The sequence below is a fragment of the Burkholderia sp. Ac-20365 genome (genome assembly GCF_017104715.1).
GTDB lineage: Bacteria > Pseudomonadota > Gammaproteobacteria > Burkholderiales > Burkholderiaceae > Paraburkholderia.
Genome location: NZ_JAAGPI010000061.1, coordinates 1 through 41,819, shown reverse-complemented (window position 1 = coordinate 41,819; position 41,819 = coordinate 1). Strand labels below are relative to the sequence as shown.

At 64.2% G+C, this 41,819-nt stretch carries 37 protein-coding genes, 2 pseudogenes and 1 riboswitch; of the genes and pseudogenes, 19 read left to right on the top strand and 20 right to left on the bottom strand.

Features of this window, described 5'->3' with window-relative positions; translation table 11 throughout:
- Positions 1-169 precede the first annotated feature (169 nt).
- The 3 genes from scpB to G3O01_RS42565 all read right to left on the bottom strand — a co-directional run bounded on the left by scpB (position 170) and on the right by G3O01_RS42565 (position 3,780).
- The gene (scpB, locus tag G3O01_RS42575; protein WP_205813481.1) at positions 170-1,222 is read right to left on the bottom strand and encodes an SMC-Scp complex subunit ScpB; all 1,053 of its coding nucleotides are present in this window, start codon (positions 1,220-1,222) and stop codon (positions 170-172) included.
- A 317-nt stretch (positions 1,223-1,539) separates the two neighbouring features.
- On the bottom strand, positions 1,540-2,778 hold the full coding sequence (locus tag G3O01_RS42570; protein WP_241024727.1) for a pyridoxal phosphate-dependent aminotransferase: 1,239 nt from the start codon (positions 2,776-2,778) through the stop codon (positions 1,540-1,542).
- Positions 2,779-2,877: 99 nt separating this feature from the next.
- Positions 2,878-3,780: a LysR family transcriptional regulator gene (locus G3O01_RS42565; RefSeq protein ID WP_205813479.1), complete on the bottom strand. Its 903-nt coding sequence runs from the start codon at positions 3,778-3,780 to the stop codon at positions 2,878-2,880.
- A gap of 418 nt (positions 3,781-4,198) precedes the next feature.
- Between G3O01_RS42565 and G3O01_RS42560 the strand changes: the two are divergent.
- Together G3O01_RS42560 and G3O01_RS42555 are read left to right on the top strand one after the other, a co-directional pair.
- A pseudogene (locus G3O01_RS42560) lies at positions 4,199-4,585 on the top strand (transposase); the annotation flags it as partial.
- Between the two features lie 431 nt (positions 4,586-5,016).
- Positions 5,017-5,286 carry a hypothetical protein gene (locus G3O01_RS42555; protein ID WP_205813478.1) on the top strand — a complete coding sequence of 90 codons (270 nt, stop codon included), beginning with the start codon at positions 5,017-5,019 and terminating at the stop codon, positions 5,284-5,286.
- Positions 5,287-5,619: 333 nt separating this feature from the next.
- On the opposite strand, the gene G3O01_RS42550 is transcribed toward G3O01_RS42555, so the two are convergent.
- Positions 5,620-5,934, bottom strand: a complete 315-nt coding sequence (locus G3O01_RS42550; RefSeq protein ID WP_205813477.1) for a hypothetical protein — start codon at positions 5,932-5,934, stop codon at positions 5,620-5,622.
- Positions 5,935-6,228: 294 nt separating this feature from the next.
- Here G3O01_RS42550 and G3O01_RS42545 point away from each other — a divergent pair, with 294 nt between their 5' ends.
- The 3 genes from G3O01_RS42545 (at position 6,229) to G3O01_RS42535 (ending at position 7,980) form a co-directional block, all read left to right on the top strand.
- The gene (locus G3O01_RS42545; RefSeq protein ID WP_205813476.1) at positions 6,229-6,915 is read left to right on the top strand and encodes a YdcF family protein; all 687 of its coding nucleotides are present in this window, start codon (positions 6,229-6,231) and stop codon (positions 6,913-6,915) included.
- A 314-nt stretch (positions 6,916-7,229) separates the two neighbouring features.
- Positions 7,230-7,463, top strand: a complete 234-nt coding sequence (locus G3O01_RS42540) for a hypothetical protein (RefSeq protein ID WP_205813475.1) — start codon at positions 7,230-7,232, stop codon at positions 7,461-7,463.
- A gap of 259 nt (positions 7,464-7,722) precedes the next feature.
- Complete coding sequence (locus G3O01_RS42535; RefSeq protein ID WP_205813474.1) at positions 7,723-7,980, top strand: DNA-binding protein; 258 nt, start codon at positions 7,723-7,725, stop codon at positions 7,978-7,980.
- A gap of 83 nt (positions 7,981-8,063) precedes the next feature.
- Here G3O01_RS42535 and G3O01_RS42530 read toward each other — a convergent pair whose 3' ends face one another.
- Positions 8,064-8,354, bottom strand: a complete 291-nt coding sequence (locus tag G3O01_RS42530; protein WP_205813473.1) for a putative quinol monooxygenase — start codon at positions 8,352-8,354, stop codon at positions 8,064-8,066.
- 325 nt (positions 8,355-8,679) lie between these two features.
- Here G3O01_RS42530 and G3O01_RS42525 point away from each other — a divergent pair, with 325 nt between their 5' ends.
- Positions 8,680-9,954: an EAL domain-containing protein gene (locus G3O01_RS42525; RefSeq protein ID WP_205813472.1), complete on the top strand. Its 1,275-nt coding sequence runs from the start codon at positions 8,680-8,682 to the stop codon at positions 9,952-9,954.
- Between the two features lie 39 nt (positions 9,955-9,993).
- Here the strand turns inward: G3O01_RS42525 and arfB are convergent, their stop codons facing one another.
- Positions 9,994-10,401, bottom strand: a complete 408-nt coding sequence (gene arfB / locus G3O01_RS42520; protein ID WP_205813471.1) for an alternative ribosome rescue aminoacyl-tRNA hydrolase ArfB — start codon at positions 10,399-10,401, stop codon at positions 9,994-9,996.
- Between the two features lie 178 nt (positions 10,402-10,579).
- Here arfB and G3O01_RS42515 point away from each other — a divergent pair, with 178 nt between their 5' ends.
- Positions 10,580-11,239, top strand: a complete 660-nt coding sequence (locus tag G3O01_RS42515; protein ID WP_205813470.1) for a VC0807 family protein — start codon at positions 10,580-10,582, stop codon at positions 11,237-11,239.
- A gap of 95 nt (positions 11,240-11,334) precedes the next feature.
- Here the strand turns inward: G3O01_RS42515 and G3O01_RS42510 are convergent, their stop codons facing one another.
- From G3O01_RS42510 to recC, 4 genes are all read right to left on the bottom strand, one after another.
- Positions 11,335-11,487: a hypothetical protein gene (locus tag G3O01_RS42510; RefSeq protein WP_205813469.1), complete on the bottom strand. Its 153-nt coding sequence runs from the start codon at positions 11,485-11,487 to the stop codon at positions 11,335-11,337.
- 460 nt (positions 11,488-11,947) lie between these two features.
- A complete protein-coding gene (gene recD / locus G3O01_RS42505) occupies positions 11,948-13,939 on the bottom strand; it encodes an exodeoxyribonuclease V subunit alpha (protein WP_205813468.1) in 1,992 nt (663 codons plus the stop codon).
- Positions 13,936-17,652: an exodeoxyribonuclease V subunit beta gene (gene recB, locus G3O01_RS42500; RefSeq protein ID WP_205813467.1), complete on the bottom strand. Its 3,717-nt coding sequence runs from the start codon at positions 17,650-17,652 to the stop codon at positions 13,936-13,938. Before recB ends, recD begins: the two co-directional genes overlap by 4 nt.
- Positions 17,649-21,035: an exodeoxyribonuclease V subunit gamma gene (recC, locus tag G3O01_RS42495; protein ID WP_205813466.1), complete on the bottom strand. Its 3,387-nt coding sequence runs from the start codon at positions 21,033-21,035 to the stop codon at positions 17,649-17,651. The genes recB and recC overlap by 4 nt, the downstream gene beginning before the upstream one ends.
- A gap of 223 nt (positions 21,036-21,258) precedes the next feature.
- Here recC and G3O01_RS42490 point away from each other — a divergent pair, with 223 nt between their 5' ends.
- Positions 21,259-23,697 (top strand): FUSC family membrane protein, encoded by a 2,439-nt coding sequence (locus G3O01_RS42490; protein WP_205813465.1) that lies wholly within the window; start codon positions 21,259-21,261, stop codon positions 23,695-23,697.
- A gap of 35 nt (positions 23,698-23,732) precedes the next feature.
- On the opposite strand, the gene G3O01_RS42485 is transcribed toward G3O01_RS42490, so the two are convergent.
- Positions 23,733-23,936 carry a hypothetical protein gene (locus tag G3O01_RS42485; protein WP_205813464.1) on the bottom strand — a complete coding sequence of 68 codons (204 nt, stop codon included), beginning with the start codon at positions 23,934-23,936 and terminating at the stop codon, positions 23,733-23,735.
- A 117-nt stretch (positions 23,937-24,053) separates the two neighbouring features.
- Complete coding sequence (locus G3O01_RS42480; RefSeq protein ID WP_205813463.1) at positions 24,054-24,536, bottom strand: Lrp/AsnC family transcriptional regulator; 483 nt, start codon at positions 24,534-24,536, stop codon at positions 24,054-24,056.
- A gap of 132 nt (positions 24,537-24,668) precedes the next feature.
- On the opposite strand from G3O01_RS42480, the gene G3O01_RS42470 reads away from it, so the two are divergent.
- Complete coding sequence (locus G3O01_RS42470; RefSeq protein WP_205813462.1) at positions 24,669-25,301, top strand: cysteine dioxygenase family protein; 633 nt, start codon at positions 24,669-24,671, stop codon at positions 25,299-25,301.
- 76 nt (positions 25,302-25,377) lie between these two features.
- On the opposite strand, the gene G3O01_RS42465 is transcribed toward G3O01_RS42470, so the two are convergent.
- The 4 genes from G3O01_RS42465 to G3O01_RS42450 all read right to left on the bottom strand — a co-directional run bounded on the left by G3O01_RS42465 (position 25,378) and on the right by G3O01_RS42450 (position 29,884).
- Positions 25,378-27,990 (bottom strand): mechanosensitive ion channel family protein, encoded by a 2,613-nt coding sequence (locus G3O01_RS42465; RefSeq protein WP_205813461.1) that lies wholly within the window; start codon positions 27,988-27,990, stop codon positions 25,378-25,380.
- A 182-nt stretch (positions 27,991-28,172) separates the two neighbouring features.
- Positions 28,173-28,820, bottom strand: coding sequence for an NAD(P)H-binding protein (locus G3O01_RS42460; RefSeq protein ID WP_205813460.1), 648 nt, complete (start codon positions 28,818-28,820; stop codon positions 28,173-28,175).
- A gap of 94 nt (positions 28,821-28,914) precedes the next feature.
- On the bottom strand, positions 28,915-29,373 hold the full coding sequence (locus G3O01_RS42455; RefSeq protein WP_205813459.1) for an Rrf2 family transcriptional regulator: 459 nt from the start codon (positions 29,371-29,373) through the stop codon (positions 28,915-28,917).
- A gap of 106 nt (positions 29,374-29,479) precedes the next feature.
- Positions 29,480-29,884, bottom strand: coding sequence for a hypothetical protein (locus G3O01_RS42450; protein WP_205813483.1), 405 nt, complete (start codon positions 29,882-29,884; stop codon positions 29,480-29,482).
- A gap of 220 nt (positions 29,885-30,104) precedes the next feature.
- On the opposite strand from G3O01_RS42450, the gene G3O01_RS42445 reads away from it, so the two are divergent.
- Positions 30,105-30,686, top strand: coding sequence for a DJ-1/PfpI family protein (locus tag G3O01_RS42445; protein WP_205813458.1), 582 nt, complete (start codon positions 30,105-30,107; stop codon positions 30,684-30,686).
- A 149-nt stretch (positions 30,687-30,835) separates the two neighbouring features.
- On the top strand, positions 30,836-31,159 hold the full coding sequence (locus tag G3O01_RS42440) for a hypothetical protein (protein ID WP_205813457.1): 324 nt from the start codon (positions 30,836-30,838) through the stop codon (positions 31,157-31,159).
- 22 nt (positions 31,160-31,181) lie between these two features.
- Here G3O01_RS42440 and G3O01_RS42435 read toward each other — a convergent pair whose 3' ends face one another.
- A complete protein-coding gene (locus tag G3O01_RS42435; RefSeq protein ID WP_205813456.1) occupies positions 31,182-32,837 on the bottom strand; it encodes a sensor histidine kinase in 1,656 nt (551 codons plus the stop codon).
- A gap of 435 nt (positions 32,838-33,272) precedes the next feature.
- On the opposite strand from G3O01_RS42435, the gene G3O01_RS42430 reads away from it, so the two are divergent.
- The 4 genes from G3O01_RS42430 to G3O01_RS42415 all read left to right on the top strand — a co-directional run bounded on the left by G3O01_RS42430 (position 33,273) and on the right by G3O01_RS42415 (position 35,851).
- The gene (locus tag G3O01_RS42430) at positions 33,273-34,475 is read left to right on the top strand and encodes an ammonium transporter (RefSeq protein ID WP_205813455.1); all 1,203 of its coding nucleotides are present in this window, start codon (positions 33,273-33,275) and stop codon (positions 34,473-34,475) included.
- A 126-nt stretch (positions 34,476-34,601) separates the two neighbouring features.
- Positions 34,602-34,662: riboswitch (Fluoride riboswitch) on the top strand.
- A gap of 75 nt (positions 34,663-34,737) precedes the next feature.
- On the top strand, positions 34,738-35,118 hold the full coding sequence (gene crcB, locus G3O01_RS42425; protein ID WP_205813482.1) for a fluoride efflux transporter CrcB: 381 nt from the start codon (positions 34,738-34,740) through the stop codon (positions 35,116-35,118).
- A gap of 202 nt (positions 35,119-35,320) precedes the next feature.
- Complete coding sequence (locus G3O01_RS42420; protein WP_205813454.1) at positions 35,321-35,572, top strand: hypothetical protein; 252 nt, start codon at positions 35,321-35,323, stop codon at positions 35,570-35,572.
- A 12-nt stretch (positions 35,573-35,584) separates the two neighbouring features.
- Complete coding sequence (locus G3O01_RS42415; RefSeq protein ID WP_205813453.1) at positions 35,585-35,851, top strand: hypothetical protein; 267 nt, start codon at positions 35,585-35,587, stop codon at positions 35,849-35,851.
- 49 nt (positions 35,852-35,900) lie between these two features.
- Here G3O01_RS42415 and G3O01_RS42410 read toward each other — a convergent pair whose 3' ends face one another.
- The 3 genes from G3O01_RS42410 to G3O01_RS42400 form a co-directional block, all read right to left on the bottom strand.
- A complete protein-coding gene (locus G3O01_RS42410) occupies positions 35,901-36,560 on the bottom strand; it encodes a hypothetical protein (RefSeq protein WP_205813452.1) in 660 nt (219 codons plus the stop codon).
- 98 nt (positions 36,561-36,658) lie between these two features.
- Positions 36,659-37,543 carry a CHAD domain-containing protein gene (locus G3O01_RS42405; RefSeq protein ID WP_205813451.1) on the bottom strand — a complete coding sequence of 295 codons (885 nt, stop codon included), beginning with the start codon at positions 37,541-37,543 and terminating at the stop codon, positions 36,659-36,661.
- 110 nt (positions 37,544-37,653) lie between these two features.
- Complete coding sequence (locus G3O01_RS42400) at positions 37,654-38,499, bottom strand: hypothetical protein (protein WP_205813450.1); 846 nt, start codon at positions 38,497-38,499, stop codon at positions 37,654-37,656.
- A 210-nt stretch (positions 38,500-38,709) separates the two neighbouring features.
- Between G3O01_RS42400 and G3O01_RS42395 the strand changes: the two genes are divergently transcribed.
- From G3O01_RS42395 to G3O01_RS42380, 4 genes and pseudogenes are all read left to right on the top strand, one after another.
- Positions 38,710-39,177, top strand: coding sequence for a PRC-barrel domain-containing protein (locus tag G3O01_RS42395; RefSeq protein ID WP_205813449.1), 468 nt, complete (start codon positions 38,710-38,712; stop codon positions 39,175-39,177).
- A gap of 329 nt (positions 39,178-39,506) precedes the next feature.
- Positions 39,507-39,758, top strand: a complete 252-nt coding sequence (locus tag G3O01_RS42390; protein ID WP_205813448.1) for a hypothetical protein — start codon at positions 39,507-39,509, stop codon at positions 39,756-39,758.
- A gap of 490 nt (positions 39,759-40,248) precedes the next feature.
- Positions 40,249-41,085, top strand: a complete 837-nt coding sequence (locus G3O01_RS42385) for an IclR family transcriptional regulator (protein ID WP_205813447.1) — start codon at positions 40,249-40,251, stop codon at positions 41,083-41,085.
- A gap of 501 nt (positions 41,086-41,586) precedes the next feature.
- Positions 41,587-41,819 (top strand): annotated as a pseudogene (locus tag G3O01_RS42380) (multidrug transporter subunit MdtA); the annotation flags it as partial.

The window sequence follows — 41,819 nt, the reverse complement described above, 5'->3', positions numbered from 1 at the left end:
GCTCGTCGCCTTCGGCGTCGGGCCCTTGCGCGGTGCGCGTTTCGTCGGGGCGCGCAGCAGCGACGGCGCGCTCGGATTCGGACGAATCGGTGTCGTGGATGTCTGTCAAAACAACCTCAAAATGTCAGGTCGCGCGCCCGTTGCGGGCGCGTCAAAAAGTACGGTTACGTCAGGCGCTGCGCGACTCGGCTTCGTCGTCGGAGAATTCGCCCGCGTCCTGAGCGGCGTCGCGGCGATCGGGATGATCGTCGTGCGCCGCGTGACTCTGGTCTGTTCCGGCCAGGTTGGCGCGATCCGCGTCCCCGGTCTCGTTATGGTTTTCGCGCGCACCCTCGTTTTCTTCTTCCGGTTGCGCGTCTGAAGCAGCTTCTTGAGCCGTTTCTGTTTCTTGCGCTGCCTCGTCGGCAACGCGATGTTCGGTATGCGCCAACACATCCGTACGCTCGACGCCGGCTTCGGCGTCATCGGAAACAGATGCGGGCGATGAAGCCTGCGCGTCGCCTTCCTGCGCCGCGGCTTCCTGCGGCTGCACTGGCGTTGCGTCTGCAACGTGTGCGGCTTGCGGCGCTTCCTCGCCTTCGGGAAGAGCATGCGTCATGCCATCGGCAGCGTTTTCGGCGCTTTCCGGTGCAATCGTCTCACCCTCAACCGCTTCGGCTTCCGTGAACTCGATTGCATGCTGCGCAAGCAGATCGATGTTCGACTGCGCCGACGGATCGGCGAGCGGCGGCAACTCTTCGAGCGACTTCAGGCCGAGGTCGTCGAGGAAAGAACGTGTGGTCGCGTACAGCGCCGGGCGGCCCGGCACATCGCGATGGCCAATCACTTCGATCCAGCCGCGGTCTTCGAGCTGCTTGACGACCTGCGTGTTCACGGTCACGCCGCGGATTTCTTCGATATCGCCACGCGTCACGGGCTGCCGGTACGCAATGATCGCGAGCGTCTCGAGCACCGCGCGCGAATACTTCGGCGGTTTCTCGGGATGCAGGCGGTCGAGATACGTGCGCATCGCGGGCTTGCTCTGGAAACGCCAGCCGGACGCCAGTCCGACGAGTTCGACACCGCGTCCGGACCAATCCTGCTTCAGGTCTTCAAGCAACGTGCGGACCGTATCCGCCGACACGCCGTCGGCAAATAGCTTACGCAAATCACCGAGCTTTAACGGCTCCTGCGCGCAGATCAAGGCAGTCTCGAGGACGATCTTCGCCTCTTGGGTATTCATGCAGCTAGGTCAGACCCTGTGGTCAAAGAACCGGATCAAACAGACGATGTGGAACTGAAGACGCGCTCGCCCGATTCTGATCGGTCATATTGATGGGAGCACGCACCGGGGGGAGGCGAAAAAGGCATCGAGCCAAACCCAGCCGGACGACGGAGCAGCGAAATTCCGCGAGGGAACCGCGTGACTGGCTGCCATATTACGCAAAAACAATCGGTGCGTAAAGACGAAATCCAGACTGCACCTTAATCGACATTTCCGGCGATGCATAACGGGTCGGTGCGCCGCGTGTTTCCGGCGCACCGACCTTTGCGCATATTTCAGCGCGCACCGCCGTGCCGCTCGAGATACGCTTTCAGCCGCTCGACGCCCGCGTCGAGCCGCGCCGTATCGCACGCATAGCACCAACGCACGAAGCCCTCGCCCTCAGGGCCGAACGCGCTGCCGGGCGCCAGTCCGAGCCGCGCATCGCGCACCAGCGCCTTGCACAGTTCGAGGCTGCGCGAGGCGCCCGGCAACGAGAAGAACACGTACATCGCGCCCGGCGGCGCTTTCACATCGACACCCGGTACAGCCGACAGCGCCTGCACGAGGTGATCGCGCGAACCCCGCAAGTCAGCGACCAGATCGCGCGTGAACTGCGCGCCCTGCTCGATCGCCGCGATGCCCGCCTGCTGCACGAACGCCGGCGAGCACGACGTGTTGTATTCGACCAGCTTGCCGAGATCGTCCATCAGCGCGGCAGGCGCGACGATCCAGCCGAGCCGCCAGCCCGTCATCAGCCACGCTTTCGAGAATGAATTCACGCAGATCACGCGCTCGTCGCGCGCGGCAAGATCGAGGAACGACGGCGCGCTTTCGCCCGCCTCGCCCGCGTAGTAGAGACGCTCGTAGACTTCGTCGGCGACGATCCAGATGCCGTGACGGCGGCAATGCTCGAGCACCGCGCGCTGCTCGTCGCGACTCATCACCCAGCCGGTCGGATTGTTCGGCGAGTTCAGCATCAAGAGCTTCGTGTCCGGCGTCAGAGCCGCCAGCAGCCGCTCCAGATCGAGTTGCCAGCCGTTTGCACCATAAACGAGCGACACGGTATCGACCTGTGCGCCGAGAATCTTTGGAATCTCGACCAGATTCGGCCACAGCGGCGTGACGGCCACGACGCGGTCGCCCGCGCCGACCACCAGTTGCGCGGCCAGCATCAGCGCGTTCACGCCCGCGCTCGTCACTGCCACATGCTCGACCGATGTCGCCCCGTGCAGCGCCGACACATAGCGGGCGAGCGTCTCGCGCAACGGCGCGATGCCGAGGTTATGCGTATAGAACGTTTCGCCCGATGCGAGCGCCGCGCTCGCGGCATCGCGGATGAACGGCGGCGTTACGCGGTCGGACTCGCCGAACCAGAACGGCAGGACATCAGGCAATCCAAAACCGGCGTTCGCCACCTCGCGGATCTGCGACGGGCGCAACGCACGCACGGCATCGCGAGCGTCGGGTTTCGCGCCTGGCGTCGCTTCGGGAATCTGGGAGGTCTGTGACTGGGGCAAGTCCGTTTCGCGCATCGAGGGTCCCGGCGGGTCTGTCGAAAGATGCGAGTGTAGCGCGTCCCAATTTACGGACGGAGCGAACCCGGCAGCGACGACGCAAGCGCGAGCACGGCTTCAGCGCAGATCCTCCGTCCGTCCGGGCACCTGATGAATCAGATTCCACACGGCGTCCGCAGCGGGCGACAGCGAGCGGTCCCGCCGGCGCACCAGCTCGACGGTACGCTCGGCGCGCGGCACGAGCGGGATCGCCACCAGCGACGACCCCGCCGGCAACGGCAACGCGAGCCAAGGCAGCACGCTCACACCGACGCCCGCCTGCACCAGTCCGAACACCGTCGAGGGATGGCCGAGTTCCTGCACGATATTGGCGCTCACGTTGTGCGCTTCCAGTGCAGCGTCGATGATCGGCCGGCTACCCGACGCCTGATCGAGCATCACGAGGCGCTCGCCATCCAGTTCGCGCCACCTCACGTCGGCGCGCGATGCCAGCGGATGATCATCGCGCGACACGAGACAGAAGGAATCGGTCATCAGCGGCTCGGTGAACAGGTCGTCGGCGGACAGCGGGCCGATCACCACGCCGAAATCCACCTCGCCCGACTTGACCTTGCGCACGACGTCGCTCTGCACGTCGTCGCGCAGCCCGAGCGTGATGTACGGGAACTGCATCCCGCACGCCGCGACGATATTGGGCATCAGCCGGCACGCGATGGTCGGGCTGGCCGCCACCATCACCCGCCCGCGCCGCTGCTCGCCGATCTCGCGAATTTCGCGCAGCGCGTCGTCGAGATCGGTCAGCAGGCGCGACACGCTCGCCACCAGGTTGCCACCGACGTCCGTCAACTGGACTTCACGCGTCGTCCGGTCGATCAGCTTCAGCCCGATCTCGGCCTCCAGTTCGCGCACGCACCGGCTCACGGCCGACTGCGTGAGGCCGATTTCGCTCCCCGCGCGACTGAAACTCTGCAGTCGCGCCACTTCGATGAACACGCGCAGTTGGCGCAGCGTCACATTCATCCCCTCTCCTCATGAATGATGTCGTTTGATGCAGATTTTATATCCCGAAACACGTCCGCGCATCATTTCGCAACGTTCGCTGCAATGCAGCAAAAAGGCGCGAACGCACGCGGGACGGGCCTGATTGCACAAGATTGGTGATTGTCCTGATTTGCGTGATGAGTTTTTTGGATTCTCATACGGGCCAGGCTAACGCCCGTAACGGCTTGATGTGGCGGGGCTTCGAGGCGGTTAGGTGAAAGGTGGCACGCTTCGTGCATTTCCCCTTGCACAAGAGTCGGCGCCGATTCGGACTGGTGAAAAACGGTTCGCGAGGCATAGGCCGGCTCTCCGCCGGCGCCCGATACGGAATCGGGCGCATGAAGAGTGCGCAGCGCGGGGCAGCGCACCGGAGTTAGCTTCGCTGAGGTGAAACATGATGGTGTTCGACGATTTGAGAGACAACGAGTGGGCGCTGGTAGAGGCGTTGTTCTGTGCTGAGCCGGCACGGAGCGAACGCCGTGGTCGACCACGCGTCGAAGCTCGCGCGGTAGTCAACGCCGTGTTGTGGGTTTTGTCGACGGGCGAAGGCTGGTCCAAGTTGCCAGGCCGTTATCCGTCGCCGCCGACGTGCCGTCGTCGTTTCGACGAATGGCAAGCCGACGGCACGCTCGCGGAAATTGTGAAGCGACTGGGCACGAGCGGCCGCGAGATTTCGCTGCGCGGACGCATCGGCGCAACGGCAGCCAAACCACCGGCACCGCCGAGCCGCGACCGTCTGCGTGGCGCATTCTGGACCAATCCGGAATCCTGGCGCGCGCCCGTCAAGATGGCCTGATGCAGTATTCACGCAACCGGGCGCCTCAGGGCGCCCGGCGCGTTTCTCTGGCTGACATCCGTTCAGCCCGAATCCCTTCGATCCGACCAGGCATCGCTCCCGCCCGCGGGTTCGATCGATTGCGCGCGTTCGCTCACTGAAACGCGTTTGTCGCCGGGTGTTCGCGACGGTCCGCCCGTCTGCCGATTTTTCCGCTGGTTACAGCACCCGCGAGCACCCGCGCGTTCGTCTTCGCCCGCCGCGACGCGCGTGCGCCGGCGCCCTTCCCGCTCGCCAACGTCCATCCTCACCCGATACGCATCGCGCCGGTGACGGGACGAAACATCCATTTACTTTTATTTACAGCATGCTTTCGCGGCGCGGCATACCGTACCAGTATGCAAACAAGCCCGTCCCGGCCGGCTTGTCGGGAACCGATCATGAGGCCATTGTCACTGCATGTCTGCGGCCTGGTCCTTTCGATATTCGCCGCGACTGCATCCGCGCAACAACGTCCGCAAGGCTGGAACTGGCGGCCGGAACAGCCTGCCACGCTGCAAGCCTGGCAGCAGGCGGAAACGCGCACCCAGAATTTCACGCCGCCTACGCCGCGCGGCGATCTGCGCGGCGATATCGCGAGTAACGTGCGCGCGCGGCCCGATGGGCAGCGTGACGAAGGGCCGCCACGGCGCGGTCCCGCCGCGCATTGACCATGCTGCCGGCAGGCAAGTCTGCTGGCACCGAGCGATGACGTTCGATGAAGATGTGCGATATCGGGAACCACCCGCCACGTCGCCAGTCTCACCAATGCCATTAAGCACAGCGTGGCAGAAGTAATTCCGGTATGCCCGTATCCTCGCGATACGGGCTTTTTTTTCGCCGACCTCGGATGGGAGTCGCGCGATGCCCACACCGGCCCGGCGACCTAAAAGAAATGTAAAAACGAGGAAAACGCGGCGACATGCCCTCGACACGCCTCACGCGGCGCGTTTCCCGCGCGCAACGCTGTTCTCGCGTGCGCGCGCCCTGCAAAGTGCCGTCGCCTAGACGGCAGCCGCCCTCTCTCCGGCGACTGCACCGGCGAAAACGTAATTACGCATGCGGCGCGCGTCCCAGTCGAGAGAACGCTCGTCGCGTGCGAGCCGCGCAAACTCGGCGCGGCCGCGTTCGGTCAGCACCGCAATGTCCACAGGAGCATGGAAACCCGGCGCGGGAGCGACCGTCCGTTGACGAACGGTGTCCATCATGCCAAGCGAACGCAGATATTGAAAAACGCCTGGGCGCTTGGCCCACGGCACCTGACGGTATTGCGCCCGTCGCAGCGCCTCGAGTACGACTTCGTTGGAATAAGCGGTCATCTCACTTCTTTCTTAAAGTGCAGCCATGACTTATTTGTTCGCGACACAATGGCGCGTCTTGTCGACGCGCGCACGGCGGAGAACGAAGCTTTCACGCCCATATCCGCCCATGCGGCCATTGGCCGCCGTTTATTTCGGCCCCCGTGTGAACGCCGTGCTAGCGTTCTGCTTCCAGCTGGCGGCGATGCGACCGTACGGGCGCGATAGTCCGCTCGTGGAAATGTCCGAATACCATACGTTACCCCAATAAAATTGATTCTTTTAACTTTATTGCTGCTTTTTTTTGCAGCTTTCATGCTGCTGCGCAGCGCCCGCACGCTAATCGGCGCAATAACGATCGCCGTCTTCTGGGCGTTCGGCGCAGGGTGGCTCGCCCAACCCGTGCTCGATCTCGCCCAGCCCAGCGCGCCGCCCGGCGGACAGACGGTTGCTCCCGCAACCTACGCGTCCCATACGGCCATCGTGATGCTCGGCACGGGCACGATTCACCGCGACGGCAAACTCGTGCCGCCGAAGGACGCAATCGCCCGGATCGTCAAGAGCGCCGATCTCTACACGCGCTGCAAGCACGTCAGCGCGGTGTGCCACGTGATCGTCAGCGGCGGCAACCCGCAAGACCACGAGGCGACGGAAGCCGACACCTACCTGCCCTATCTGCTGCGCGAAGGCGTGCCACGCGGCGACATCATCCTCGAGAACAGCAGCCTGACGACGTATCAGAACGCTCGCAACGTCGCTGCCATTCTGCCAGCGGGATATTACGGTTCGTTGATGCTCGTCACATCGGCGTATCAGATGCCGCGCGCCCTGCTCGACTTCCATCGCTTCGGCATGGACCCGCTGCCGATCGTGTCGAACACGCGCGAGGCAAAACGCGGGCTCCTGCCGCGCCCGCAAAACTTCTCCGACGCCGAGATTGCGTTGCACGAACTGATTGGCATCGCGCAGTTTCATGTGTACCGGCAAATCGGCTGGTTCTGATGCGCGCGTAGTTCGCCCGTTGCTTAGCTATCCCGATGGATTGGAAGCATGCCTTCGACAAGCACCCGTCATACTCCGCTGAGAAAATCTGACTTGTCGCGACACGCGCGGCAAAGCGCAGGACAATAGCTCCGATGCGCAATGGCTTCGCCGCTGCGCTTCTGCGCAAGCCCTCGACGAATGTAACCAGACGTAACTGTCTGTGAATTCTGTTACAGAAGGCGCGCTGGACTGAACATTGCTGGCTAGAATGCACTGTCGTTCCATTGGACAGGCCATACTCGGGTCCACAACCACTCTCTACGGAGGCAACGATGAAGAAAGTGTCCCTGGCAATCCTGGTTTCCCTTTCGGCACTGACGGGCGCGGCGTACGCGCAGCAGGATCAAGGCGTCGTGATGAGCACCGATCCCGCGAAGGCCGCCGACATCGAGCAGCGCGCGCAAGATCTACAGTCGAAGCAGCAGGCGATGGAAAGCGCGCCGCCCGCACCGATGAAGCACCACAAGGGCATGCATCACAAGAAGCCGGCCGCGCCGGCGCAGTAAGCGCGTTGCACATGGGCTAGACAGACGCGCCCAGCAGCTCGCCCTGGCGCGCGTCGCAGTGCAAGCCGCTGCGCAAACAAAAAAAGCCGAAGCCGTTCAACACGGCCTCGGCTTTTTTATTGGCGTGAAGCGACGTCAGTCATGAACGGTGGCCAGCCACATGCCACAGAGCGCGCATCGACGTTATGCTAAAGTCGCGCACCGAAGAATCGACACAATTCACACCCAACCCGCGTGCGCCCCTGGTGCGGAGGACAGAATGAGCAACATCCAGCTGGACATCGAATGGACTGAAGCAGCATCCCGCAAGATCGAAAAACTCATGCCGCGCGGCAATCAGGACGCGTTCCTCGCGCTGCCGCCCGTCGAATGTCTGCCGATGGAAGGCGACGTGCTGTTTCTCGGGCCGGCCGGCAAGCAGCAGCCGTTCATCGTCGCCGAGCGCCAGTATCATCACGACGGCGATGCCGACTGGACCATCATCCTGATCCTCGACGTGCCGCAATCGACGCACTGATCAATTCAGGCAGCGCGTCACACGTTTCATCGCGGGGCCCGACAGCCATGCTGTCGGGCCTTGCTGTTTCTGGACGCGTCGTCTCAGGCTATCTTCGACACGATGCGCAATTCCGCCGTTTCGATCCATTGCGCGGACGCCTTTTTGCAGGCCTCGATATGCGCCGATTTCGCGTGCGCGGCGAGCGCTTCCTCACTTTCCCAACGCTCGAAGAACACGAAGCGGCGCGGCTCGCGCAAGTCGCGATGCAGGTCGTACTGCAACGCGCCGCGTTCCTTGCGCGTCGGCCCGACGATACCTTCGAGCGCCGCGCGCAATTCTTCCTCGTGTCCCGGCTTGGCGACCGAGATCGCCACCACTGCGATTTCCGACATACTGCACTCCAGTTTCAGGAAACCAGCAGCATAGCGCCGCTGCCACAAATGCGCCGTCAACCTGCGCCAACTTCGAGCCGGAACGGCACAGACTCTTGCACCCGTCTGTGATTACCCGAACATTCGAATCGCATACGAACTGCTAGACTGGTTTCGACGAACTGAGCTGGACTGAGCTGCACAACTGAGCGGAGTCGCGCGTGAACGGCATCGATCCGATCGCCTTCGGGCCCGACCTCCATTGCGCCGATGTTGCGCATGCCTGCCGCCGGCATGTCGCTGCACACGGGCGAGCGCCGCACGCTGCATAGGACAATCTGCCGTCATGCCAAACGTCGACGATACGACGCTCACTGGCCTTCTGCAGCATATGGTGCAGGACGAGGCCGGATGGGCCGCGCCGTGGCGAACCATTACGTTGCGCAGCGTTTTCCAGCCGGTCGTCTCCGTGACGCACCAGCGCATAGTCGGCTACGAAGCGCTGCTGCGCGCCTTCGATCCCGTGGGTCACCCTATCTCACCTGCCGTGCTGTTTTCGGGCACCCGGTCGACCGCCGATGCGCGCGCGCTCGATCGCCTCGCGCGTTGCCTGCACGTGGCGAACTTCATGGCGCAAGGCATCGAGACGGGATGGCTGTTCCTGAATACGCGCCCACAGGTGTTCGAAACAGGATGGCCGCAGCGTCCGTTCATCGATGAACTGTCGGAGCATTTCGGACTGCCGCAGGAGCGCATCGTCATCGAAGTGCTCGAGCAGCCTGCCGACGACGAATCCGCCGTCGCCAGCATGCTCGCTGCATCGCAGCCGCGCGAATTCCTCATTGCAATCGACGATTTCGGCACCGGCTTTTCGAACTTCGATCGCGTGTGGCGCTTCCGGCCGGATATCGTCAAGCTCGACCGCTCGCTGGTGGCGCGCGCGGGCCGCCAGGACAACGACAACTCGCTGATCGGCCATCTGATCAACATGCTGCATCAGTCCGGCACGCTGGTGCTGGCGGAAGGCGTCGAAACGGAAGACGAGCTGATGACGCTGATGCAGGCCGACGTCGATTTCATCCAGGGTTACTGGTTCGGCCAGCCGAAGGGCTCGATACAGACGGCGAGCGCGCGCGTGCCCGAACTGATCGAGCAGATGTGGCAGCGTTTCGAGAGCTACGAGCGCACGCATTCGCGCTATCAGCGCCCGGGCTTCGAGGGATTCACGGAAGCCGTGCTCGCGGGCGCATCGCTCTACATGCAAACAGGCGATCTCAACGAGGCCGCGAAACCCGTCTTCCTGCTACCCGACGCGCGCCGCGTCTTCGTGCTGAGCGATCGCGGCGAGCAACTGGAGCCGTCGATCACGGCAAGCGGCACGCCCTCGCCGCCCGCGCGGCTCGCGCCGCTCTTTCCCGACACCCGCAACAACTGGTCGCGGCGCGCGTATTTCAAGCATGCGCTCGCCGCGCCGGGACGCGTCGCGATGATGGGCCCGCACTGTTCGCTGATGGATGGCCAGGACTGCTATACGGCCGCCGTCACGGTCCAGCGCGACGGCGCGACGCATGTGTTCTGCGTCGATTTCCTGCCCGAAGTCCGTAACCCAAGTCCTGTTTGAGGAGAAAAGCGCGGGCGCCGCGATGACCTTGCCCGCGCTTCATTCGTGCGAGACAGAACGCCGCCCCGATTTCACGTCGCTGCGCTTCGCCTTGCTTTCGAGCCGCCGTTCTTTCGACGCGCGTGTCGGCCGGGTCGCCACGCGCGCCTTGCGGGTCACGCTGACGCTGTCGATCAGCGCGTCGAGCCGCGCCAGCGCCGCCTCGCGGTTCATGTCCTGTGTGCGGTATTCCTGCGCCTTGATGATGACGACGCCGTCGCGCGTGATCCGGTGATCGCTCATCGCGAGCAGGCGCATTTTCAGCACCTCGGGCAGCGACGACGCGCGCACGTCGAAGCGCAGGTGAATCGCGCTCGACACCTTGTTGACGTTTTGCCCGCCCGCGCCCTGCGCGCGCACGGCCGTCAGTTCGATTTCGTTCGGCGGGATCGGATAGCGTGAAGTCATGTCAAAGCGTGGTGAGAGGAATGGCAAGTGTAACCGGCTATGCGGCCGCGCATGCGCGGTACGCGAATTGCAAGCGCAACGAGGCGAGCCGGGGCGCCTGCATGGTGTATCACGCAATTGCCGCCAACCGCCGAACTCACCGATACTGACACTTTCAGCCCGAGGGTCCACCATCGTGATGAAAATGCGCCCTGCGCAGGTGCTCGAACTCGTCGTCAATCTCGTGCTGCCGTGGGTTGCGTACCGGCTCGCGCAGCCCTACTGGGGTGAAACGGGCGGGCTGATCGCGTCGGCTGTGCCGCCCGTCGCGTGGAGCATCGTCGAACTGGTTCGCTTCAGGCGCGCCGACGCGCTCAGTCTGACGGTGCTGCTTGGCATCGTGCTGTCGATCGGCGCGATGGCGTTGGGCGGCGATCCGCGCATGCTGCTGTTTCGCGAGTCGCTGGTGTCGGGTGCGATTGGTGTCGCTTTTCTGTTGTCGCTGCTGTTGCGACGACCTGCCGTGTTCTATCTGACGCGTGCTTTCGTCGCGCGCGAGATGAATAATGGCGCCGCTCACATTGAAGTACTTTGGCGCGAACGGCCGGCGTTTGCCCGCGGGCTGCGGGTGCTGACGGCTACCTGGGGCCTTGGGCTCACAGGAGAAACCCTGCTGCGTGGGTATATGGCATGGCATTGGCCTATCGAGCGCGTGCTCGTGGTGTCACCGTTTGTTGGCTATAGCATCTTTGGTGCGCTGATGGTCTGGACGCTTTGGTATCGGCGGACGTTGCGGGATCTCGCGGAGCGGCAGACCGATTCTGAAGCGGAACCGCCGCGGGGTACGGCTGCTAATTAGCTGGTTTTTTTGTTGCTGGTGTCGGCGTTTCTTTGATGCTGGCATCCGCGATTTGTCTTGCCCGCTTCAAGCGTCGCCCCTGTGCGGGGCGGCACCTACTTTTCTTTGCCGCGGCAAAGAAAAGTAGGCAAAAGAAAGCCGCTGAACACCGCCAACTTTTCTTCCTGCCCACGGGCCCCCAACGGCCCCGTCCCGTCCGCGACCGCATTCTTCTCGATGCCCGCTGCCAGCGCTTCGAATTGGCTCATCACCCACTTCACACTCCCGCGTCACCACACGCGCGACGAAATCGCCCACGTTCTATAGCGGCAAACTGTGTGTCGGCTTTCGCGCGGTGTGCGCTTCACTCCGGACTGAAAAACACGATCGGTGTCGTAACAGCGCTGAGGTGTGAAGCACTACGACCGACACACAGTTTGCCACCTGGGCGGCCGCAACCATTCGCTGCCGCTGGCTGTGCTACGGGTGATTGAAGCGGGTGAGGCGCCTGTTCGAGGCGCTGGCAACGGGCATTGAATGGCAGAACGCCGTGTGAAGCGGAGGAACGGTTGGGGGCCCTCAGGCGGTGGTCAAGAGCGGGCGGTGTTAGCCCGCTTTCTTTGCTTACTTTCTTTGCGGCGGCAAAGAAAGTAAGTGCCGCCCCGCACAGGGGCAACCCAGGCAAACCAACACCATCACGCGGATGCCAGCAAAAACCCAAACCCAAACCTACCCCTCACTCGCCTCAACAATCCGCGCCGCAAGCCCCGAATCCCGCTGCGTCGGCGTCGCAATCGCCCGCATCAACACAGTGCGCGAACCAACCACATCAACCCGCTCACGCGCCCGCGTAATAGCCGTATAAACGAGTTCCCGCGACAACACGCGACTAAACATCGATGGCAGCATCAACACAGCGTGATCGAACTCCGAGCCCTGCGATTTGTGCACCGTAAGCGCAAACGCCGTGTCATGCGGCGGCAACGCAGCAGGCGACACCGCGCGCAAACTGCCATCCGCGCCACGGAACAACACGCGCAGCGAGCCGTCTGCGCCCGGCAACGCAATACCGATATCGCCATTGAACAGACCCAGCGCATAGTCATTGCGCGTAACCATGATCGGCCGGCCCGCGAACCATTGCGCGCCAATCGCCAGCGGCACGCGCGCGACGCGGCGCACCTGAGCAGCCATTGCCGTATTCATCTGCTCGACCCCGCGCGAACCGAGCCGCGTCGTACACAGGATGCGAAAACGGTTCAGCGCGTCGAACAGGTTGAGCGCATGCGCCGTCGCGCCCGCGGTGTCGACGAGCGCCGCAGCAAGCGCGTCGGCGTACGGCGCGAAACCGGCCGCGAGCCGCTGGATCGTGCGCTCCGATGGCGCGGCGTCGGTGTCCTGACGAAATGCTGCCGCGCTGGGCTCGACGGGATCGATGTCCAGCACATCGAGCGCATCCTGCACGGCGCCACGCCGGATCGCCAGCGATAGCCGGCCAATCGGCGACTCCAGCCCGAAACGATAGTTACGCTCAAGCCACACGACACAATCAGCAAGCGGCGCAGGCTGCGATTGCGACGATGCTTCGGGCGGCGTCGCGAACAGGTCGTCGAAGAACGGTTGGGATTCCTCGTCCGGCGTATCGTCGCGGCCAGCTGGCAGCGCGTCACGCAAACGACGTTCGTCGATGCCCAGTGCCGCCGCGATCGAGCCGACCGCCTTCGTCGTGAACGCCGGTTGCGCGCTCAACTCGGCGAACACGGCGCCCGCTTCGACGGCGGCAAGCTGATCCTTGTCGCCGAGCATCACGAGATGCGTGTCGCTGGCAAGCGCATCGAACAGATGCGTCGCCATCGCGACGTCGATCATCGATGCCTCGTCGATCACGATCACGTCATACGGCAACGGATTGTCGCGATGATGCCGGAAGCGTCCGTTCGGCCCGGTGCCGAGCAGCCGATGCAATGTGAACGATGTTTGCGGCAAACGCGCCGCGAGTTCGGGCGGCAACGAACCGGCGCGCGCGAGCAGCGCCTCCTGCATCCGCTGCGCGGCCTTGCCCGTTGGTGCGGCGAGCGCGATGCGCAAGTCCGCGCGCGCATCGAGCAGGCACGCCAGCACGCCGACCACGGTCGTCGTCTTGCCTGTGCCCGGCCCGCCGCTGACGATGGTCAGCCGCCCGGACAGCGCCATCACGGCGGCCACGCGCTGCCAGTCGACTTCCGCGTCGCGTGGCTCGCCGAAATAACGCAACAGCCGGGCGCGCATCTCCTGCAACGACAGCCCCGCCGACACGGCATCTTCACGCTCGCCGCGCGCGTGCTCCACGAGCGACTGCGCAAGCCGCCGCTCGTAATCGAAGTAACGCGCGAGATAAAGCCGCCCTTGCCCATCGACGACGAGCGGGCGCAACGCCTGCGTTCGCTCTCTGCCATCGCTGGCGACAGTACTCGCGAGCAAGGCATCACGCACTTGCTCTGCGTCGGCCTCGTAGCGTTGCGCGAGTTCGTCGAGCGGCACGCACACGTGCCCTTCGGAAGTCGCGCGGCTCGCCGCGAATGCGGCACGCGCAGCCCATCGAACGCTGTCCGCCGACGCGCCGCCACGCTGCGCGAGCGCGCTCACGCGCCGCGCGAAACCTTCGGCGAGCGCCGTGCTGAAATCGGCAGGCGTAGGGACATTGACTTCGACATCGGGCAACGGCTGATCGAACGTGCTCATGGCGCTTCTCCATTCATCAATGCATCAAGCGCCGCAACGAGTGCAAGGTCCGGCCGCCGCGCGTGCACGCCGGCCGCGTGGCCGTCATTGAGCCAGTCGGGCCGCACGCCGCGCACGAACAGATACAGATAACCGCCAATGTGCTTCTCATAGTCGTAGTCCGCGAGACGCAGACGCAGATAGCGATGCAGCGCGACGATATAAAGCAGCGCCTGGAGATGGTAGGCGTGACCCGCCATCGCTTCGTCGAGCGGTGCGGCCGCATAGTCTTCGCGCGTATCGCCGAGATGATTCGACTTCCAGTCGATCACCCAGAAGCGCCCTTCATGTTCGACGATCATGTCGATGAAACCCTTGACGAAACCGCGCAGCGCACCCGCCTCCAGCGCGACATCGGGATAGCCATGCGCGGCGAGCAGCGCCCGCAACGCCGGAAACTCCAGCGACGGCGCCGGGAACAGAAACTCGAGTTCGTTGATCCTGCGCTTCGGATTGATCGCGGCGAGCGTCATGCCCGGCACGAGTTCCGTGCTGACGATATCGCCGAGCAGACGCTGCATCATCGCTGGCAAACGTTGCGCGAGTTCAGGCTCGGCGGGTGCCGGCCTTTCGCGCAGCGCCTGTCTGATTGCCTCGTGCCAGTGGCTGCTGTCGGAGAAATCCGCGAGTTCGAACATGCGGTGCAGGCACTCGCCCGCTGCCGCGCCGCGCGGAAACGCGAGGATGTCGTCGGACGCTAACTCGACGGGGGCCGCGACGACATCGAACACCGGCACGTTCGAGGCATCCGCGATATCCGCCAGCTCGTCGTGATCGGGACGCGCCTCTTCGCTCGCCGCCGATATCTCTTCCGCGCGCGAACCGGCCGCGATCAACGAGCTGAAGCTCGCCATGCGCCACGCGTCGCGCAACGTGCGCTGGTTCATGCGCGCGCGCATGCGGGCGCCGCTGTCGGCGACGCTTTCCAGCGGGATACGGCGCGCAACCGCCGGCAGATTCCCGACTGCCACCGACCCGCCTTCGAGCACCTGCCAGTGTTGATAGATCAGCGCTTCATCGAGCGGCTTTGCGAGCCATTCGTCGAAATCGCGCGCGTTGCCCGCGACGAGCCAGTTCAACACACTGCGCGCCGATTCCTTAGTAGAACGCGACGACAGATACGTGCCCGCCACGAGGTAACAGCGATACACCGCGCGCGTGAGCGCGACGTAGATCAGCCGCGCCCGCTCGGCCGCCTGCTCGCGCGTGGCCTGGCGGCCCGCATGGTCGGCCCGCTCTTCGTCGCACCCGTAGTGCAGCACAGCCGAGCCGTCATCGTCGTGATACTCGCGCGCGTCCGGCAAGCCCGACGACGGCGGCTCCCGCATGCTGCCGTCATTGAGGAACGGACAGAACACGACTGCGTATTCCAGACCCTTCGACTTGTGCACGGTCACGATCTGCACGAGATTACGGTCGGATTCGAGCCGCAATTGCGCTTCTTCGCCGCCACGCCCGCCTTCCGCGCGCTGCGCGGCGAGCCAGCGCAGCGTAGGCGCGATGCCCGGCTGAGTCGCCGCGCGCGCCTGCACGAGCTCGGCCAGATGGTTGACGTTGGTCAGCCGCCGCTCGCCATCCGTACCCGCGACGAGCCGCTGCGCGACGCGCAGCTCGCGTGTCAGCGTGCGCCACATGACCGCGAAGCCGCGCTCGTTCCACAGCATCCGGTAACGCGAGAAGCGTTCGACCCAGCTCATTGCGTCGACGGATTGCATGGCATCCGTCGATGCGGACGATGCGCCGTCGACCTGTTCGAGCCGCCACAGCGACGCCGCATCGAGACCGAACCAGTCGGTCGCAAGCGCCGCACGCAGGCGGCGCAAATCGCCCGGTGTATCGACGGCGGCCAGCACGCGCTCGATCTGCTCGGCGTCGAGCGATTCGAACACGGATGCCTGCGCCAGTTCCACACTGCCCACGCCCCATGCCGACAGCACGCGCTTGATCAGGCTGCCCTGCTTGTGCGTCTGCACGAGCACGGCAATATTGCCCGGCGCAAGCGGCTTGTCGCCGATCATGACGCCGCCCTCGCGCGCGCCGCGCAGCAGACGCACGATCTCTGCCGCGCACGCCTCGGCGGCGGCGTTCTGTGCGCCGCGTTTGGTCAGCGCCGCATCGCCTCGCGGCAGCATCCACACGCGGAAGTCGCCGCCATCCGCGCCATCGCGGTCGACGAGCGGAGGCCGCTTGCGCTCGCCCGCCCGCACGGGCTGATAGTCGAGCCCTTCGAGGACGAACGCCTGTGAGTTCGCTTCGAAAAAGCGGTTGCATGCATCGACGATCGGCGCCGTCGAGCGCTGGTTGACCGCGAGCGTATAGCGCGCCGAAGCCTGCGCGCGCGCCGCGAGATACGTATGCAGATCGGCCGCGCGGAAGCTGTAGATTGCCTGCTTCGGATCGCCGACCAGGAAGAGCGGCCCCTTCGGCGCGAAGATCCGATTGAAGATCGCGAACTGCAGCGGATCGGTATCCTGAAACTCGTCGATCAACGCGGCGGGATAACGCGCGCGCAACGCGTCCGCCATCCAGACGTGACTCGCGAGCGCGCGATGCAGATTCGACAGCAGATCATCGAACGAGACAACGCGACGCGTGCGCTTTCTGGCGGTCAGTTCGTGCGGCGCGTAGTCGAGCCACTTCTGCACGAGACCGAGCCAGCGCGCGCGCTGAGCAGCTTCCGCTGCAAGCGACGCGGCGGCGAGTTCATCGGCGGCGATGAAAAACCGGTGCACGGGTGGCTCGAAATTCTTCTTCGTGCCTTTCGTCAATGCAGTGGTCGTCAGTTTCAGCGCGGCTTTTGGCGGCGGTGCATGGCAATCGTCCTGCGCGAAATAGTCACTCCATGCTTCGATCGCGGCGCTAATCAGTTCGGGCTTGTGTGACGTCTTGCTCAGACGGTCCTGCGCCTGTTCGAGCAGGCGCACGATGCTGTCGCGCTCGGCACGCCACATCTCGCATGCCGCCTCGAAGCGCGCCTGCATGTCGTGCGGCGCACCTTCAATTTCGCCAACCTCGCCCCAGCGCAACTGCGCAAGCGGCTTCTTCAACCTGCGTGCAAGCTGTTCATCCAGTGACGCAGGGCCCGCGCGCTTCTCGACCAGCCACGCCGCAAACGACGGATGCTCAGCCGCAACAGGCTCGACCTGCTCGCGCCAGAAGTCGGCGGCCAGTTCGAAGCGCAGCGCGGCATCGTCCGCTTCCATCTCGAACGCGAACGGCATCGCGGCGGCAAACGGCGCTTCCTGCAACGCGCGCTGACAGAACGCGTGGATCGTGTGAATGGCGGCCTGATCGAAGGTGCGCAATGCGCGGCGCACCGTTTTCGCGGCCGCTTCGAGATCGACCCCGCGCTCGTCCGACAGCGTCGTCTCGAATAGCCGGATGATGAAAGGATCGCCGCCGTCGTCGCCCGTTTCGATCGCGCGCTGCACTTCAGCCAGACGACCGCGAATCCGCTCGTGCAGTTCGGCCGTCGCAGCTTTCGTAAAGGTCACGACGAGAATCTGATCGGCGCTCAGATTCTTCTCCAGCAACAAGCGCACGTAGAGCGCGCAGATGTTCCACGTCTTACCCGTTCCCGCCGATGCCTCGATCTGATTCACACCGTCGAGATCGCACGCGAACACGTCGAGTTCCTGCGCCGCCGGCGCATGCTTCCATGCCGCGCCGCTCATGATGCGCTCCTCAGGTGCGCAACCAGCGGCTTGAAGACGATCGACGCCAACGTGCCAAACGGCTCGTCGAGCGTCAGCGGCACGCCGCGAAACGCGATGCGCAGCGCTGCGTCGTCGGACTCGCCGCGTATGCGGTCGCTGATCCATGCGCCTTGCGCCGCCGAATCGCTATCGCTGATCTTCGCCCACGCGCTCTTCGGGAAAAAGCGCAGCGGAAATGCCCGCCCCGCCCTGAACAACGCGGCAAGAGGCGCGAGTTGATCGAGTGGTCTTTCGACGGGCGCAAGTTCGAACGACTCGCCGCTCGCATGCCAGACCGTGCGGCGCGGCCCGTCGGGCAGCGCCGCGCAATAGACGAGATGCGACAGCCACGCGGACAGATAGTCGCGTGCCGTCGGCCTCGCGTAACGGAACACGACCTGTCCCGTCGGCGTCAACAGATTGAGCGTGCCTTGCATGTGCAACGAACCTCGGGACGCTTCTCGCAGAGCGTTGTCATAAGGACCGAAGAGCGCGATGTCGTTGGTGTCGGGCCAGCGCGCGTCGATGTCGAGCGCAAACGGCAGGCGCGTGACGCCCGCGGCTACTTCGCGCCGCACGCGGTCAGCGAGGCCGCGCAACGACGACAGCTCGCGCGTGCGCCAGACCGCGCCCGTCGCGCCGCCCGGCAACTCGGGGCTCGCTTCTGCGACGCGGCGTACCCGCTCGTACGATTCCTTGTCGAAGTCCGTATCGAGCAGCACAGGCAACAGACGCTCGGCCAGCGCATCGCGGCCTGCGTAATCGAGTTCGAACGGCTCCATGTCGAGCAGTTCGCCTTGCGCGTCGGACAGCACGATGCCCAGGCGATCGCGCAGCAATGCGCGCGCGGGATGCCGCCAGAAGCGCTGGAAGTCGTCGAAGGCTACGGGCTCATTCGGCTCATTCGGCTCGTTCAGCTCCATGGGCAGCGGCGCGTCGAAGAACGGCGCGACATCGGTGCTCGACGGCTCAGCCAGCAACGCAGCGAGTTCCGCGCGGTCGGTATCGTAGGTGAACAGGCCGCTCTTCGCGTTGAAGTAGTCCGACGCGAAAGGCTGCAACGGATGCTCGACGATAAACGCGCGCCGCGCCTTGTCCAGTTCGGCAGGCGACGCGTCCTCTTCGGACGACACGCGCGCAAGATGATCGAGCAATTCGTCGACGAGCGCGGCGGGCGGCAGCGGCGCGTTGTCGCGGATGCTGCGCCCCGTGTAAGCGATCAGCAGACGCTCTTGCGCGGCAAGCAGCAGATCGAGAAACAGATTGCGTTCGTCGTCGCGCCGCTGACGGTCGCCCGCCTTGCCGAACTCCGCCATCAGATCGAACTCGTCGGCGCGACCGAGACTCGGCAGCACACCGTCGTCCATGCCCAACATGCAGACGATTCTGAACGGCAAGCCACGCAGGCTCGTCATCGACGAAAACGTGACGCTGCCCCATGGCACACCACCGCGCGCCGGATCGTCGAGTGCTTCCGACAGCGCCGTGCGCACCACGGCCGCAGGCAGCGGCGCGTCGCCCGCGCCCAGGCGCATCGCGTCGCTCATTGCATCGACGGCATCGCGCACGGTCGCGAGGCTATCCGCGAAGTCGACGCCACCGTCGAAGCACCGCCCCAGCACTTCGAGCAGCAACTGCGTCCACTCGATGGGCGTCATGTCGTCGCCGCAACGGCGCGCAAAGGCATCGACGTCGTCGACGAAGCTCGCGAGCCGGCCGAGCAGTTCCGCGTCCGAGCCGTCCGCGCCTTCGATGGGCAACCAAGCGCCCACCGGTTCGCCGCCTTCGGGCATCGCGTAGCCGAGGAAAAGGCGCGTGAGCGCGTCGGCGAAGGTGTGACGCGCGACGGGAATTGCGCTGTCGGCGGGCGCAACGGGCGCAAGACCGCGCCGCGCGCCCGCTGCCGCGAGCCACTCCTGGATGTCTTCGAGCGCTGCGGCGTCGATGCCGTAGCGCGCGGCGATCGCATCGACACGCAACCATTCGATCAGCTCCGGCGCGCCGACAGTGCGCTCGGGCAACGCGAGCCAGTCGAGCAGCACGCGCGCCACGGGGTTGGCCTGCGAAGGCGGCAAGCCCGTAATGCGATACGGAATGCGGCGCGTGTCGCCGGCGGGCGCGGTGCCGAACACGGCGTCGATCAGCGGGCCGGCGGCGCCGAGATCGGGCAGCGTGACGAGCACGTCGGACGGCTGCAGATCGTCGAATTCGTCGAACCAGCCGAGCAGCCGGTCGTGCAGCACCTCGAGCTGGCGCGCGAGGCTATGGCACACATGCACTTCGATGCCGCGCTCTTGCGGCAGCGTGTCGAGCTCGCGCTCATCCTGCAGATCGAGCATCGCGTTCTGCACGGCGGCGAGCCAGGTCGGTGCGGCGTTTTCGGCGAAGTACGAGCCCTCGGCGGAGGCGGCGCTTTCCGTCAGTTCGTGCAGCATGTGAAGCTGCGCCTGCGTCTGCCGGCCCCATTCGGCGAGCAGCGGATGGCCGACTTCCTGATAGTCGAGTTGACCCGCAGCATCGAGCGCTTCGACACGCCCTGCACTCACGATATCGAACCAGAATTCGCGGCACGGATTCATTGCGTACAGCCGCACGTCGATCCAGCGCGACAACTCGCGCAGCAACGCGACATGCAACGGCGGCATGGTTGGCAGCGCGAACACGCTGACAGACTCGGGCCATCCCGTGCGGCCGATCGCATCGAGATCCAGCGTGCGCACTTCGTCGAGAAAGCGATAGGCCGGCGGCGTCGCGGCGTGCGCCGACTGCGCGTCGCCCGCGACTTCGCCTAGCAGCGTGCGCCACAGCGCGCCCTGCCAGCGCTCGTCTTCGCGCGCCGCCGCGCTTGCGCCCGTCAGACGCGGACCGGTGTCGTCCGCCGCGCCGCTCGCGAAGATCGAGCCGCCCTTTTGCCATTGCAACAGCCATTCAGGGCGATAGGTCAGATAGTGGTCGAGCACCGTCGCGACGCGGCGCGCGAGTTCGTAGCGCATCGGCGCGTCGGCAGCGTCGAGGTAGCTGCGCAGACGCGGCGACGCGTTCCATGGCTGTGCTTCGTCGGCATCGCCGAGCAGACGGTAACAGCGCCAGACGAGCCGGTCCGGCGCGAACGGCGAACTCTTCGGCACGTCCTTGAACACGCCGCCGATCTGCGTCCACAGCCATTGCGCGAGATAGCTGAACTGGATGTTCGCGCACACGCCCTGACGGGCAGCAATATCGAGTTCCAGCCGCCGCCGCACGGCCGCGCTCGGCACGATCACAGGTTGCGCCGTCCATGGACTGGAAGGCGTTGCGTGCAGTCCGTCGAGCAGCGCGTCGACGAGCACATCGTACCGGTTCGAATAGAAAAGCTGGAGCATGAAGAGGCGTCAACAGGCGGCGCCACGCTCGCGCGCAGGCCGTGCAGGAAAAGGATGCGACAGCATAGCAAACGCGTTCATCGAGATGAAACCTTGCCATCCGGCAGATGGTCCGGGCATGGTCAAATCAGTTAGACTCGACGGCAGTTCAAGTCGTCAAAGGCCGGCATGGCCTGGGCCCGATTGCTTCATCAACATACAGACACGAGACACCAGGCGGTCGATGCGCTATTCAGTCGAAATCAAGAAATTTCTGTATAGCCAGTACTTTTATGGCGGCTTGCGCATCGCAGTGGGCGTGTCGCTGCCCGCCGTCCTTTGCCTGATCGTGTTTCACAATCGCGAACTCGGCTTCACGATCGCGACGGGCGCGCTCGGCGCGTGCGCGGTCGACATGCCCGGCCCGCTCAAGTACAAGCACAACGAGATGCTCGCGTGCAGCGTAATCGGCTTTCTTGCCGCGCTCGCCACCGGGCTGGCAACCGTCAACCCGGTCGCGTTGTGGTGTACCGTCGTGCCGCTCACGTTCGTACTGTCGCTGATCGTCGTCTATGGCAACCGCTGGCCGCAGATCAGCTTCGCGACCCTCTTCATGATGGTCGTCACGCTGGAAGAGCACTTCACGCCGATGCAGGCGCTGATCAATGCGTCGTGGATACTGGTGGGCGGGCTGTGGTTCACCTACTGGTCGACCTTCGTGAGCCGCTGGATGATGTACCGGATCGAGCAGCAGGCGCTGGCCGAAAGCGTGTTCGCGCTTGCCGACTACCTGATCGCGCGGGCGGACTTCTACGATCTCGACAACGATCTCGACGAGTGCTACCGCAACCTCGTCGCCAAGCAGATCGCTGCTGTCGCCGTGCAGGATGCCGCGCGGGACATCGTGCTGCGCAATCTGCCCAAGCTCAAGAGCGGCCGTCTCGAGCCGCGCCGCGCGACGCTCTTCAACCTGTTTATCCATATCGTCGATCTGCACGAGCAGTTCGTCGGCGCGCATACCGACTACCCGCTCGTGCGCAACACGTTCGGCGGCTCGGACATACTGATCTTCTATCGCGATCTGATCCGCAAGGCGGCCGCCGATCTCGAAGACATCGGTCTCGCCGTGCTGCAGAACGAGCCGCCCCGCGCGCGCATCAACGTGAAGGCCGAACTGCGCGCAATCGAGTATGAAATCGAGCTGATGCGCAAGCAGGATATGCCGAAGAAGAATCACGAGGCGTATTCGGCCATCTCCGCTTCGTTCCGGCGCATCTGGAGCGCGACGCGTCTGATCGACAAGATGCGCAAGAACCTCGCGAACGAGGAGAACACGAAGGAAACCGAGTTGCGCATCGATCAGGCGCTCACGCGTTTCGTGTCGAGCCGCCGCGTGCCCTTCGGCTCGATCTTCTCGAATCTGACCATGGCGTCGCCGAGCTTTCGCCATGCGCTGCGCGTGACGATCGCGGTGGCGATCGGCTTCTGGCTCGGACGCCTGCTGCCGCTCACCAACGCCTACTGGATCGTGATGACGACCGTCATCATTCTGAAGCCCGGCTACTCGCTGACCAAGCAGCGCAACGGGCAGCGTATCGTCGGCACGCTGATCGGCTGCGCGGCGAGTATCGCGCTGATCATGAGCGTGAAGGAGCCGCATATCCAGATCATCGTGATGTTCGCGTGCATGGTGATGAGCTATAGCCTGCTGCTGTTCAACTACACGGCGAGCGTGGTGTTCACGTCGGCCTATGTGCTGCTGATGTTCCATCTGCTCGCGCCGGGCAGCCTGCATATCATCGGCGAACGTGCAATCGATACCGTCGTTGGCTGCGCGATCGCGATTGCCGCGAGCCATCTGTTCCCGTACTGGGAATACAGGCTGATGGGCAAGCTGGTCAACGACATGATCGCCGCGATGCGCAGCTATCTGGAGGCAAGCTGGTGGTGGAGCGGCAAGCCGGCCGGTGCTTCCGCTGCGTCTGCCGTTACGTCGCCCGGCGCACTGACCGAGGCGGCGGCGCTCGCGCCCGCCGTGGCCATCGCGGAAATTGCCGCAAGCGGCGCCGGCGTCGTCGCGGAGCTGCCCGCGACGATGGCGGCTGCAGCTGGAACGGCATCGGTTGCGTCACCGACGGCGAGTGCCAAATCCTCGGCGCCCACACCGGGCGCCGCAGCCGCCGCGAGCGCACTCGATCGCGACTATCGCTACCGGCTCGCGCGCAAGAATGTGCATGTGGCTTTCGCGAACCTCGGCCAGGCTTTTCAACGGATGATGCTCGAGCCCAAGTCCGCGCAGAAGTTCGTGCCGGAACTCAATGGGCTGCTGGTGCGCTCGCATGTGCTCGCATCGCAGATCACGGCGGCGGCGCCGTTACTGCGCACTTCGTCGCAACAGATCGGCGGCCCGTCGCATCAACCGCTTCAACGCGCGCTGACGGCAATTCGCGACAACCTCACGCAAGCCGAAGAAGGCACGCCACCGCCTGCCGACCAGGTCGACATTTCGAAGCAGTTGACGCGTGAGCTCGATGCCATGGTGGTCGAGGCGGAACGCTCGCCCGACTATTCCCCCGACGCCGTGCACGAACTGAAACTGCTCGGTCATCAATGCAAGCAGATGCTCGCGGCGTCGTTCCAGATTCGCAAGGACGCAAGCGTGATCCGCTTGCCGGAGAACTGAGCGCGACGCGCTTATTCCATGGCTTCTTTCAAGGCTTATTGCGACGCGCCCTTAGCGGCGTTCACGGCGGCAGCCGCTGCCGATGCCGCGGACGCCGTCGTATCGGGCGCATTGTCGCGATCGTATTCGCGCTTTTCGCTGATCGCGTTATAGAGAATCGTCGCGATGACCAGCAACACGACAACGACGATAAACACTGCGATGCCAAGCGTCGGGTTCTTTTTGCGCGGATCGTTCATGAGTCAGGCTCTGCTGGCAGGTTGATTCGGCGGAGCGGGCATTCTACGCCGACGCACCTTGCGCGCGGCTTGCAGTCCGGCGCCCCCTGCCCACGCAGAACGATGACGCCACGTCACTCAGCGGCTTTCAGCCACCACGGCGGCCCGCACCGGCAATGCCGTCGAATACTTGATCTGCTCCATCGCGAAACTGGAGCTGACGTCGTAAAGCGGCACGGCGCGAATCAGCTGCTTGTAGACACGGTCGTAGTCGTCGATATCGGAGACGACTACGCGCAGCAGATAGTCGGTCTCGCCACTCATCCGGTAGACCTCGACCACTTCAGGAATGTCCTGCACCGCGCGCGTGAAATCCTGCGCCCATGCTTCCGTGTGCTGGTTTGTGCGCACGGCGACGAATACCGTCGTGCCGACGCCCAGCTTGCGCGGATCGCACAGTGCGACCTGCGCGCGGATCACGCCCGCCTCCTTGAGCCGCTGCACCCGCTTCCAGCACGGCGTCTGCGACAGGTTCACCCGGGCCGCGAGTTCCGCTATCGGCATCGTCGCGTCTTCCTGAAGGAGTTCCAGCAGCCGCCGGTCAATGATGTCCATTCCCATCTTTCCACCCAGATAGAAAATTATTCTATTTCTCGTCGAGACGAGGGAATTATATGAAAACTCTTTCTCCGCGCAAATCGGTATAAATGAGGGCAGTCTTCCTCTCAAAAAATAACGCCCGCGGAGCCCTTCATGAACCCGTCAACCGGCCTTATCACACGCGAACCGACACTGGCCGACACCGCTTCCATCGCCTGCGCCATGCCCGCGGCGAGCGCCGTCGCCCGGCTTTGCGCGGCGCTCGACGTCGCCTTCGACGCCTGCGCCGGCACCGATGATCCGTCGCGCCACGCATCGTTCGCACGCGGCGTGCGCGCCGCGCTGGCTGTTGCCGCCGCCGACCCCGCGCTGCTCACCGATGCGCAACGGGAAGGCGCGGCAAGCTGCTACCGCCGCCATCTGCTTGCCGCCGATCCACACGGCCGCTACGCGATCGCCGCGCTCGTCTGGATGCCCGGGCAGGCCAGTCCCGTTCACGCGCATCACACGTGGTGCGGCTATGCCGTGATCGAAGGCGCATTGACCGAGACCGTCTACGACTGGAATGCCGACGTCGACTGCGCAACGCCGTTGCGCGACCAGTCACGCGAACTGGGCGCGGTATCGTTTACACGTTCGGGTCGCACGGGCATTCATCGGCTGTGCAACCGCAGCGATGGCGTGGCCGTCTCGCTGCACATCTACGGCGTGCCTGGCGAACAGATCTCGACGCATGTGAACGACATCCTGCGTGTGGCCGACAGTTCGCAAGCCATTCCGGCCTGAACGTCCTTCGCAGCACGCATCAAACAAAAGGCGTCACGCATGTTCGCGTGACGCCTTTCTTTTTCACAACACTGGCTTAAGTCTTCCCGCCATCGCCCGCAGTCGGAATCTGCGGCGGAACGGAAGCCGTTTGTCCCGTCGATGGCGGCGCCGGTCGCGGCTCGTGCGACACATCGCGCGCGGGCGGCATCCCGCCTGTCTTCGGTCTGAACGGCGTAGTCGTGCCCGTCGCGGAGTCGCGCATCGGGTCCTGGTGCTGCGCGACGTCTTCGTCCAGTGCCTCGCCCACTTCGTCGCCGCGCGACGTATGCACGCGCATCTGCGGCACGGGAATCTCGATGCCCGCTTCGTCCATCTTGCGCTTCAGGCGCAGATTGAATGCGCGCGCCACGCTCCATTGCTGCAGCGGCCGCGTCTTGATCTGCCCTTTGACGACCATCCAGTTCGGATCGAAACGGTCCAAACCCCATACTTCAACGGGACCGAGCATCTCGCGCCGGTAACGGAAATCGGCCATCAGGTCCGCGCCGACCGCGCGGATCAGTTGTGTCACTTCGTCGACATCGGCGGAAAACGGCACGCGCACCTCGAACACCGCATACGCGAAATCGCGCGACAGGTTCTTCACGATCTTGATCTGCGAGAACGGAATGGCGTGGATCGCGCCCTGCCCGTCGCGCAGCCGCACGGTGCGGATCGACAGATATTCGACCGTGCCCGCGTGCCCGCCGTCGACATCGATCCAGTCGCCCACCGAGATCGTGTCCTCGATGATGATGAACAGGCCCGTGATCAGATCGCTTACCAGCGACTGCGCGCCAAAGCCGATTGCCAGACCGATCACACCCGCGCCCGCCAGCAGCGGCGTCACGTTGATACCGAGATTCGCCGCCGTGACGATGCCGGCGATCGTCAGGATGGACACCATCATCACGTTGCGCACGAGCGGCAGCATCGTGCGCGCGCGCATGCTCGGGTTCTTCGACTTGTTGCGCGGGCTGCTCGGATTGACGGCTTCCTGGATCGCCGTGTCGATCAATATCCAGACGAGCCATGACACGAACACCGTGATCAGGATCGCCGTCAGCGCATGCGCGATACCGCGCGCCGTGACGCTCTCTTCGACGATTTCCGCCAGCGACACGTCCCACAGGCGCGACGCGAATTCGAAGTACGCGAGCCAGATGAACAGCGTCATCAGCGTACCGACAAAGCGCAACAGCCGCGTCAGATACGGAGAACGACGCCGGCGGCGCACATTGCGCGGCCGCGTCACGCGCAGCACGACGGCCGACAGGAAGAACGCCAGCACCAGCAACAGCGCCGTCACGACCGAAATCTGCAACACGTTCTCACCGCTGCCAATCCCGCCGATCGTCGCGATGACCGACGCCGTGGCCAGCACCAGCATCGGCACGTGCCAGAGCGACGCAAGCACTTCGAACGCGTCCGTCGCGGCCTTGTGATCGTGACGCTGCTCGTACGCGCGGTTGCGGATCAGATGCGCGACAGGACGGCGGAACGCGAGCGCGAAATACGCGGTCAGCACGGCCGCCGTCATGTTCGACACCGTCGACACCAGCGCGGCGAGGTTCGTGCCGAGTTCGTGCGCGACGTCATAGTTGGTGGCGGCATCGCCGAGTGCGCTGGCAATGCCGATCGCGAAGAGCGGCCGGCGCGCCTGTTCGATCAGCGCGCGCACGGCGGCCCGCCGGTGGCCCGATCCGAACAGCGAAAACATGATCAGGCAGATCGCCGAGAACACCGCGCCCGCGACGATCGCGTACGCGATCACCATCGCGATCGTGCGACCGAGCGAATCGGGCATCGAACGCACGAACATCAGCGCGGCGACAAAGGCGACGATCCATGGTCCGACGCGGCGCAGCGCGAAGATCAGCAACTCGCGCGTGGTCGGATTCGGATCGAGCCGCACGACGATGCCAAAGCGCGCGTAGATCCTGCGCTGCAGATAGATGAGCGCGGCCGCACACGCGCCCCACCCGGCCAGCACGGCAATCATGTTCAGCAGCACACGGCCAAAGTGTTCGCGTCCCTGGCTCGTGACGATCGTATAGATTTCGTTGCCCGCCGCGTTGAAGCGGCCAGACCAGTAATTGAGCGGCGAACGGCCTTGCTGTACGTCGGTTTCGAACGATGCAATGCCGGCGGCAATGGCGCCGAGCAATCCCGCGCTCTGTACCGCGGTGGACGACGCGGACACAGGCGGCCCGACAGTTTTGGTGGCGTCGCGCAGTTTCTTCAACTGCGAGACGAGCGCGGTGCGCTGGTGGTCGTTATCGAGTGTCGTAATCACGCTGTCGAGCGATTTTTCCAGCTCGGCCTGGCTCGCGGGCGACGGCGCGGACGCCGCATCCGCCGCCGATGCGCCCGACGCGGCAGCGGGCGTCGCCGTCGACACCGTCGCACTGTTGATCAGGCTTTGCAGCGCGGGAATCATTGGCGCGCCTGTCGGCGCGCCCGCGGCATGGGCGCTACCCGGCAGGCCCAGACAGGCAAGCGCGAACGCGAAGCACATGCAAAGCGCGTACGCGAACGCACGCGTCCGGCGCAATGTTCCGGCCTGCGAAAAAATGTGAAAACAAACGCGAAAAACGGCGTCAATCGCCTGAAGCCCGCCGGATAACGGCGCAGCCCGCGATTCACGCCGCGCAAGGCATGACTTCATGGCAATCCGTGACTTGATGCAAGCATCTTGCATGGGAACGGGAGACGCCAAGTTTAGCGGGTGTCGTCGAGATAAAACGCCCGGATGCGTAACCGAATGTTAGTGCACTTGCACGGCAGCGGGTCAGTCGCTCAGGCGCGCCATGCGGCGGATACACCGCGCGGCGCGACCTTTCGAGGCGTTTAGTAGGCGACCGTCGCGAGCTGATGAACGAAACGGCCCTGCTCCAGCTCGTCGACGAAAGCGATCGCGTAATCTTCCGCCGAAATGCTGCTGTTGCCCTGCGCGTCGGCGATCAGCGCGTTCGCGCCCGTGCGGAAGGTGCCCTTGCGCTCGCCCGGCGCGATCAGCGCGGCCGGCGCGAAGAAGGTCCAGTCGAGATCGGATGCGGCGCGAAGAATGGGCAGCACGTCGCGGTGCGCGAGCGCGATCGCCTTGTAGGCTTCCGGGAAGCCTTCCGCGTCGACCAGCTGCTTGCCGGGCGCGACTTCGAGCGAGCCCGCGCCGCCCACCACCACCAGACGTTTGACGCCCGCCACGCGCGTGCCTTCTACCAGCGCGCGGGTCGCCTTGTCGATCAGGGTCACATTGTCCATCGGCGGCGCGTATGCGCTTGCGACCACGTCGTGTCCGCGCGCGCCTGCCGCGACGCTCGCGGCGTCCGTGACTTCAGCCTGCACGGCTTTCAGATTCGGAATACCGGTGGGAACGCGTTCGGGGTTACGCGAGAAAGCCGTCACCTGATGCCCGCGGCGCGCCGCTTCCGCCGCGATGCGCGAACCGATCATGCCCGTTGCGCCGAACAGCGCGATCTTCAGTGTCTTGCTCATGTCAGTATTCCTTCCGCTAAAATGTAACTATGTTGATTACATATTTGATTAATAAAAAACGGGGCGAGCCCCGTACTTCCGCTTTCGACCGCGATCAACCGTCCGCTGCCTTGCGCTTGCGTTCGCGCGCACGTTCCGCACGTACGACGTCGGCCGTCGCGTCGGCCAGCGTGCGCGACGCCAGCGACGCTTCGAGCGCCTGTTGCGCATCGCCGATGATGCCTGTCAGCACGGTCTGGATGTTGCGCCCAACCATGCAGGCAGGATTCGGCGTTTCGCGGTGCATTGCGAACAGCTGCGCATCGTCGACCGCGCGATAGACGTCAAGCAACGTGATGTCCTGTGGCTCGCGCGCCAGCAGCGCGCCGCCGCCCGCGCCCAGTTGCGACGTGGTCAGCCCCGCTTCTGCGAGCATCGCGAGCAGTCGCCGGATCAGCACGGGATTCGTATTCACGCTTCCCGCGATCATGTCCGACGACAGCGGCACGCCCTCCTGCAAAGACAGCAAGGCGAGCACATGAACCGCGAAGGCAAATCGGCTACTCGTATTCACAACGAAAAATCACCCGATGCGCATGAGGCGCACAAAACACCACGCCCCAGCCAGCGACGAAGTGTAATCACTATAGTTACAGATAACGCATTGGTCAAGCGAGTGCTTATTTGTCCATCTGCTTCTGTGCGTCGCTTGCTTCGGAAGGCGCGGACTGGTTATTCGCCGATGCATCGCTCGACCATTGCTGCAGCTTGCGCCCAGCCGTTTCGAGCCCCGTGCCCGTCGAACTCATCGCCTTGTTGACGGCGGCGTTGGTTGCGCTCGCGGCGTTGTCCAGATTGGCGCGCGCCTGCGAAGCAAGCGCATTCGGATCGATATTGATCGACGGGGCCGATGCGGCCGCGTCCAGATTCTGCTGCGCCGTCGTCTTCGCGGCGTCGACCTGCTGGCCGACGTAGCTCGCTGCCTGATCGAGCTTCTGGCCGGCTTGCTGGGAGAGATCGTCGAGCTTCGTCTGACCCGCCGATGCATCGTTCTTCTGGCAGGCAGCGAGGCCCGCGAGCAGCATGGCAGCGAAGGCCGTCGTACGGATGAGCGGATGGCGTGAGATAGGTTTCATGCTTGTATTTGAGCCGCATCAAGCGGCTTCGTCGTGCGAAAACGCCTCAATCATACGCTGTTGCGCGCAAGCGGCCGCCCGCGTGCGCGCACCGTTCGTCATGCTGTCAACAATCCTGAAGTAGACTGACCGACGTTCGACGTATTCCCTCAACCACTGGAGGCATGCGATGGCAGCAAAGAAGATTCTGTTTCTGACGGGCGACTTCGCCGAGGATTACGAAACGATGGTGCCGTTCCAGGCGCTGCAGGCAGTCGGCCATATCGTCGATGCCGTCTGCCCCGGCAAGCGCGCCGGCGAGCGCATCAAGACGGCCATCCACGATTTCGAAGGCGACCAGACCTACACCGAAAAGCCCGGCCACCAGTTCACGCTGAATGCGAGCTTCGACGACATCGATCCGTCGCAATACGACGCGCTCGCCATTGCGGGCGGACGCGCGCCGGAGTATCTGCGTCTGAACACGAAAGTCATCGACGTGGTGCGCCAGTTCGCCGAGAGCAACAAACCGATCGCCGCGATCTGCCACGCGGCGCAACTGCTCGCCGCCGCCGACGTGATACGCGGCAAACGCATTTCCGCGTATCCGGCATGCGCGCCCGAAGTGAAACTGGCAGGCGGCGACTACGCGGACATTCCCGTCGATGCCGCCGTCACCGACGCGAATTTCGTCACGGCGCCCGCGTGGCCCGCGCATCCCGAATGGCTTCGACAGTTCCTCGTAGTGCTCGGCACACGCATCGAACTCTGATTTGAATCTGATTAGCGTCAAGGGCCGGACAGTCGTCCGGCCTTTCTGTCAGACACGCACGCGTGCAGTCTGTCCTGTTTGAGACTTCTCTGATTTTCACGGCAAATACGGCCTTCTAGAGTCGCGGGTTGACTTTGGAAGGCACTGCCATGGACCTCACAAACTGGGTGATCATTCTCGCTGTCGCACTGATCTCGCTGACGTTTTTCTGCTCGCGCGCGCCGGCCAACTGGTCGATCGAAAACCGCGCGCGGCGCTTCACCGGCACGCGTTTGCTCGCTCAAGCCGTGCTGTCGTGCTGGACCGCCCTTTTCATCGTTGTTCACGGACTGTTCGCGCTGGACTCGCGCTCACTTCATTTGTCGCCCAGTGCCATTCTTGCAGGCGCGCTCCTGCTGATCGCCGCCAGTTGTTACTGGTCGATCCGCGGCCGCCAGTTGCTCAAGCCACGCCGGCTGTTTTCCGCGCCCTGAGCGTTGCGCTGCATGTCGCGCGCTAGCGCGCGTCGGCACCCAACGCGTGTCCATCAGCGGATGCCTCGGTTTCCGGTTCGTCGACACGCGACGGCGCCGCGGCGTCCGGCAGCGACAGATAAAACGTCGTCCCCACATCTTCCGTCGATTCGGCCCACACGCGCCCGCCGTGCCGCTCGACCATCCGGCGCACCAGCGCCAGCCCGATGCCCTCGCCCGCGGCCACATTGCCGTGCAACCGCTGGAACGCGCTAAAGAGACGCGGCATCGCGACGGCGGGAATCCCCAACCCGTTGTCCTTCACATAGAAAATGCGCAGCGTCTGCACGCCAGGCGGCGCCGGCGCCGTGCCTATCTCGACGATGCCCGTACGATGCGGGCTCAGATAGTTGATCGCGTTGCCGACGAGATTCGCAAAGATCTGCTCGAGCGCGGTCGGATCGCCCCACACGGGCGGCAGCGGCTGCACGATCACGCGCGCGCGTCGGTCGCGAATCGTCGCCTGCATCGCGTCGATCACGCGCTGCACGATGTCGCGCACCTCCACCTGCTGACGCCGGTATTCGACCCGCCCGACGCGCGACAGCCGCAGAAGCGCGTCGATGATGTGCGATGCGCGCAGCACGGCCGTCTGCAGGAAATGCAGCGCCTCGCTGATATCCCCATCGATCAGCTGCTCCACGCGCTCGCGCTGCTGCGGCGTCAGCGACGACTCGCGCACGCCTTCGCGCAGATCGTCGCAGGCATGGATCAGCTCTTTGGAAAAGCCTTGCAGATTCACCAAAGGCGCGCGCAGATCGTGCGACACGCTGTAGATGAATGTCTCGTTTTCCTGGGTCTGCTGGCGCAGCGTTTCGTTGGTCTGTGCGAGTTCGGCGGCATGACGGCCCAGATCGGACTGGAAGCGCGCCTGCTGCCGCTCCGCTTCGAGCAGCCGCCGGCTCGTCATATGCAGCGTCAGATCGAGCCGTGCAATTTCATCGTTGCCCGCCGTGAGAGGCGCAAGCGGCTCGTTGCTGGCGAGCCGGCTGGCATTGTCCGACAGCAGCGCAAGCCGGCCGCGCACGCCGCGCGCGAAGATCCAGAACGCGATGGCGACGAACACCAGCGAGCCGACGACAGCCGCGACGATCAGCGATTGCTGCCGCTCCCGCGCCGCCGCGGCTTCGGCCGACCGCACCGAATCGAGCCGCCGCTCTTCTGCCTGGAAGGCCGCGATCTGCGCGCGGAAGGCGTCGAGCACATCGGTGGCGGCCAGGTCGCGAAAGCGCTGCAGCACGTCGCGCCGGCGCCCCGAGCGCACCAGATCCTGCACGCGGTCCGACCATTGCCGGTACGCCTGCACCGACTGGCGAATCTGTGCGGCGCGCTCGACCTGAGTGGGATTGTCGGCGACCAGTTCGGCGAGCCGGTCGATGCGCCGGTCGACGTCCATCCAGAACATGACGGGCGTCGACGTATCGCGCGTGCCACTGACGACAGTGCCGCGAAGCCGCACCGATTCGAGCAGCACCGGCGCGAGAATGCTCGCCGTCTGGCGCAGCACGTCTTCGCTATGCAGACTCCACTGCTCGGCCTGCTCGGCATCGGACTGCGCCTTCATCAACCCCGACAGCAACGCCAGTTCGAACACGGCGGGTATTGCAATCAGCAGCAGGCCTTTGGTCGTCAGTCTCATGCGCGAGCCGGGAGAGTCGGAAGCCGACGGGGCGCGCCGGGGACGGCACATTATGTCGGCGATTGCGGTCGATGACAAAGGCCAGCGCCGCGGGCGCGTCGCCAGTCTGGTGCAGCCGGGAGCGGCTCACGTCCGCGTCCGTTTCCTTAATTAGCAGGCGTCTGCCGTCCGTTATAAAAACGTAGGCAAATATTAAGGAAATCATAGGTATACGCCCGATTTTGGGATAACCGTATGCCCCAACACAAAACATATGCACTTTAACGGTGCCGATAACAAAGAAATTACCGTGTATCGCGACCACGATGGCCAAGCCGCTCTGCCGTCTCAGCCCATTCCAGTGCAGTTTCGCACCGACAACACGCGTTCTCGCCTCCATTTGGCCCACTTCTTGCATTCGATGCCCGCTTTTTGCGCATCGCAGGATTCCAACGGATGGACAGTCTGAAAACCGGCACCGATACCCTCTTCCTTCTGCTCGGCGCGGCGATGGTGCTCGCGATGCACGCGGGCTTTGCGTTCCTCGAACTGGGCACGGTCCGCAAGAAGAACCAGGTCAATGCGCTGGTGAAGATCCTCGTCGACTTTTCGGTCTCGACGATTGCCTACTTTTTCATCGGCTACACGATCGCCTACGGCGTCCAGTTCTACGGCAGCGCCGAGACGCTGGCCCAGCACAACGGCTATGCGCTCGTGCGCTTTTTCTTCCTGTTGACCTTCGCAGCCGCGATTCCCGCGATCGTGTCGGGCGGCATCGCCGAGCGATCGAAGTTCAACCCGCAACTGTTCGCGACCTTCGTGCTGGTCGGCTTCATCTACCCGTTCTTCGAAGGGATTGCGTGGAACGACCACTTCGGTATCCAGACGTGGCTCACGCAGACGCTCGGCGCGCCATTCCACGATTTCGCCGGGTCCGTCGTGGTGCACGCGTTCGGCGGCTGGGTGGCGCTGCCCGCCGTGATGCTGCTCGGCGCGCGCCACGGCCGCTATACGCGCGACGGACGCATTGCCGCGCATCCGCCGTCGAATATTCCGTTCCTTGCGCTCGGCGCGTGGGTGCTGGCGGTCGGCTGGTTCGGCTTCAACGTGATGAGCGCGCAGACCATCGACAAGATCAGCGGCCTCGTCGCCGTCAACTCGCTGATGGCCATGGTCGGCGGCACGCTCACCGCGTGGCTCGCGGGCCGCAACGATCCCGGCTTCACGTACAACGGCCCGCTTGCGGGGCTGGTCGCCGTGTGCGCCGGCTCGGACGTGATGCATCCGCTCGGCGCGCTGGTGACGGGCGCCATCGCGGGCGGACTGTTCGTCTATATGTTCACGATCGTGCAGAACCGCTGGCGTATCGACGACGTGCTCGGCGTGTGGCCGCTGCACGGCCTGTGCGGCGCGTGGGGCGGCATCGCGGCGGGCATCTTCGGCCAGCATGCGCTGGGCGGGCTGGGCGGCGTGTCGTTTGCGGCGCAGGTGATCGGCACGGTCGGCGGCGTGGTGTTCTCGACGCTCGGCGGCACCATCGTCTATGGCGCGATCCGCATGACGGTCGGCCTGCGCATCGACCAGGAAAACGAATACAACGGCGCCGACCTGTCGATCCACAAGATCACCTCGACGCCGGAGCGCGAAACGGTAGGCTGACGACCTGAGGACCGCGCGCGCATCGGGCATCAGTGCACGCGCGTCGCGCCATCTTTACCTCGCGCTCCCGGAACGGCGAGCAGGCCGCCTGGCCTTCATCCGATCTTCGCGCCAATGCTAGACTTGCGTGCGCCCGGAGACGGCATTCTCCTTGACCGCCCTCGTGGCTGACGATGCCTGCTTCGCCCGGATCCTGCGGACGTTGCGGCATCACGCAGCGCCGCAGCCCGATTCGTCGACATTCGGCCTTCCAGGCTTGCCCATGTATCTGTCCATTCTTGCCGTCGGGATCGGCGGCGCACTCGGTTCGCTGTGTCGCTGGTTTCTGGGTCTGCGCCTGAACGCACTCTTTCCGGCGTTGCCGCTCGGCACGCTCGCCGCGAATGTGATCGCCGGATATGTCATCGGCGTGGCCGTCGCGTACTTCGGGCGCAATCCGCAGATCGCACCCGAATGGCGCCTGTTCATCATCACGGGCCTGATGGGCGGCCTGTCGACCTTCTCCACGTTTTCCGCCGAAGTCGTCCAGCATCTGCAGCAAGGGCGCCTGAACTGGGCCGCGGGCGAGATCGCGATTCACGTGACGACATCCGTCATCGCGACGGTGCTCGGCATCGCGACAGTCAGCCTCGTCACGCGCTGAACGGCACCACGGCGCCGTGCCGCGCGTCCGCTACACGACGATGACTGACACCTGCCGTTCATCAAAAGATCATGGCTGGACGGTGCCGCGCACCTGTCGCGGGGCTGTATCATCGACGTCATATGCGGCGGGCATCGTGGAGACTATTCATGCGCACAGCGCCCGTTTCGCGCACAGACAATGCAAGCCAGTTGGGGACCGATTGAAGTACAGATATCTTTCGCGACGTTCACTCTATCCGCTGCGGCGCAGCGCGGAGGAACTGTCATTTGCGTTTTCGGAACTGCTCACGCAGCCGCTCAGCCGTCCCGAGGCGGCTGCGCGTTTCGAGACGCTATGGAATGAAGTCAACGACGCCGCACAGTCGTGCGACAACAGCGACGCCGCATTTACGTACATCGCGCTGCTGCACAGCATGGACCAGCGCTGGCGCTTCCTGAGATCGATGAACTAGCGGGCTGCCGACGTGTCCTCTCATCAGTCCGGCGACCAGCAAACCAGCGCGACAGCACGCGCGCCCCGCTCCGCCGACGAGATCGAAAAGGACTTTCTGGATCTGATGATGTCGGGCATTCCGCCCGCCATTGCGCACGACAAGTTCGAGCGCCTGTGGGATGAAACGAACGCCCTTGCCGCATCGACGATGATGACGGCGCAAGGGCTTCCGTATATTGCGCTGCTCAAGCGCATGCATTCGGCATTCACCGAACGCTATCCGCGCCGCCATGGATAGACGCGAGCCGCGCTGAAGGAAACGGCCGCGCGCGGCCGCCGTATCCGGCTTACGACTTCGCGGGACGTCCGGTCTTCACCGCTTCGAGCTCCTGCACGGCCGCAATCAGCCGTTTAGCCGGCGAAACGGCAAGCAGATTCAGTCCCGCGCGCAGCAGTTCGCTCTTCTTCACGGAGATGCCGGCGTCGAGGCAACGCTGCTTCAGTTCGGCGATCTTCGCGTAGTCGGACTTGGGCATCGTGAAGCTGTCGCGAACGACTTTTTCCTTCTCCTTCTCTTTCTTCACGCGCGGCTTTTTCTCTTCAGTGGCCGCAGGTGCCGCTGCCGCCTTCGGCGTTTTCGCGGCCTTCGTGACTTTCGCTTCCTTCGGTGCTTCCTTTGCCGCCTTCGCCGGCTTCACAGGCTTCGCGTCCGACGCGGCACGCGTGCTGCCTGCCGGCTTTGCGGCTTTTTCCGTCTTGATGCTCTTCGCCGTTTTTGCAGCGCGGGCGGGCGCGGCTGCCTTGGGCGTCGCGTTTGCCGCGTTTGCCGCGCTTGCCGCGTCCGGCGTGCTCGCGGTGGTTTGCTCGACGGCCGCAGCCTTCTTTGCATGCGATGCTGCCCGCGCAGTTTTCGCGGACGGCTTCTTCGCTTCGTCAGCCGGTTCCTTCGCGCTCTTGGGGAAGTGGAAAGCCTTCTTGGTCGGTTCCTTGATTCGTGGCGTGCTCATCTCGATTCCTCGTTAACGGTATAAACAGTATATACGGTTTCAAGCACAACACTTCTCATCATCGCGCGTGACGCGTGATGCCTATCCGGCAACGCGCGCTAGCTCTCGCGCAACAGTTGCACCGCCTCGCGCCGTAATGCCTTGCGCCGCATCTTCAGATACGCGAGCGCCGCGTGCGCATCGGCCTCGCCGGTGAACAGATTCGCGTTCTCGCGCAACAACGCAACGCTCGCCGTCGCGTCGTTGAGTTCGCCGAAACACTGCTGCAGTTTCTTGAGACGCTTCAACGCCTGCTCGTGGCTCGCGTCATCGAGCACGGGACCGAAGAACTCGATCAGGTAGCGAACTTTCTTGCCCGCCTTGCGCACGTCGTGAAGCAACTCGTAGTCGGGACGTTTCGCGCGCGATGCCTTGCGCATCCGTTTTCGCAGCGACTTCTCGGCAACACGCACGCGCTTTGCGGCGAACCTGCGCAACAGGTGCCTTTCGGGTGCCGTGTTCAATTCCTTCGATGTGCTTGCAAGCGCGCTGTGCAACACGTTGCGAATGTCCGCGTTGACGAGCGTCTCGCGGCTTGCGGCAAGCGTGCGTTCGCGAGCGTCGCGCAGGCAGGCGGACACGTGGTCCGAAGCAGGCGCTTCATTGCCGTCGCCCGGTTCGCCTTGCTCCTGAGCGAGCAGTTCGAGCAGGATGTCCCAGTCGCGTGTTCTGCCCGCCGCATCGGCGAGAAAGCGGTATAGCGCGCGTTGCCGCGTGTTTTCCTGTTTGTCCAGTAGCGGCCGGTACGCCCACCACAACGAGCGCAGGCGCCGCAGCGCAACGCGCAGTTGATGCAGCGATTCGGGCGTAGCGTCGGCGTGAATGCATGCGTTGTGCGAGAGCGCCTCATCGACGAGCGGCGCTGCGAGCATGGAGAACGTCGATTCCGCCTGCGCCTCGTCGCGAGACGCTTCGACGTCGTGCGTGCGATCGTCGTGTTTCATGGGGCCTCGTATCGGGAGCGACAACAAGATGCCTTGCGATGCATCGAGCGATGCAAACGACATCATACGCTTTACTAAGCGCGTCAAAATCGCGCTCCGTCACGCCGCGTCTATTTGTCCTGCGGCAGATGCCGGGCGATGAACGTCGGCAGATCCATCACGAGACAGAAGCCCTGCCCTGCCGCGATCACGCAATCGCCCGGAACGGCCGTGCCCTCGTCGCGCGGCGGCTTGCGGCGCAGCGCGGCGACGCCCTGGATCCAGCGCCGGAAAGCGGGTAACGGCCAGCCGCGCAGTGCGACGTCGGCGGCGTCCACTTCGATGTCGTCTTCCAGCAGCCAGCCGCCGATGTAATTGCGCGCGCGTAACTGAAATTGCTGCGACGGTGACAACTGCGAAACGTTCGCAAGATCTACGCGCGCATCATCGGTCACTGCGTTTTCGCCGGAAGCGAGGTAGATGAAATAGTGTGGCGCGAGTTTCTGCCTGTTCGCGACGATCTCCGTCTCACCGACGCCTCGCCCAGGCAATGCAACTTCGCGCGCATCGGGCGCCATGCGCGCGCACATGTCTGTCAGCTTGACGCGTAGTGCTTGAAGTTTTTGCCTGCATGCATTCGCCCAGCGCTGCTCCGCATCATCGAGATCGAGTTCGAGTGTGACGATGTCGGTCAGATGCACGGCCTTCGCATCCTCGAGCGCACGCCGCGCCTCGATGATCGCCTTCGGCGCGCTCAGCGAGAAGTAACGCGACAACTCGCGGCCGACATCGTCGTCATCGATCCGGTATTCGAGCAGGCACCAGCGCAGCGACGGATCGTGCGCCGTTGCATCGGCGCCCGCGACGCGCAGTCCGAGCGCGGTCGTCGCGTACAGATATTCGACCGTCTTGCGCGTTGACTGCGCTTGCTGCCGGCGTGCTGCCAGATCGGATGGGCGGAGATTCAGGGTATCCATGTTCGCTCCCGCGTCGGGGGTTCGCATTGCCGCGCGCCGATCGCAATCGACGCCCGCTGATCACCCAGCACAGCTAAAACTACGCCATCTGCATAACGCCAACGGGCAGCGGGACTTGCATGCCTGCATCGGGTAACGAAAACGTGCCGCGCGACTTCACGGGCACGCCGGATGCGCAATGCATCCCGTGGACTTCCAAAGGAGGAAATCATGACCACACTTGACCCGAAAATGACACCGGCACGCGGTGGCGCAGGCATCGTTGGCGGTGGCGTGGGCGAAGGTCCGGGGCCCGAAGTGATGGCCGCGGCAACGCTGGATGGCAACAAGGTGATCTCGGCGGACGGCGAACACGTCGGCAAGATCTCGGACATCATGCTCGACGTGCGTAGCGGACGCGTCGCCTATGCGGTGTTGTCGGAGGGTGGCTTCCTCGGCATGGGCAGCAATCTGCACGCAATTCCATGGAGCGCGCTGACGCTCGATACCGACGAAAAGGTGTTCCGCGTCGACATCAGCGCGCAGCGGATCAAGGATGAGCCAGGTTTCGACAAGGATCACTGGCCGTCGATGGCCGACGAAACATGGGGCACGCAGATGCATCAGTACTACAACCGCGATCCGTACTGGACGACGACATCGGTCGATCCCGTCGCCGTGCGCGACCGGGGGCTGTGATCGCCGACTTTGCGGATTGAGGGCGCGGCGGTTCCTGACGTAGTCGCGTAGTCGATCCGAACCGTCGATGTTTCCCGGCATGACGAGGCGGCCGTCCGTATGGCGGCTCGCCTCGTTTTTCTTTTCGTTCCGCAGCGTTGGTCTGGAAACGGCACATTGGCTCGACGTCTGTACCGCCTGTTCGGACGGACCCAACACGCGACGCACCGCCAACGCTGTATTCCGACGCGCGCAGATGGCGAAAGCCCCGCCACAGGCGGCTGAGCGGTAAAAGACGCTCTCCCGGCACAGTCATTGCACCTGATGTCCGCATCAATCAGGAGACTGACATGCTGCGCCACTACCCGGATGCGTCCGAATCGAAATCGCCCCGCACGACGATGCTCGTTGCCCTCGCCGCGCTCGCTCTTGCCGCTGCATGCGGAACCGGGATTGCCGCGCTTACCGGACTGCTGCCCGAGTCGGATGAAGTCGCCGCGAAGGTGACCACGATTCCGCTGATCGACGTCTGGCGCAGCGAGCCGAACGCGTTCACAGGCGGGCAGTCCGAAAACGGAGCGTCGGCCATTTCGGCGCAGTAACCGTCACGCAGTAACCGTCATCGCCCTTTGCCACGCGACTGCCCGTTTCTGCCACATGCGCCAGAACTGAGCAACGATTCGCGCTAATTCCGTTAATCTCGTCGGCCGATAAAACGAAAAAAACCGGCACAAAAAAAAGGCGCCATGTTTCCATGGCGCCTTCAAAAAGTTCTAGCCATTCCGAGGGCCGTGCTAGAACCTGAGAGACGGTACTGCGATAACCTTTCGAAAGACGGCGCCGCTGCTGCGGTCATTACGCGCGCGATTACTGCAGGCTTTCGAAATATAGTTCCATTTTTTATGGTAATGCTGACTAAGTCAAGCAAAATTTAATAGCTGCTGACCGTCTAAAAATTACAATCCTATACAATGAATCATCGTAGGAAAAAGGGACTTAGGCCTTGCTGAGAGAGGGCCTGGGGCGCTGCCGAAGAAGTCTCTTCCTCGGAGCGCATTCCACAATATTGAAATAACGTTTCATAAAAACCACATGAACCAGTCAACGACGCGTCCGGGCATCACCGATTCCGTCAAGGAAAAGGACGGTTCCGGCGACGAGGTCACCGCGCTCGCGCGCGGCCTGACGGTACTCCGGCGGGTGGCGGCTGCCGACGCCCCGCTATCCAATCGCGAACTGACCGAGCTGACGGGCATTCCAAAACCGACCGTCTCCCGGATCACGGCGACCCTCGTGAGCGCCGGCTTTCTGTTTCGCCTGCCGGACAGCGAACGCTTCGTGCTCACCTCGTCCGTGCTGGAGTTGAGTAATGGCTTTCTGCGCAACTTCGACATTCGCGCCCGCTCGCGGCCGTTCCTGATCGAACTGGCCGAACGCACGTCGCTGTCCGTGCACCTCGCTGTGCGCGACCGGCTCGACATGGTCGTCATCGACGCGATCAAGCCTCGCTCGGCCGTACTGGTGTCGCGCCTCGATGTCGGCTCGCGGATGGACCTGAGCCGCACGGCCGTCGGCCGCGCCTATCTGGCGGCGCTGGCGGACTCGGACCGGCAAAACCTGCTGACCGGCTTGCAGGCCGCAACGGGCGACGACTGGGGCAATATCAGCGCCCGACTCGACGCGGCGCTGCGCGAGACGACGGCGCAAGGCTTCGCCATTGCGACGGGCGAATGGCACGAGGGGCTCAACGCGATCGCGGCGGGCTTCATCGGCCCGTCGGGCGAACGTTACGCGGTCAACTGCGGCGGCTCCGCGCATCAGTGCCCGCGCGACTGGCTGGTGTCGCGGGCTGCGCCCGCCCTGCTCGACACGATCGACAGGATCGTCCACGAGATCGGCGGCACGCCGGGGCGCCGGCTCGACGCCTGAGGGTGAACGGATCACAGCCGCGCATCGACGTTTTAGCCTTCGACATCTCCCTGACACACGCCTTTCGACCGCGGGAAAACTGTGTAACGGTCGTAATCCGCCGAAAAATACGCCGCTGGACTGTAACTCGGCCCGGGACGTAGCATCATGCTTTCCCGCGCGCCCGGGAGAACCGCAACCGTCTCCCGCGCGCCCCGCCGGCGCGGCTGGTCCGACAGCGCGCCAGACAGTGGACCGCGTGGCGGAGCGCACCGGCGAGTTTCAGGCGGGCATCAAGTACGGCCAACAGGGAGGAGCCGTCAATCATGCCGACAACGCGCCTCGCCGCCAGCGCGGCCGCCGTCACGGTCCCGTTACAGGAGCGTCGCGGTCATCTCGATGAATCACGCATCAATTAGCATCGCGCAGGCGTGCGCGATCAACAGGAAGCGGCGCGCGGCAAACACTTGCCGCGCGCGCATCGCACGTTTGCATCATTAAGCCAGCCACCAGATCGAGCCGATGGACGAACAAAAAAAGCAGCCTGACTCTTCACGCAACGCCGCTCCCGCCAGCCCGCCTCCCGGACGCGACCCCGGTCCCGGCGCAGTCAAACGGCATCGCGGCCGCACGATCGCGCTGATCGTCGCCGTCGTGCTGATTGCGGGCATCGTGCTGGTTCGCTGGCATCCGTGGAACCGCGATGCCGCAGGCGCCAGCGCTGCAGCGGCCGCAAGCGGCGCGCAGGCAGGCCG

Bases quoted from the DNA above. Each gene is read 5' to 3' on its own strand.
- scpB (WP_205813481.1), bottom strand. From the start codon at position 1,222: ATGAATACCCAAGAGGCGAAGATCGTCCTCGAGACTGCCTTGATCTGC.
- G3O01_RS42570 (WP_241024727.1), bottom strand. From the start codon at position 2,778: ATGCGCGAAACGGACTTGCCCCAGTCACAGACCTCCCAGATTCCCGAA.
- G3O01_RS42565 (WP_205813479.1), bottom strand. From the start codon at position 3,780: ATGAATGTGACGCTGCGCCAACTGCGCGTGTTCATCGAAGTGGCGCGA.
- G3O01_RS42555 (WP_205813478.1), top strand. From the start codon at position 5,017: ATGAGGCCATTGTCACTGCATGTCTGCGGCCTGGTCCTTTCGATATTC.
- G3O01_RS42550 (WP_205813477.1), bottom strand. From the start codon at position 5,934: ATGACCGCTTATTCCAACGAAGTCGTACTCGAGGCGCTGCGACGGGCG.
- G3O01_RS42545 (WP_205813476.1), top strand. From the start codon at position 6,229: ATGCTGCTGCGCAGCGCCCGCACGCTAATCGGCGCAATAACGATCGCC.
- G3O01_RS42540 (WP_205813475.1), top strand. From the start codon at position 7,230: ATGAAGAAAGTGTCCCTGGCAATCCTGGTTTCCCTTTCGGCACTGACG.
- G3O01_RS42535 (WP_205813474.1), top strand. From the start codon at position 7,723: ATGAGCAACATCCAGCTGGACATCGAATGGACTGAAGCAGCATCCCGC.
- G3O01_RS42530 (WP_205813473.1), bottom strand. From the start codon at position 8,354: ATGTCGGAAATCGCAGTGGTGGCGATCTCGGTCGCCAAGCCGGGACAC.
- G3O01_RS42525 (WP_205813472.1), top strand. From the start codon at position 8,680: ATGCCAAACGTCGACGATACGACGCTCACTGGCCTTCTGCAGCATATG.
- arfB (WP_205813471.1), bottom strand. From the start codon at position 10,401: ATGACTTCACGCTATCCGATCCCGCCGAACGAAATCGAACTGACGGCC.
- G3O01_RS42515 (WP_205813470.1), top strand. From the start codon at position 10,580: ATGAAAATGCGCCCTGCGCAGGTGCTCGAACTCGTCGTCAATCTCGTG.
- G3O01_RS42510 (WP_205813469.1), bottom strand. From the start codon at position 11,487: ATGAGCCAATTCGAAGCGCTGGCAGCGGGCATCGAGAAGAATGCGGTC.
- recD (WP_205813468.1), bottom strand. From the start codon at position 13,939: ATGAGCACGTTCGATCAGCCGTTGCCCGATGTCGAAGTCAATGTCCCT.
- recB (WP_205813467.1), bottom strand. From the start codon at position 17,652: ATGAGCGGCGCGGCATGGAAGCATGCGCCGGCGGCGCAGGAACTCGAC.
- recC (WP_205813466.1), bottom strand. From the start codon at position 21,035: ATGCTCCAGCTTTTCTATTCGAACCGGTACGATGTGCTCGTCGACGCG.
- G3O01_RS42490 (WP_205813465.1), top strand. From the start codon at position 21,259: ATGCGCTATTCAGTCGAAATCAAGAAATTTCTGTATAGCCAGTACTTT.
- G3O01_RS42485 (WP_205813464.1), bottom strand. From the start codon at position 23,936: ATGAACGATCCGCGCAAAAAGAACCCGACGCTTGGCATCGCAGTGTTT.
- G3O01_RS42480 (WP_205813463.1), bottom strand. From the start codon at position 24,536: ATGGGAATGGACATCATTGACCGGCGGCTGCTGGAACTCCTTCAGGAA.
- G3O01_RS42470 (WP_205813462.1), top strand. From the start codon at position 24,669: ATGAACCCGTCAACCGGCCTTATCACACGCGAACCGACACTGGCCGAC.
- G3O01_RS42465 (WP_205813461.1), bottom strand. From the start codon at position 27,990: ATGAAGTCATGCCTTGCGCGGCGTGAATCGCGGGCTGCGCCGTTATCC.
- G3O01_RS42460 (WP_205813460.1), bottom strand. From the start codon at position 28,820: ATGAGCAAGACACTGAAGATCGCGCTGTTCGGCGCAACGGGCATGATC.
- G3O01_RS42450 (WP_205813483.1), bottom strand. From the start codon at position 29,884: ATGCTGCTCGCGGGCCTCGCTGCCTGCCAGAAGAACGATGCATCGGCG.
- G3O01_RS42445 (WP_205813458.1), top strand. From the start codon at position 30,105: ATGGCAGCAAAGAAGATTCTGTTTCTGACGGGCGACTTCGCCGAGGAT.
- G3O01_RS42440 (WP_205813457.1), top strand. From the start codon at position 30,836: ATGGACCTCACAAACTGGGTGATCATTCTCGCTGTCGCACTGATCTCG.
- G3O01_RS42435 (WP_205813456.1), bottom strand. From the start codon at position 32,837: ATGAGACTGACGACCAAAGGCCTGCTGCTGATTGCAATACCCGCCGTG.
- G3O01_RS42430 (WP_205813455.1), top strand. From the start codon at position 33,273: ATGGACAGTCTGAAAACCGGCACCGATACCCTCTTCCTTCTGCTCGGC.
- crcB (WP_205813482.1), top strand. From the start codon at position 34,738: ATGTATCTGTCCATTCTTGCCGTCGGGATCGGCGGCGCACTCGGTTCG.
- G3O01_RS42410 (WP_205813452.1), bottom strand. From the start codon at position 36,560: ATGAGCACGCCACGAATCAAGGAACCGACCAAGAAGGCTTTCCACTTC.
- G3O01_RS42405 (WP_205813451.1), bottom strand. From the start codon at position 37,543: ATGAAACACGACGATCGCACGCACGACGTCGAAGCGTCTCGCGACGAG.
- G3O01_RS42400 (WP_205813450.1), bottom strand. From the start codon at position 38,499: ATGGATACCCTGAATCTCCGCCCATCCGATCTGGCAGCACGCCGGCAG.
- G3O01_RS42395 (WP_205813449.1), top strand. From the start codon at position 38,710: ATGACCACACTTGACCCGAAAATGACACCGGCACGCGGTGGCGCAGGC.
- G3O01_RS42390 (WP_205813448.1), top strand. From the start codon at position 39,507: ATGCTGCGCCACTACCCGGATGCGTCCGAATCGAAATCGCCCCGCACG.
- G3O01_RS42385 (WP_205813447.1), top strand. From the start codon at position 40,249: ATGAACCAGTCAACGACGCGTCCGGGCATCACCGATTCCGTCAAGGAA.